Source organism: Pseudomonas sp. BF-R-30, assembly GCF_019956175.1.
In the GTDB taxonomy this organism is placed as follows: domain Bacteria; phylum Pseudomonadota; class Gammaproteobacteria; order Pseudomonadales; family Pseudomonadaceae; genus Aquipseudomonas; species Aquipseudomonas jessenii.
The window spans coordinates 1-56,161 of the sequence record NZ_JAHBDE010000018.1 but is presented as its reverse complement, the minus strand read 5'-3'; the positions used below and the strand labels follow the sequence as shown (position 1 = coordinate 56,161).

General features: G+C 59.8%; 55 protein-coding genes and 1 pseudogene. 20 read left to right on the top strand and 36 right to left on the bottom strand.

Annotated elements, in window-relative coordinates:
* Nucleotides 1–345 precede the first annotated feature (345 nt).
* Nucleotides 346–540: a hypothetical protein gene (locus tag KGB20_RS11645; protein WP_090455493.1), complete on the bottom strand. Its 195-nt coding sequence runs from the start codon at nt 538–540 to the stop codon at nt 346–348.
* A 92-nt stretch (nt 541–632) separates the two neighbouring features.
* The gene (locus tag KGB20_RS11640; protein WP_154947249.1) at nt 633–1,475 is read right to left on the bottom strand and encodes an NAD(P)H-binding protein; all 843 of its coding nucleotides are present in this window, start codon (nt 1,473–1,475) and stop codon (nt 633–635) included.
* A 177-nt stretch (nt 1,476–1,652) separates the two neighbouring features.
* Here KGB20_RS11640 and KGB20_RS11635 point away from each other — a divergent pair, with 177 nt between their 5' ends.
* Nucleotides 1,653–2,318, top strand: a complete 666-nt coding sequence (locus KGB20_RS11635) for a TetR/AcrR family transcriptional regulator (RefSeq protein ID WP_154947250.1) — start codon at nt 1,653–1,655, stop codon at nt 2,316–2,318.
* A 25-nt stretch (nt 2,319–2,343) separates the two neighbouring features.
* On the opposite strand, the gene KGB20_RS11630 is transcribed toward KGB20_RS11635, so the two are convergent.
* The 7 genes from KGB20_RS11630 to KGB20_RS11600 all read right to left on the bottom strand — a co-directional run bounded on the left by KGB20_RS11630 (nt 2,344) and on the right by KGB20_RS11600 (nt 7,265).
* The gene (locus KGB20_RS11630) at nt 2,344–2,628 is read right to left on the bottom strand and encodes a hypothetical protein (protein ID WP_057714648.1); all 285 of its coding nucleotides are present in this window, start codon (nt 2,626–2,628) and stop codon (nt 2,344–2,346) included.
* Between the two features lie 206 nt (nt 2,629–2,834).
* Nucleotides 2,835–3,065 carry a hypothetical protein gene (locus KGB20_RS11625; protein ID WP_057714650.1) on the bottom strand — a complete coding sequence of 77 codons (231 nt, stop codon included), beginning with the start codon at nt 3,063–3,065 and terminating at the stop codon, nt 2,835–2,837.
* 130 nt (nt 3,066–3,195) lie between these two features.
* Nucleotides 3,196–3,417, bottom strand: a complete 222-nt coding sequence (locus KGB20_RS11620; RefSeq protein WP_154859818.1) for a hypothetical protein — start codon at nt 3,415–3,417, stop codon at nt 3,196–3,198.
* A 126-nt stretch (nt 3,418–3,543) separates the two neighbouring features.
* Entirely contained in the window at nt 3,544–4,623 is a 1,080-nt protein-coding gene (gene modC, locus KGB20_RS11615; protein ID WP_154859819.1) for a molybdenum ABC transporter ATP-binding protein, read from the bottom strand.
* A gap of 3 nt (nt 4,624–4,626) precedes the next feature.
* Nucleotides 4,627–5,307: a molybdate ABC transporter permease subunit gene (gene modB, locus KGB20_RS11610; protein ID WP_057714653.1), complete on the bottom strand. Its 681-nt coding sequence runs from the start codon at nt 5,305–5,307 to the stop codon at nt 4,627–4,629.
* Nucleotides 5,308–6,075, bottom strand: coding sequence for a molybdate ABC transporter substrate-binding protein (modA, locus tag KGB20_RS11605; protein ID WP_150814103.1), 768 nt, complete (start codon nt 6,073–6,075; stop codon nt 5,308–5,310). It lies immediately after the preceding gene.
* Nucleotides 6,076–6,197: 122 nt separating this feature from the next.
* Nucleotides 6,198–7,265 carry an NAD(P)H-dependent flavin oxidoreductase gene (locus tag KGB20_RS11600; RefSeq protein WP_154947251.1) on the bottom strand — a complete coding sequence of 356 codons (1,068 nt, stop codon included), beginning with the start codon at nt 7,263–7,265 and terminating at the stop codon, nt 6,198–6,200.
* Between the two features lie 154 nt (nt 7,266–7,419).
* Here KGB20_RS11600 and KGB20_RS11595 point away from each other — a divergent pair, with 154 nt between their 5' ends.
* The gene (locus KGB20_RS11595) at nt 7,420–8,403 is read left to right on the top strand and encodes an MDR family oxidoreductase (protein WP_154909151.1); all 984 of its coding nucleotides are present in this window, start codon (nt 7,420–7,422) and stop codon (nt 8,401–8,403) included.
* Here the strand turns inward: KGB20_RS11595 and ada are convergent, their stop codons facing one another.
* The 5 genes from ada to KGB20_RS11570 all read right to left on the bottom strand — a co-directional run bounded on the left by ada (nt 8,404) and on the right by KGB20_RS11570 (nt 11,555).
* Nucleotides 8,404–9,468 (bottom strand): bifunctional DNA-binding transcriptional regulator/O6-methylguanine-DNA methyltransferase Ada, encoded by a 1,065-nt coding sequence (ada, locus tag KGB20_RS11590; RefSeq protein ID WP_154947253.1) that lies wholly within the window; start codon nt 9,466–9,468, stop codon nt 8,404–8,406.
* 87 nt (nt 9,469–9,555) lie between these two features.
* Nucleotides 9,556–10,236, bottom strand: coding sequence for a DNA oxidative demethylase AlkB (gene alkB / locus KGB20_RS11585; protein WP_154947254.1), 681 nt, complete (start codon nt 10,234–10,236; stop codon nt 9,556–9,558).
* Complete coding sequence (locus KGB20_RS11580; protein ID WP_154947255.1) at nt 10,226–10,930, bottom strand: 2OG-Fe(II) oxygenase; 705 nt, start codon at nt 10,928–10,930, stop codon at nt 10,226–10,228. The genes alkB and KGB20_RS11580 overlap by 11 nt, the downstream gene beginning before the upstream one ends.
* A 117-nt stretch (nt 10,931–11,047) precedes the next feature.
* Nucleotides 11,048–11,215, bottom strand: a complete 168-nt coding sequence (locus tag KGB20_RS11575) for a hypothetical protein (protein ID WP_191629301.1) — start codon at nt 11,213–11,215, stop codon at nt 11,048–11,050.
* A 37-nt stretch (nt 11,216–11,252) separates the two neighbouring features.
* Nucleotides 11,253–11,555 carry a DUF1883 domain-containing protein gene (locus KGB20_RS11570; protein WP_007912251.1) on the bottom strand — a complete coding sequence of 101 codons (303 nt, stop codon included), beginning with the start codon at nt 11,553–11,555 and terminating at the stop codon, nt 11,253–11,255.
* Nucleotides 11,556–11,756: 201 nt separating this feature from the next.
* On the opposite strand from KGB20_RS11570, the gene KGB20_RS11565 reads away from it, so the two are divergent.
* Together KGB20_RS11565 and KGB20_RS11560 are read left to right on the top strand one after the other, a co-directional pair.
* Entirely contained in the window at nt 11,757–12,113 is a 357-nt protein-coding gene (locus tag KGB20_RS11565) for a hypothetical protein (RefSeq protein WP_057714660.1), read from the top strand.
* Nucleotides 12,114–12,185: 72 nt separating this feature from the next.
* On the top strand, nt 12,186–12,416 hold the full coding sequence (locus KGB20_RS11560; RefSeq protein ID WP_008053025.1) for a hypothetical protein: 231 nt from the start codon (nt 12,186–12,188) through the stop codon (nt 12,414–12,416).
* 11 nt (nt 12,417–12,427) lie between these two features.
* Here KGB20_RS11560 and KGB20_RS11555 read toward each other — a convergent pair whose 3' ends face one another.
* Both KGB20_RS11555 and KGB20_RS11550 read right to left on the bottom strand, forming a co-directional pair.
* Complete coding sequence (locus KGB20_RS11555) at nt 12,428–12,709, bottom strand: hypothetical protein (protein WP_057714661.1); 282 nt, start codon at nt 12,707–12,709, stop codon at nt 12,428–12,430.
* A 137-nt stretch (nt 12,710–12,846) separates the two neighbouring features.
* A complete protein-coding gene (locus KGB20_RS11550) occupies nt 12,847–13,035 on the bottom strand; it encodes a hypothetical protein (protein ID WP_007985505.1) in 189 nt (62 codons plus the stop codon).
* Between the two features lie 288 nt (nt 13,036–13,323).
* Here KGB20_RS11550 and galU point away from each other — a divergent pair, with 288 nt between their 5' ends.
* Complete coding sequence (gene galU / locus KGB20_RS11545; RefSeq protein WP_007975949.1) at nt 13,324–14,163, top strand: UTP--glucose-1-phosphate uridylyltransferase GalU; 840 nt, start codon at nt 13,324–13,326, stop codon at nt 14,161–14,163.
* A 130-nt stretch (nt 14,164–14,293) separates the two neighbouring features.
* Nucleotides 14,294–15,652: a glutathione-disulfide reductase gene (gene gorA / locus KGB20_RS11540; RefSeq protein ID WP_090455468.1), complete on the top strand. Its 1,359-nt coding sequence runs from the start codon at nt 14,294–14,296 to the stop codon at nt 15,650–15,652.
* Here the strand turns inward: gorA and KGB20_RS11535 are convergent.
* The gene (locus KGB20_RS11535; protein ID WP_150814109.1) at nt 15,649–16,659 is read right to left on the bottom strand and encodes a DNA-binding protein; all 1,011 of its coding nucleotides are present in this window, start codon (nt 16,657–16,659) and stop codon (nt 15,649–15,651) included. The genes gorA and KGB20_RS11535 overlap by 4 nt on opposite strands.
* A gap of 840 nt (nt 16,660–17,499) precedes the next feature.
* Here KGB20_RS11535 and KGB20_RS11530 point away from each other — a divergent pair.
* From KGB20_RS11530 to ahpF, 3 genes are all read left to right on the top strand, one after another.
* Entirely contained in the window at nt 17,500–18,438 is a 939-nt protein-coding gene (locus tag KGB20_RS11530) for a site-specific integrase (RefSeq protein ID WP_154947256.1), read from the top strand.
* 139 nt (nt 18,439–18,577) lie between these two features.
* A complete protein-coding gene (ahpC, locus tag KGB20_RS11525; protein WP_007975937.1) occupies nt 18,578–19,141 on the top strand; it encodes an alkyl hydroperoxide reductase subunit C in 564 nt (187 codons plus the stop codon).
* 140 nt (nt 19,142–19,281) lie between these two features.
* Entirely contained in the window at nt 19,282–20,844 is a 1,563-nt protein-coding gene (gene ahpF / locus KGB20_RS11520; RefSeq protein WP_154947257.1) for an alkyl hydroperoxide reductase subunit F, read from the top strand.
* A gap of 629 nt (nt 20,845–21,473) precedes the next feature.
* Here the strand turns inward: ahpF and gloA are convergent.
* The gene (gene gloA / locus KGB20_RS11515; RefSeq protein WP_154947676.1) at nt 21,474–21,995 is read right to left on the bottom strand and encodes a lactoylglutathione lyase; all 522 of its coding nucleotides are present in this window, start codon (nt 21,993–21,995) and stop codon (nt 21,474–21,476) included.
* Between the two features lie 144 nt (nt 21,996–22,139).
* On the opposite strand from gloA, the gene KGB20_RS11510 reads away from it, so the two are divergent.
* Complete coding sequence (locus KGB20_RS11510; RefSeq protein WP_150814066.1) at nt 22,140–22,658, top strand: DUF4946 domain-containing protein; 519 nt, start codon at nt 22,140–22,142, stop codon at nt 22,656–22,658.
* 162 nt (nt 22,659–22,820) lie between these two features.
* Here KGB20_RS11510 and KGB20_RS11505 read toward each other — a convergent pair whose 3' ends face one another.
* The 3 genes from KGB20_RS11505 to KGB20_RS11495 all read right to left on the bottom strand — a co-directional run bounded on the left by KGB20_RS11505 (nt 22,821) and on the right by KGB20_RS11495 (nt 25,938).
* Nucleotides 22,821–23,186 (bottom strand): histone-like nucleoid-structuring protein, MvaT/MvaU family, encoded by a 366-nt coding sequence (locus KGB20_RS11505; protein ID WP_008051761.1) that lies wholly within the window; start codon nt 23,184–23,186, stop codon nt 22,821–22,823.
* Nucleotides 23,187–23,420: 234 nt separating this feature from the next.
* Nucleotides 23,421–24,953: an EAL domain-containing protein gene (locus KGB20_RS11500; RefSeq protein WP_154947675.1), complete on the bottom strand. Its 1,533-nt coding sequence runs from the start codon at nt 24,951–24,953 to the stop codon at nt 23,421–23,423.
* Nucleotides 24,954–25,065: 112 nt separating this feature from the next.
* Complete coding sequence (locus KGB20_RS11495) at nt 25,066–25,938, bottom strand: LysR family transcriptional regulator (protein WP_154859832.1); 873 nt, start codon at nt 25,936–25,938, stop codon at nt 25,066–25,068.
* A 77-nt stretch (nt 25,939–26,015) separates the two neighbouring features.
* Between KGB20_RS11495 and KGB20_RS11490 the strand changes: the two genes are divergently transcribed.
* Both KGB20_RS11490 and hppD read left to right on the top strand, forming a co-directional pair.
* A complete protein-coding gene (locus tag KGB20_RS11490) occupies nt 26,016–26,960 on the top strand; it encodes a DMT family transporter (RefSeq protein WP_154947674.1) in 945 nt (314 codons plus the stop codon).
* A gap of 251 nt (nt 26,961–27,211) precedes the next feature.
* A complete protein-coding gene (gene hppD / locus KGB20_RS11485) occupies nt 27,212–28,288 on the top strand; it encodes a 4-hydroxyphenylpyruvate dioxygenase (RefSeq protein WP_057714671.1) in 1,077 nt (358 codons plus the stop codon).
* A gap of 126 nt (nt 28,289–28,414) precedes the next feature.
* On the opposite strand, the gene rarD is transcribed toward hppD, so the two are convergent.
* From rarD to KGB20_RS11465, 3 genes are all read right to left on the bottom strand, one after another.
* Complete coding sequence (rarD, locus tag KGB20_RS11480; RefSeq protein WP_150814059.1) at nt 28,415–29,296, bottom strand: EamA family transporter RarD; 882 nt, start codon at nt 29,294–29,296, stop codon at nt 28,415–28,417.
* A 211-nt stretch (nt 29,297–29,507) separates the two neighbouring features.
* Nucleotides 29,508–30,518 carry an aldo/keto reductase gene (locus KGB20_RS11475; RefSeq protein ID WP_154947673.1) on the bottom strand — a complete coding sequence of 337 codons (1,011 nt, stop codon included), beginning with the start codon at nt 30,516–30,518 and terminating at the stop codon, nt 29,508–29,510.
* A 195-nt stretch (nt 30,519–30,713) separates the two neighbouring features.
* Entirely contained in the window at nt 30,714–32,024 is a 1,311-nt protein-coding gene (locus KGB20_RS11465) for an MFS transporter (protein WP_150814056.1), read from the bottom strand.
* 170 nt (nt 32,025–32,194) lie between these two features.
* Here KGB20_RS11465 and KGB20_RS11460 point away from each other — a divergent pair, with 170 nt between their 5' ends.
* Together KGB20_RS11460 and KGB20_RS11455 are read left to right on the top strand one after the other, a co-directional pair.
* A complete protein-coding gene (locus KGB20_RS11460) occupies nt 32,195–33,316 on the top strand; it encodes a sugar diacid recognition domain-containing protein (RefSeq protein WP_057714675.1) in 1,122 nt (373 codons plus the stop codon).
* A gap of 241 nt (nt 33,317–33,557) precedes the next feature.
* Nucleotides 33,558–34,694 (top strand): glycerate kinase, encoded by a 1,137-nt coding sequence (locus tag KGB20_RS11455; RefSeq protein WP_150814055.1) that lies wholly within the window; start codon nt 33,558–33,560, stop codon nt 34,692–34,694.
* Between the two features lie 131 nt (nt 34,695–34,825).
* Here KGB20_RS11455 and KGB20_RS11450 read toward each other — a convergent pair whose 3' ends face one another.
* Nucleotides 34,826–35,185: a DUF6124 family protein gene (locus KGB20_RS11450; protein WP_150814054.1), complete on the bottom strand. Its 360-nt coding sequence runs from the start codon at nt 35,183–35,185 to the stop codon at nt 34,826–34,828.
* Between the two features lie 415 nt (nt 35,186–35,600).
* On the opposite strand from KGB20_RS11450, the gene KGB20_RS11445 reads away from it, so the two are divergent.
* The 4 genes and pseudogenes from KGB20_RS11445 to KGB20_RS11430 all read left to right on the top strand — a co-directional run.
* The gene (locus KGB20_RS11445; protein WP_150814053.1) at nt 35,601–36,788 is read left to right on the top strand and encodes a pyridoxal phosphate-dependent aminotransferase; all 1,188 of its coding nucleotides are present in this window, start codon (nt 35,601–35,603) and stop codon (nt 36,786–36,788) included.
* Between the two features lie 383 nt (nt 36,789–37,171).
* Nucleotides 37,172–39,385 carry an autotransporter outer membrane beta-barrel domain-containing protein gene (locus KGB20_RS11440; RefSeq protein ID WP_191626116.1) on the top strand — a complete coding sequence of 738 codons (2,214 nt, stop codon included), beginning with the start codon at nt 37,172–37,174 and terminating at the stop codon, nt 39,383–39,385.
* A 351-nt stretch (nt 39,386–39,736) separates the two neighbouring features.
* Nucleotides 39,737–39,952: a hypothetical protein gene (locus KGB20_RS11435; RefSeq protein WP_154947672.1), complete on the top strand. Its 216-nt coding sequence runs from the start codon at nt 39,737–39,739 to the stop codon at nt 39,950–39,952.
* Nucleotides 39,953–40,134: 182 nt separating this feature from the next.
* Nucleotides 40,135–40,917, top strand: a pseudogene (locus KGB20_RS11430) (pyridoxal phosphate-dependent aminotransferase); the annotation flags it as partial.
* Nucleotides 40,918–41,092: 175 nt separating this feature from the next.
* On the opposite strand, the gene KGB20_RS11425 reads toward KGB20_RS11430, so the two are convergent.
* The 10 genes from KGB20_RS11425 to KGB20_RS11380 all read right to left on the bottom strand — a co-directional run bounded on the left by KGB20_RS11425 (nt 41,093) and on the right by KGB20_RS11380 (nt 53,274).
* Nucleotides 41,093–42,070, bottom strand: a complete 978-nt coding sequence (locus tag KGB20_RS11425) for a 2-hydroxyacid dehydrogenase (protein ID WP_150814052.1) — start codon at nt 42,068–42,070, stop codon at nt 41,093–41,095.
* A gap of 21 nt (nt 42,071–42,091) precedes the next feature.
* Nucleotides 42,092–43,384, bottom strand: a complete 1,293-nt coding sequence (locus KGB20_RS11420; protein ID WP_057714686.1) for an MFS transporter — start codon at nt 43,382–43,384, stop codon at nt 42,092–42,094.
* A 71-nt stretch (nt 43,385–43,455) separates the two neighbouring features.
* Nucleotides 43,456–44,475, bottom strand: a complete 1,020-nt coding sequence (locus KGB20_RS11415; protein ID WP_150814051.1) for a sugar kinase — start codon at nt 44,473–44,475, stop codon at nt 43,456–43,458.
* Nucleotides 44,468–45,250 carry a sugar phosphate isomerase/epimerase family protein gene (locus KGB20_RS11410; RefSeq protein WP_150814050.1) on the bottom strand — a complete coding sequence of 261 codons (783 nt, stop codon included), beginning with the start codon at nt 45,248–45,250 and terminating at the stop codon, nt 44,468–44,470. The genes KGB20_RS11415 and KGB20_RS11410 overlap by 8 nt, the downstream gene beginning before the upstream one ends.
* A 182-nt stretch (nt 45,251–45,432) precedes the next feature.
* Nucleotides 45,433–46,458 (bottom strand): LacI family DNA-binding transcriptional regulator, encoded by a 1,026-nt coding sequence (locus KGB20_RS11405; protein WP_150814049.1) that lies wholly within the window; start codon nt 46,456–46,458, stop codon nt 45,433–45,435.
* A 132-nt stretch (nt 46,459–46,590) separates the two neighbouring features.
* Nucleotides 46,591–47,199, bottom strand: coding sequence for a LysE family translocator (locus tag KGB20_RS11400; protein WP_150814048.1), 609 nt, complete (start codon nt 47,197–47,199; stop codon nt 46,591–46,593).
* 53 nt (nt 47,200–47,252) lie between these two features.
* On the bottom strand, nt 47,253–48,092 hold the full coding sequence (locus KGB20_RS11395) for an AraC family transcriptional regulator (protein ID WP_154947671.1): 840 nt from the start codon (nt 48,090–48,092) through the stop codon (nt 47,253–47,255).
* Between the two features lie 76 nt (nt 48,093–48,168).
* Nucleotides 48,169–48,810 carry a DUF1345 domain-containing protein gene (locus tag KGB20_RS11390; RefSeq protein WP_150814046.1) on the bottom strand — a complete coding sequence of 214 codons (642 nt, stop codon included), beginning with the start codon at nt 48,808–48,810 and terminating at the stop codon, nt 48,169–48,171.
* Nucleotides 48,811–49,002: 192 nt separating this feature from the next.
* Nucleotides 49,003–52,101 carry an efflux RND transporter permease subunit gene (locus tag KGB20_RS11385; RefSeq protein WP_154947670.1) on the bottom strand — a complete coding sequence of 1,033 codons (3,099 nt, stop codon included), beginning with the start codon at nt 52,099–52,101 and terminating at the stop codon, nt 49,003–49,005.
* Nucleotides 52,102–52,116: 15 nt separating this feature from the next.
* Nucleotides 52,117–53,274 carry an efflux RND transporter periplasmic adaptor subunit gene (locus KGB20_RS11380; RefSeq protein WP_150814044.1) on the bottom strand — a complete coding sequence of 386 codons (1,158 nt, stop codon included), beginning with the start codon at nt 53,272–53,274 and terminating at the stop codon, nt 52,117–52,119.
* 293 nt (nt 53,275–53,567) lie between these two features.
* Here KGB20_RS11380 and KGB20_RS11375 point away from each other — a divergent pair, with 293 nt between their 5' ends.
* Nucleotides 53,568–54,269: a response regulator transcription factor gene (locus KGB20_RS11375; protein WP_057714693.1), complete on the top strand. Its 702-nt coding sequence runs from the start codon at nt 53,568–53,570 to the stop codon at nt 54,267–54,269.
* A gap of 4 nt (nt 54,270–54,273) precedes the next feature.
* Nucleotides 54,274–55,575: an ATP-binding protein gene (locus tag KGB20_RS11370; RefSeq protein ID WP_154909131.1), complete on the top strand. Its 1,302-nt coding sequence runs from the start codon at nt 54,274–54,276 to the stop codon at nt 55,573–55,575.
* A 47-nt stretch (nt 55,576–55,622) separates the two neighbouring features.
* Here KGB20_RS11370 and KGB20_RS11365 read toward each other — a convergent pair.
* Nucleotides 55,623–56,161: transcriptional regulator (locus tag KGB20_RS11365; RefSeq protein WP_223509815.1), on the bottom strand; the 539-nt coding region annotated here is incomplete at its 5' end.

Here is a 56,161-nt window from a genome sequence, read left to right as displayed (position 1 = left end):
TGGCCTGGGTGACGACGCGGGACAAAACAGTGAATCTGCTCAGGAAAGTCAGCCTCTGCAAATGCGGTTTTGATGGCAGTCGAAGCTTTCGTCAAAAACGTCACCTGCAGGCCCTGCCATGGCTAACCCTCCTCTTGGCACATTTAAAGCCGATAGAGGGGAGTGTTTGGAAATTAATAATTATCAAAAATGGATTTACGGCGGCGGGGGGATTCAGACGTTGGAACCGTATTTGCGTTCGATTGGGCATTCTCTAAAGCAAGGGCTTGCAAGCGAAAGCGGATGCAAGCCCTTGGTTTTTTCTGTTCCGTTATTTCTATCCTGATCGTGATTGCCTGATGTTTTTCAGGACGTCGGATCTGCCTTGCGGCGATCGCTGCCGGCCGGGTTGCCGGTATCGATCAGCCTTCTTTCCAGCAGTACGTTTTCCAGTGCCTGGCGGTCTGACGGGTTCATTTGATGTTCTCGCTCCTTGAGTTCCAACAGGATCGGGGTCGACCACTGGCGGTAGGTTTGTTCAGCACTACGATTGAGTGACATGGGTTCCTCCTTGATCAGGCTCCTGCCAATAAAGGCGCCGCACTTCGATACGCCAAAAACCCTAGTCGACGAAGCCTGTTCCCGCCACTGCTTTACGTCGGACGGCCATTGCCCCAGATGCCCGTAGCGGCAGTGCGCCGTACGTAGTCGCCAAAGTCGCGCGCCGGCCGGCCCAGCGCCCGCTGTACACCATCGGCTACGGGTGTGTTGCGCCCGTCCAATACAGTCGTGAGGAGATACAACACCAGGTCGATCAACGCCGGGGGAAGTTGTTCCTGTTCCATTGCCTGTCGATACGCGTCTGCCGGTACGGCCACGAATTCGATGTTGCGACCGGTGGCGCGAGCAATCTCGGTCACGGCTTGGGCAAAGGTCAACGCCCGAGGGCCGGTCAGTTCATAGAGCTGGTTGGTGTGTCCGGGTTGGGTCAGTGCCGCGACGGCACACTCGGCGATGTCTTCTGCATCGACAAAGGGCTCGGCGACCTGGCCGACGGGGAGTGCAAGCTCACCTTGCACAATGGGTTCAAGAAAGTGTGCCTCGCTGAAATTCTGGCAGAACCAACTGGCTCGCAGAATCGTCCAGTCAATCCCGCTGTCCTGTACGACGCGTTCGGCCTGTTGTGCTTCAACTTCGCCGCGCCCGGATAACAAGACCAGCTTGCGGACGCCGCTTTTCACCGCAAGTTCGGTGAACGCCTGGATGGTTTCAACGGCGCCTGGAACGGCGAGGTCCGGTTGAAAGGAAATGTAGACGCAATGAACGCCATCGATCACGGCGTCCCAGGTCGATCGATCTTCCCAGTCGAAGGGCGGATTGGCATCGCGCGAACCCCGGCGAACGGGCAGGCCGGCAGCCTCGAGCCGTTGTGTGATGCGCCGTCCGGTTTTGCCGGTGGCGCCGAGGACCAGCGTGATGGGTTGGGTCGTTTTCATCGCGTTCATCTCCATCGAATAATGTGAGTGATGCTCATGTTTAAAAGATGATAGATGCTCATGTTTTGCCGTCAACCCATCAGATCGAATTCCCCGACGTGTGGCATCTGTTGTTGGGCGTAGGGAATGGCGATGCTAAGGTGAGTACATGTCACGTTTTTGATCGGGAACTCACTCGTGCGCAAAAAAACCTCTGAAACCCTCGAACAGCCTGCTGCAGAAGCGGTTCGACGCAAACCCACGCAACAGCGCAGCCGCGATCGTCAGGAGCGGATTCTGGCCATGGCCACTCAATTGATCGCGGACAAGGGCAGCGATCAACTCAAGATGAGTGAAATCGCCGAGCGCTCCGAGATCTCGATCGGTTCCCTTTATCAGTACTTCCCCGACAAGAGTTCCGTGATCCGTACGCTGGCCGAGCGCTATAACGCTGAAAGCCGTCGTTGCATTGCCGAGGCAATGGAGGCTGTCGAGGATGCCCGGGGTTTGCGCGCCGCCTATTCGCAGTTGCTCGATCAGTTTTACGAGATCGTGATGGCGACACCGGTGATGCGTGACATCTGGTCCGGTATGCAGGCCGACAAGCAGTTGTTGCAGCTGGAACTGGGGGAGAGTCGGGTTGCCGGAGCCATGCTGGCCCAGGCGATGCTGCGCGTGTATCCCGACTGCGACGAGCAACAGGTCGAGGAGTCCGCGTTTTTGATCTGGCACCTGGGCGAGGCGACCATGCGGTTGGCGGTCACTTGTGCACCCGTTGAGGGGCGAGCACTGGTCGAGGCGTTCAAACGCATGTCCCTGCGCGAGATCATGGAGCCTGCGCGCAGGGACATCGACTCGCCGTAAAAACCTGACGGCGACTTCATGCTCCCTAAACGAAGGGTTGGCCGCCAAAGCCACGGGGCAATCGTTGCAGGCCGGCCATCGCGGTCAGCCGCTCGGTCCAGGCTGAACGCCAGTCATTGGCGGTGTGCACGGCTTTGGCTTTGCGTGCTGCGCGGCGGGCAGCGTTGCGCTCAGCCTTGCGGGCTTCTTTGTAGGCGTCGGTGTTTCGGCAGCTTCGGCATTTCACCCGGTTGAGTTCGCGGGTCGATACGAGGTTGTTGCCGTGGTGACCGCAGGCCAGGTGCCCGCTGACTTTGAAATGAGTGACCATTGGAACGTCTCCTTCGTGACGTGTGAGCGGTTGACTCCACGTGAGCGGGGACGTTCGATTGGTTTTGCGCAACAAAAAATCCCGGTTCCAGGCCGGGTTGTGAGAAGGGATGGAAATCCAGCAGGCAGCCAAGGGTGTGGAGACGTACGGTCACCGATCATGCTGCCCGAATAGGGCCTTTTCCCGCACCGCGAATTCGTGACGGATCATCTGAACCGGGGCAGAGGCCGGTCGACAGGCTTGAGAGACGACAGCGTGTGCCGGATCAGCGGCGTGTCCTTCTCAATGTCGTTCAGGCGATCACGAATTCTGAGGGCGGTGGGGTGTCCGCCTTGATGATCGACCCAGTCGGCGATTTCCTTGCAGGCGGCGGCCAGGCGAGCCTGACGGGAGTCCAGCAAGGTGAGCAGGGTGGTGATGGACTCTTTTTCGGACATGGGAAGCACCTCCGTTCAAGAAACCTGGGTGTGGCAGCAAAAAGCCCGCCTGGGGCGAGCTTTCTGCCGAAAGGGTTACTGATCCTTCAACTAACTCAGTATAGACCCGTTAAAAAAAGGTGACGAGCCGTCAACTTTGTCGGGCTGTCACTTGTGATTGAGCGTTCAACTGATGGCAAACACGCACAGCGTCTTCTTCGTTATCGTAGCCATCTCCGATGAAGCCTTGGGTGCGGGTATCGGCGATGCGGTACCAGACTGCGGCATCCGGTGGCAGGTGGTCATATTCACCCGCACGTCGACCATGGATGATGATCTTTTTGCAACGCTTCACGACGAAAATGTCTTCCATGGCGTCTCCGCAGCGGATACGTGTTCAGTTCAACTATAGAAGCCATTGGTGATCGTGCAAAAAACAGGCAGGTCAATTCGTCGGTTCAGGCGCTGACCTCTGCCCGGTGCAGTCGTGCCTTCGGATTTACGCCAGCACCGCGACCGCTTTGATTTGTGCCCACAGTGGCTGGCCGGGATGGATGTTCAGTTGATCACGGGAGTAACGCGTAATCCGCGCAAGCAATGGCGTGCCGGCGGCGTCCAGGCGAATCAGCACGTGGGCGGCGTTGTCGGCGCTCATTTCGCTGACCACAGTGACCGGCAGGCGATTGAGAATGCTGCTTTGCCCGGTATTGTCCAGGCTCAGGCTCACATCCCGTGCCTGGACCTTGCAGCGCAGTGCCTGGCCCGCATCCAGTGGCGTATGAGGCACACGGATGTTGAGGGTGGTGTCGGGCAATTGCAGGCTCAGCAATTGATAGTCGGCGTCATAAGCGCTGACGCGACCTTCGATCACCACACCAGCGTCATCCCCCATTGCCAGCGGCAAGTCAAGGCGTGCCAGAGTCTGGCCGATCGGGCCGCTGGCCAGTGCCTTGCCGTTGCTGAGCAACACGATATGGTCGGCCAGCCGCGCGACTTCATCCTGGGAGTGGCTGACGTACAGCACCGGGATGTCGAGTTCGTCGTGCAGGCGTTGCAAGTAGGGCAGGATTTCACCTTTGCGTTGGGCATCCAGCGCCGCCAGAGGTTCGTCCATCAACAACAGTTTCGGGCTGGTGAGCAAGGCGCGGGCGATGCCGACGCGCTGTCGCTCACCGCCTGAAAGGTGTTGCGGGTGCCGGTCCAGCAAATGGCCGATGCCCAGCAACTCGGTGGCGTGGGCCATGTCGACGCGGCGTTGCGGCTTGGGGATGCGCTTGAGGCCGAATGCCAGGTTGGCCAGCACCGACAGATGAGGAAACAGGCTGGCTTCCTGGAACACGTAGCCCAGCGCGCGCTTGTGCGGCGCGACGAAGATCCGGTTGTCGCTGTCTTGCCAGACTTCATCGTTGACCTGGACAAAGCCTTGCTCAGCCCGCTCCAGGCCTGCGATGCAGCGCAGGCAAGTGGTCTTGCCAGAGCCGGAGTGGCCGTAAAGCGCAGTGACGCCACGGCCAGGCACCTGCAGATCGACGTCCAGGGCGAAGCCCGAATAACGTAGTTTCAGACGCATTTGAATCATCGGTCAGCTCCAGCCCGCTTTGGTTTTACGACTGGAATACAGCGCCAGCAGGACGACAAACGAGAACACCAGCATTGCCCCGGCCAGCCAATGGGCCTGGGCATACTCCATGGCTTCGACGTGATCGTAGATCTGCACCGAGACCACGCGGGTCTTCTCGGGAATATTGCCGCCGATCATCAGCACCACGCCGAACTCGCCGACGGTGTGGGCAAAGCCGAGAATGGCCGCGGTAATGAAACCGGGGCGGGCCAGGGGCAATATCACGCTGAAAAAGGTATCCCAGGGATTGGCCCGCAAGGTCGCGGCCACTTCGAGCGGGCGCGTGCCAATCGAGGAAAAAGCGTTTTGCAGCGGCTGGACCACAAACGGCATCGAATACAGCACCGAACCGATGACCAGCCCCGCAAAACTGAACGTGAGGGTGCCAAGGCCCAGTGATTGGGTGAGCTGGCCAAGGTACCCGTGAGGGCCGAGGGCCAGCAACAGATAGAAACCAATCACCGTCGGTGGCAGCACCAGGGGCAGGGCGACAATCGCCCCGACCGGGCCGCGCAACCAGGAGCGGGTGCGCGACAGCCATAATGCAATCGGAGTGCCGACAATCAGCAGGATGACGGTCGTCAGGGACGCCAGTTTCAGGGTCAGCCAGATGGCGGAAAAATCGGCACTCGATAGCGACATTTAGATTTCGTAACCGTAGGACTTGATGACAGCTGCCGCTTTCGGCCCCTTGAGGTAGTCAACCAGTGCCTTGGCGGCCGGGTTGTCCTTGCCCTTGTTGAGAATCACCGCGTCTTGCTTGATCGGGTCGTGCAGGCTGGCGGGAACGATCCAGGCCGAACCGCTGGTGATCTTGCCGTCCTTGTAGATCTGCGACAGGGCGACAAATCCCAACTCGGCGTTGCCGGTGGAGACGAACTGGTAGGCCTGGCTGATGTTCTGGCCTTCAACGATCTTGTCCTTGACCTTGTCGGTCAAACCTTCCCTGGCCAGTACCTGGGTCGCCGCCAGGCCATAAGGCGCGGCTTTGGGGTTGGCGATGGACAGGTGCTGGTATTCGTTCTTTTTCAGCACATCGCCCTTGGCATCGACGTAGCCTTCCTTGGCCGACCACAGCGCCAGCGTACCGACGGCGTAGGTGAAGCGCGAACCCTTGACGGAGTCGCCTTCGGCTTCAAGCTTTTTCGGGGTGCTGTCGTCTGCCGAGAGGAACACTTCGAACGGCGCGCCGTTTTTGATCTGGGTGTAGAACTGGCCGGTGGCGCCAAAGGAGGCGACCAGTTTATGCCCGGTGTCTTTTTCGAAATCAGCGGCGATGGCCTGGATGGGGGCGGTGAAGTTGGCGGCGACGGCCACCTGGACTTCGTCCGCCTGGGCTGAGCCGAAGGCGAATACGGCGAGAAGGCTCGCCAGGCAGGTCGGGGCAAAACGTGAGGCACGAATGGTCATGAAACGGCTCCGTTAAAGGCAATGGCGGCAGGTTAATCGTTATGTACAAAAATATATAGCGAATTGCCTTTAAACGGAATGTGTTGCCGCAAAATTGTATACAGTTCTAATGAGAGTGATGCTCAGGGACGACCCAGCAGTCTCGCTAATCCTTCTTCAGCCAGCTTTCTAGTCAGTGCCTCGGTGGTCAATTCGACCCCGAGGGTAAAGGCCTGGCCGGCCCACAGGTTGCTGAAGTCCGCTTCACCTTTGGCCCGCAACGGCATCAGCGCGCCACCGGCAAGGGGGAAGGCCGGGGCCTTGGCGCTCATGGGCCCCAGTTCACGCATCACCCGATTGAGGATGCCCCGGGCCGGGCGGCCGGTGAACACGTTGGTGACGGCCGTCTCGCTTTCCCGGGCGGTGCGCAAGGCTTTGTGATGGGAAGGGCTGACCTTGGCCTCTGGCGTGAACAGGTACGCCGTACCCACCTGCACCGCCGAAGCACCGAGCATGAAGGCCGCGGCGACGCCTCGTGCGTCAGCGATGCCGCCGGCGGCAATCACCGGCACCTTCACCGCATCGACGACTTGGGGCACCAGGGCGAAAGTCCCCACCTGACTGCTCAGGTCATCGCTGAGAAACATTCCGCGATGGCCCCCGGCTTCGTAGCCCATGGCAATGATTGCATCACAACCATGCTGTTCCAGCCACACGGCTTCTGCGACGGTGGTGGCCGAGGACAGCACCTTCGCGCCGGTGGCCTTGACCCGGTCGAGCAGGGATTTTTCCGGCAGGCCAAAGTGAAAACTCACCACTTCAGGGCGAAACGCTTCGACCACTTCGCAGGCCGCGTTATCGAACGGCGCCCGGTTGGACACCGGCGTCGGTGCATCGAAGTCGGCGCCGAGTTCCCGGTAGTAAGGTTGCAGCAGGTTTTTCCAGTCCTGCGCGCGTTGCTCATCCGGAGCTGGTGGCTGATGACAGAAGAAGTTGACGTTGATCGGGTGCCGGGTGTGTTGGCGGATGGTTTTGAGCTCTTCGCGCAGTTGATCCGTGCTGAGCATCGCCGCTGGCATCGAGCCCAGGCCGCCGGCATTGCAGGTTGCAATCACCATGGAAGAGTTTGTGGCACCGGCCATCGGCCCCTGAATGATCGGCAGTTCGATCCCGAGCAGGTCAAGAATGCGGGTATCTGGCCATTGGTTCATGTGCTGTGTTCTCCGACGTTGAATCCGGGTAGGGGCGGTAGAACAGGATTTGTAACGCAACGACTGGCGCAAGGCCAGTCGTCATTTCAGCGGGTGAGGCTTATGTGTTATTTCAATTGCACCACCCACAGACTGATTCCATTGAGAGGCCGTAATGTTCAAAGGCATTTTGATCGACAAAGACGACAGCGGTTACCGGGCCACACTGCAAGAGATCCAGGACGATCAGTTACCCGAGGGCGATGTCACGGTGCGTGTGGCCTACAGCACGCTGAACTTCAAGGATGGCCTGGCGATTACCGGCAGCAGTCCGGTGGTGCGCAAATTCCCGATGGTTCCGGGGATCGATCTGGCCGGTGTCGTCGAAGTCAGCGGGCATCCGGACTACAAGGTCGGTGACCAGGTCCTGCTCAATGGCTGGGGCGTGGGTGAAGGGCATTGGGGTGGATTGGCGCAGAAGGCTCGCCTGAGCGGTGACTGGCTGATAGCGCTACCCAAGGCGTTTACCGCGGCCCAGGCGATGGCCATCGGTACGGCGGGCTACACGGCCATGCTGTGCATCCTGGCACTGGAGCACAACGGCGTGACGCCCGGGCAGGGCGACATTCTGGTGACTGGCGCCAACGGTGGCGTCGGCAGTTTTGCCATCGCCTTGCTGAGCAGGCTCGGCTACCGGGTGGTCGCGTCCACCGGACGGACCTCGGAGCACGACTACCTGAAGCAACTGGGCGCCAGCGAAATCATCGATCGCGCCACCTTGTCCGCGCCGGGCAAGCCATTGGCCAAGGAGCGCTGGGCGGCCGTCATCGATTCGGTCGGCAGCCACACCCTGGCCAACGCGTGCGCCAGCACCCAGGCCAATGGCACCGTCGCGGCCTGCGGTCTGGCCCAGGGCATGGACTTTCCCGCATCCGTTGCGCCGTTCATCTTGCGCGGCGTGACCCTGGCCGGCATCAACAGCGTGACCCAGCCCAAAGCCAAGCGCGTGGAAGCCTGGAATCGCCTGGCCCGGGATCTGGACTTCCACCTGTTGCCGCTGATCAGTCACGAAATCGGCTTGAGCGAAGCCATTGAAGCCGCGCCACGCTTGCTGGCCGGGCAGTTGCGCGGGCGCGTGGTGGTGGATGTGAACCGCTGATCATTGCGATTCGCGCTGCAGCAATTGACGTTTGCGCTCGACCCCCCAGCGATAGCCCGACAGATTGCCATCGCTGCGAACCACGCGATGGCAAGGGATCGCCACGGCCAGGCTGTTCGCGCCGCAGGCCTGGGCCACGGCGCGAACGGCTTTTGGTTGACCGATGCGTTGGGCGACATCGGCGTAGCTGGCAGTGCTGCCCACGGGAATCTCCCTCAGCGCTTGCCAGACACGCTCCTGAAACGCCGTGCCGCGTACGTCCAGCGGCAAATCAAGGCCAATGGCCGGCGCCTCGATAAAGCCGACGACCCGGGCAATCAATTGCTCGAACTCATGATCGGCACCGATCAGGTTGGCGCGGCGGAATTTGTCTTGCAGATCACAGACCAGTTGATGCGGATCATCACCCAGCAGGATCGCGCACACCCCGCGCTCACTCTGCGCCACCAGAATCGCGCCCAGCGAACACTGGCCGACGGCAAAACGAATGTCGTTGTTTTGACCGGCCGCGCGGTAGTCCCCGGGTTTCATTCCCAGCAGTTGGTCTGCCGCTTCATAAAACCGGCTGTTGGAGTTGAAGCCGGCGTCATACAGGGCATCGGTCACCGAGCCGCCGTGCGCCAGTCGCTCGCGTACCTTGCGTGAACGATGGGCATCGGCGTAGCCCTTGGGCGTCAGGCCGGTGACGGCTTTGAACACGCGATGGAAGTGGAAGCTGCTCAGGCCCGCCGCCTCGGCCAATTCACCCAGGGCGGGCAGCGTTTGCGCGCTTTCGATCTGGCGGCACGCGGCGGCCACGGTGGCGGCATGTTGCGCGGCGAGTTCGCTCTGATCCTTCGTCGCGCGTTTGCTCGGACGATAACCTGCGGCCCGGGCCTGCTCGGCGCTATCGAAGAATTCGACATTGTGTGGCTTGGGCAAGCGCGCGAGGCTGCTGGGGTTGCAGTAGATGCCTGTGGTCTTCACGGCATAGACAAACTGCCCGTCAGCCTTGGAGTCGCGCGCAACCACGGCGGCCCAGCGCGGATCGTTTTCAGTGGCGATTTTGGTCGATCGGGTTGTCATGGCGTCACGTCCATTGAGGGGTTGCCTGCACATTAACCGTGGGGCAGTTGCCACACACTCCGGCGCTTGCGGTCAAATTCGAAGGCTTTATCCGGCGGTACGAAAGGTGAAGTTGATGCGTTGCCCGCCGAGTTTCGGATGATGGCCGTCCTTGATCGGCAACACGCCGTGATAACGCAGGCGATCCACGCCACCCCAGACCACGATGTCGCCATGGAACAGGGGAACGCGCTGACTTTTGTCGCGGCGTGCAAAACCGCCGAACAGGAACATCGCCGGCAAACCCAGGGATACCGAAACGATGGGGGCGGCGTAGGAATGTTCGTCCTTATCCTGATGCAATGACATTTTTGCCCCGGGGATATAGTGGTTGATCAGGCAGGAATCCGGCGCAAAACCGGTGAATCCTGCTGCCTGTGCCGCCGCTTGTGCCAGTTGGAAAAACACCTCGGGCATCATTGGCCAGGGCTTTGCGGTTTGTGGATCGAGGCGGGTGTACCGATAACCGCTGAGGTCAGTGGTCCAGCCGAATTGGCCACAACTGCTCAGGGCAACCGACATGGTGAAACCGCCGGGTGTGACCATCTGCCGAAACGGCGCGGCCGCCAGCACTTCTTCCAGGGCAGGCAGCAAACGCTCCAGCCAGGGCAGGGCGAAGCCTCTGAGCACGTAGGACTGTTCGCCGATCTGCTCGCGCCTGGGCTGTTGCTCGGGTTCTGCATCGGCAAACAGATCGAAAGTCTGCGGATTCATGGGTTCATGACGCATCGTGAAAGATGATTCCAAGGGTATGCCGTTTACCGCTGTGCAGGCGACTCACGCCGTGGCGCAGGGTAACGCGGTAGTAACCGCGAGTGCCTTTGACTGGACGCTGGTTGACCGCAAAGATCAGCCCGTCGCCTTTCTTCAGGCCGATGACCATCGGGCGTGACTGCATTCGCGGGCGCTGTTCAGTCAGGACAAATTCGCCGCCGGTGAAGTCTTGATCCGGGTCTGACAGCAGGATCGCCACTTGCAGCGGGAAAACGTGCTCACCGTACAGATCCTGATGCAAACAGTTGTAGTCCTGCGGACCATATTGCAGCAACAAGGGTGTCGGACGGTTCTGACCAGCGGCATGGCAACGTTCGAGGAAGGCTGGAAGGGTTTCAGGAAAACGCTCCGGCAAGCCCATCTGTTCATGCCAGCGATTGGCGATGGGCACCAGTCGTGGGTAGAGCGCGCTGCGCAAGCGGGCCACAAGTTCCGGTAAGGGGTAGTTGAAATACTTGTACTCGCCTCGGCCGAACCCGTGGCGAGCCATCACCACGTGGGAGCGAAAAAGTTCGGTGCGAGGGTACCAGGCGCTGACCTGCCCGCAAGCCTTGTGACTCAGCAGTGACGGTATGACGGCGCAGCCGTCCTGATCAAGTTGCTGCTCCAGCAGGGGCCAGTCCAGCCTGTCCAGATATTGCTCGCTCATTGCCGGGCCTCTTGTGATGGAGGTGGTCAGTCTGCAAGGCAAAAATAAAACTGGCACTCCGCTGCTTGCGGTTGAACTGCGAGCGGGAGCCGACGTCCATTGTCGCTCCGGATCGTGTTACAACGCTTTACTGACGCTGATGTCGCTGATGACGTCGTTCTGTCCATGAATGGCATCCAGCGCCGCCTTGGCTTCTTCCTGGGTGCCGTTTTCAAGCTGGGCAAACTCGAAGCGGCGCTCACCGTTGAGTTTGTATTTGATGACGTACTTGGTCGTTTGGGCCACGGTTGTATCTGCCTGTCTTGTGTTTCGGGTTCGCTGATCAGCTCAGTTTCGTGCTGGAGCGGCGAATGATTTTGATCGAGTGCGTCAGGGTGGGTTTGCGCGTCACGCTGATAGCGCGGCGGTTGACGGTGTCGATCGTGATGTTCCAGAAACCGGTGCTCGGGGCTGTGATGCGAGCCGGAAACGTGTCGAATGCACCGCCGTGATAGGTATGACGACCGCCATTCTTGAAGCTGCGGAAGTTGGCGTCGTTCATCAAGCGGATGTTGCACATTTGGGAGCATTGAATGACGACGATGTCGTCTTCATTGAGGTGCTCGCGCTGATGGATAAATTTCATGAGGCGCCTCCAGAAGGGCTTTTTCTACAAAATCAAAACGATAGCATGGGCGATTGGCGCAGTTTATCAGCCCGAAGGCCTTATTATCCGGCCGCTTCGACAATTAAAAACGCTTATTTCACATTTGATGAGCGATAAAGCAGTTTGTCTCGGAGAAAAATCGCAGTTGCGCTGTCCGAGGGTCTTTAATGGAGGTTTGGTATGAAGTGGGGTTTGTGGTTGTTGCCGATGGCATTGACGATCAGTGGTTGCGCGAACGTCTCGGACATCAACGAGTCCTTGCCGACGATGAACGTGATTTCTGGCAAGAAGCCCCATGAATACGCGCAATGCCTGAGCGAAAAACTGGCCGATAGCCGAGGCGCCTTGCAGATCCAGTCGCACAAGGATGGCTTGCGCGTGATCGTGCCGCTCAAGTTCTCCGTGGGGCCGTCTGCCGTGTTTGACATCGAAGAACGCTCCGGCGGCAGCAGCATCAAGTTGCACGAGAGCATGTCCAATGTCCCGGTGCGGCCAAAGGATGTACAGAAGGCTGCCAACGAGTGCATTTCAGGCTGATAGACTATCGACCATCAGCACCGATGCCGCCAAAGCCCTGCTTTGGCGGCATCGTTATTTCTGGAGTCGAACATGAAGCGAGAGCAGGTCCGGGAGCGGCATGCAGAGGGTTTAATCTCTGCCACCCATGTGATTCAGAATCCGGCGGAGCTGGGGGAATGGATCGTGTTTTTCAAGAAAAGCGCCGGGCGCAGCTATTTCCTGGTGGATGACAATGATGAAGTCGAGTCCTTCAGCCGCCTTGATGATCTGATCGATACCGTGCGCGGGCTTGGAATCAAATTCGCCGAAATCCATATGTAGGGCGCGGCGGGTTACCTGCAGATCACCACGACGTTGCGGCTCTTGTAGTTACCGACGTCGGCGCCGAGAGTCTTTTCGCTCTCCTTGAGCGAGGGGGTACCATCGGTTCCGACAATCTTGTAGCCGGTGCCCGCGCAGGACGCATCGGCCTTTTCGTAGCACGCAGCCCAGGAGTTGGCTTCACCGGAGCAGTCAATCGATAGACCCTGCTCTCCGTTAGCCAGGTAGGTTTGTTCCGACGTTGCGCAGCCGCTCAGGGCCAATACCGTCAGCAAAGGCAAAACTTTATTCATGGCTTGATCATCGTCAGGGGGGTGGGCTAAGGCTGAGACAGCGCCGGATTCAAAAGGTTATAGCCAAAGGCCACTTCTTTTTCAGTATTCATAAAAAAGCCCTGCGCTATGCCAGGGCTTTTCGCATCGGGCGTCGATCAGCTCTTGTCCTTGCCGCGTCGCTTGGGTTCCGGGTGCTCAAGCTCCAGCACCGAGGCCACTTCGATTGCCAGGGCTTCGGAAGGGAAAGGCCCGGCGATATTTTCACCGGCGACACTGGCCACCCACCATTGGCCGTCTTTCTCCTGATTGATCAGGAATCCGTTGACGCTTTTTACTGCCGACATCTACTTGCCTCGTTGTCTGGTTCAATCGCGCCATGATACCGCCAAACGCACGCAGCAGGTGCCATTGGGGGGATGGCGGGATGTCAGTTGCGGTAGAAAGCGTGCAATTGTGCGAATCTCTGCTATGCATAAGAGTTTGCCCGGTAACCTGCACACCCGCGCAGGGAACTATCGGCAAGAATATTTCTCTATGTTGGCATCGGTTAGCCAGCGCGGGGCATTGTAAGGTACACGCCGCCTGATTAGACTGCGCCGAAACTCGTACACACAGCCGTTACAAGGACTTATATGATCAAGAAATGCTTGTTCCCAGCAGCCGGTTACGGTACTCGCTTCCTGCCAGCGACTAAAGCCATGCCCAAGGAAATGCTGCCGGTGGTAAACAAGCCACTGATCCAGTACGGCGTCGAAGAGGCACTGGATGCCGGCTTGAACGAGATATCCATCGTCACCGGTCGCGGCAAGCGCGCCCTGGAAGACCATTTCGACATCAGCTACGAGCTGGAAAACCAGATCAAAGGCACCGACAAGGAGAAATACCTGGTCGGCATCCGCCGCCTGTTGGATGAGTGCTCGTTCTCCTACACCCGTCAGACCGAAATGAAAGGTCTGGGCCACGCGATCCTGACCGGTCGCCCACTGATCGGTGACGAGCCGTTCGCCGTGGTGTTGGCGGATGACCTGTGCGTCAACCTGGAAGGTGACGGCGTACTGAAGCAGATGGTCAAGCTGTACAAGCAGTATCGCTGCACCATCGTCGCGATCATGGAAGTAGACCCGCAAGAAACCAGCAAATACGGTGTGATTGCAGGCGACCTGATCGGTGACGACCTGTACCGCGTGCGCAACATGGTCGAGAAGCCAAAACCGGAAGATGCCCCGTCGAACCTGGCGATCATCGGTCGTTACATCATGACGCCGGACATCTTCAGTCTGATCGAACAAACCGAGCCAGGCAAAGGCGGCGAGATCCAGATCACTGACGCCCTGATGAAACAGGCGCAGGATGGTTGCGTGATTGCCTACAAGTTCAAGGGCAAGCGTTTCGACTGCGGTGGCGCCGAAGGCTACATCGACGCGACCAACTTCTGCTTCGAGAACTTCTACAAGACGGGCAAGGCGTACTGATCGCTTTCGACCTGACTGTATTGAAAAGCCACCTTCGGGTGGCTTTTTCATTTTCAGGCCCCATATCGACTGCAGCGCTTGCCCAACAAATGTCTGCGGGTATGCTGGTCACCTGCCGAGGAGATTGAAAATGGCCTACGATTTTGACCTTTATGTGATTGGCGCCGGTTCCGGCGGTGTGCGGGCTGCGCGGTTTGCCGCCGGGTTCGGTGCGAAAGTGGCTGTGGCCGAAAGCCGCTACCTGGGCGGGACCTGTGTGAACGTCGGCTGCGTGCCGAAAAAATTGCTGGTCTACGGTGCGCACTTTGCCGAAGACTTCGAGCAGGCTTCCGGTTTTGGCTGGGGCCTGGATGAGGCGCAGTTCGACTGGCCGACGTTGATCGCCAACAAGGACCGCGAGATCAATCGCCTCAATGGCATTTATCGCAACCTGCTGGTCAACAGCGGCGTGACCTTGCATGAAGGTCACGCGAAGATCGTCGATCCGCATCAGGTCGAGATCAATGGTGAGCGTTTTACCGCCAGGAACATCCTGATCGCCACCGGCGGCTGGCCGCAGATTCCGGAGATTCCGGGGCATGAGCATGCCATCAGTTCCAACCAGGCGTTCTTCCTCAAGGAGCTGCCCAAGCGGGTGCTGGTGGTGGGCGGTGGCTACATTGCGGTCGAGTTCGCCGGGATCTTCCATGGCTTGGGTGCCAAGACCACGCTGCTGTATCGCGGCGAACTGTTCCTGCGCGGCTTCGATGGTTCCGTGCGCAAGCATTTGCAGGAAGAGTTGACCAAGCGCGGCATGGACCTGCAGTTCAACGCGGACATCGAGCGAATCGACAAGCTGGCCGATGGCAGCCTGAAAGTCACGCTCAAGGATGGTCGCCAGCTGGAAGCCGATTGCGTGTTCTACGCCACGGGTCGTCGTCCGATGCTGGACAATCTGGGGCTGGAAAACACCGGGGTGAAACTCGACAGGAAAGGCTTTGTCGAGGTCGATGAGCTGTATCAAACCGCCGAGCCGTCGATCCTGGCGCTGGGCGATGTGATCGGCCGTGTTCAGCTGACGCCGGTGGCCCTGGCTGAAGGCATGGCGGTGGCGCGACGCCTGTTCAAGCCAGAGCAGTATCGTCCGGTGGATTACAAGATGATCCCGACGGCGGTGTTCAGCCTGCCGAACATCGGCACCGTCGGTTTGACTGAGGAAGAAGCTCGCGAAGCCGGTCACGAGGTGCAGATCTTCGAAAGCCGCTTCCGGCCGATGAAGCTGACCCTGACCGAATGCCAGGAGCGCACGCTGATGAAACTGGTGGTGGACGCCAACACCGACAAGGTCCTGGGTTGCCACATGGTCGGCCCGGAAGCTGGTGAAATCGTCCAGGGCCTGGCGATTGCCTTGAAGGCCGGCGCCACCAAGCGCGACTTCGACGAAACCATCGGGGTGCACCCGACGGCCGCCGAAGAGTTCGTCACCATGCGTACGCCGGTCGCCGGTTAAGCGTCCTTCGCTGCGTCTGCCGCTGCCGCAAGGGTCGCGGCCAGACGTACGCGTTCTTCCAGATCCGCCCGGGTCTTGGCCAGATCCATTTCCAGTGACCTGTTGAGCTGCGACTGCTCGTCGACGTTCTGCTTGAGTGCCTGGCTTTCCAGCAGGGCGACGCGCAGGCGTTCCTGGAGGAGGGTGCGCTCACCGTCGACGCGGGTGGCCTGTTCCAGCAACTGATCCTGACGGGTATTGCTTTGCTTGAGCTGTTCTTGCAGCAGGCTCAGTTCGCGCAGCGTGCCGCGGTTTTCAGTCAGCAAACGTTCGTTGTCGCGGTGCAACTGGGTGATTTCATCCTGACGTACCAGTGCGCTTTGTTGCGCCTGACGCAGTTCCATCTGTATCTGTTGCACCTGGCCTTCGTGGCGACTCATTTCCTGTTCGCGCTGTTCCTTGACCGCATTGCGGTAGTGCTCCAGTGCGTCGCGAGTGTGCAGGTGTTTTTCTTCAAGGGAGCGGATCTGCTCGTCCTTGTCCTTCAAACGCAATTCGAAATCAGCCAGCGCCTGATTCAACCCGGCGTTGCGGGTTTGCTCCGTTTGCAGCATGGCTCGGGTTTCTTGCAGGGCCTCGGATTCCTGAGTCAGCGCCAGGCTTTGAAACTCGTATTGCTGGTGCAGTTCGCTGTTGTCCTCTTGCGCTTCGCCGAGCTGGTTTTCCAGCGCCTTGCGTTGTTCTTCGTACTGCGCGCGCGCCTGGTCGATGGGCTCTTGCGCCTGCTCCTTGAGTCTTTGCGCGAGCCGTGCCACCAGCGCCATCAGTTCGTCGTCGATCGGTTCTGTGGGTGCCTCGACAGGTTCGACCCGGTCATCGAGCTCCTTGAGGTAGCGATGAATCGTGGTTTTCGAGCCGGTATTGCCCATTTCGATGCGTACGGCATCGATGCTGGGGTTTTCGCCGCGGGCGAGGATCGCCAACCGAGCGGCTTGAACCACCGCTTTATTTACACCGCCGCGTGCCATGAGATCTCCCGGGTTTTGATGATGTGGTACGTACCACGTAAATACACATTGTACCATTCAATTTAAAAAGTTAAATGCCGAATGTAACTAACACGGGATATACTGGTATTACCCCGTGTGAGCGAAATTTTTAGGTATTCCTCGCACTGTTTCCGTACACCAACCCTTGTAGGAGCGAGCTTGCTCGCGAAAAACCCGAGAACGCCGCGGGGCACCTGGCAGCCAGCGTTATCGTTGACGACCATCGCGAGCAAGCTCGCTCCTACAGTGTTTTGTGTTTTTCGCGCCAGCGGCCGATACCCCTTGTAGGAGCGAGCCTGCTCGCGAAAAACCCGAGAACGCCGCGGGGCACCTGCCAGCCAGCGTTATCGTTGACGATCATCGCGAGCAAGCTCGCTCCTACAGTGTTTTGTGTTTTTAACGCCAGCGACCGATGCCCCTTGTAGGAGCGAGCCTGCTCGCGAAAAACCCGAGAACGCCGCGGGGCACCTGCCAGCCAGCGTTATCGTTGACGACCATCGCGAGCGAGCTCGCTCCTACAGCGTTTTGTGTTTTTAACGCCAGCGACCGATACCCCTTGTAGGAGCGAGCCTGCTCGCGAAAAACCCGAGAACGCCGCGGGGCACGTGGCAGCCAGCGTTATCGTTGACGACCATCGCGAGCGAGCTCGCTCCTACAGTGTTTTGTGTTTTTAACGCCAGCGACCGATGCCCCTTGTAGGAGCGAGCCTGCTCGCGAAAAACCCGAGAACGCCGCGGGGCACCTGCCAGCCAGCGTTATCGATGACGACCATCGCGAGCGAGCTCGCTCCTACAGTCAGTTAAAACAGGTTCATTTCCTATGAGCGATCTGGATCGCTATCTGCAAGCAGCGACTCGCGACAACACCCGTCGCAGCTATCGGGCGGCCGTCGAGCACTTCGAAGTCACGTGGGGCGGTTTTCTGCCGGCAACCGGCGACAGCGTGGCGCGCTACCTGGTGGCCCATGCCGGCGTATTGTCGATCAACACGCTGAAACTGCGTTTGTCGGCATTGGCGCAGTGGCACAACAGCCAGGGCTTTGCCGACCCCACCAAGGCGCCGGTGGTGCGCAAAGTTTTCAAGGGCATTCGCGCGCTGCACCCGGCCCAGGAAAAACAGGCGGAACCCTTGCAGCTTCAGCACCTGGAACAGGTGGTCAGTTGTCTGGAGCAAGAAGTGCAGACCGCCAGGGCCACAGGCGACCGACCGGGTTTGCTGCGGGCCAGGCGCGACATGGCCCTGATCCTGTTGGGCTTCTGGCGTGGCTTTCGCAGTGATGAGCTGTGCCGGCTTCAGGTGGAACACGTGCAGGCCAGCGCCGGTTCCGGCATCAGTCTCTATCTGCCGCGTAGCAAGAGTGATCGCGATAACCTTGGCAAGACCTATCAGACACCGGCATTGCAACGCTTGTGTCCGGTGCAGGCTTATATCGACTGGATTACCGAGGCGGCTCTGGTGCGGGGGCCGGTGTTCCGTGGCATCGACCGCTGGGGGCATCTGGGCGAGGAGGGCTTGCACGCCAACAGCGTGATTCCGTTATTGCGTCAGGCGTTGGCGCGAGCAGGTATCGCCGGTGAGCTTTACACCAGTCATTCCTTGCGTCGCGGCTTTGCCACCTGGGCGCATCAAAGTGGCTGGGATCTGAAGTCGCTGATGAGCTATGTGGGCTGGAAGGACATGAAGTCGGCCATGCGCTACATCGAAGCCAGTCCGTTTCTCGGCATGGCGCGCATCACGGAAAAGCCCGTGTCACCCTAGATACCGTTTTCTTCTATTAATACAGCTGGCTAATAGCGAAAGCCAATCAGCAGCATCAGGTTTGCCAATGAGCCTTCCGTTCGTCGAGTGGGTAAAGTTCTTTCCATCAACTTCTTAACCCCCTGACGGAGAGTCAACGATGCCTATCATCAACAGCCAAGTTAAACCGTTCAAAGCTGACGCATTCAAAAATGGCGACTTCGTAAAAGTCTCGGACGCAGACCTGAAAGGCAAGTGGTCTGTGGTGTTCTTCTACCCGGCCGACTTCACCTTCGTCTGCCCGACCGAGCTGGAAGACCTGGCTGACAACTACGATGCGTTCCAGAAACTGGGCGTCGAGATCTACAGCGTTTCCACCGACACTCATTTCGCCCACGCTGCCTGGCACAACACTTCGCCAGCCATCGGCAAGATCCAGTACACCATGATCGGCGATCCGACCCACGCGATCTCCCGCAACTTCGACGTACTGATCGAAGAAGCAGGCCTGGCTGACCGTGGCACCTTCGTGATCAACCCTGAAGGCCAGATCAAGATCGTTGAACTCAACGACGGCGGTGTAGGCCGTGACGCTTCCGAGCTGCTGCGCAAGATCAAGGCTGCCCAGTACGTCGCTGCTCACCCAGGTCAGGTTTGCCCGGCCAAGTGGAAAGAGGGCGAGGCCACTCTGGCGCCGTCCCTGGACCTGGTCGGCAAGATCTAAGTCTGTGATCGCACCATCAGGGCGGAACTCCGCACCTACTCGGTAAGCTGCACCGCCCAATTAAAAACGCCCGGGCGAGATTCGCTCGGGCGTTTTTTTATGCCTGCTCTAAATGAATCAGTCAAAAGGAAATCGCCCGTATGTTGGACGCCAATCTTAAAGCCCAGTTGAAATCGTACCTGGAACGGGTCACCCAGCCGATCGAGATCGTTGCCTCCCTCGACGACGGTGCGAAATCCCAGGAAATGCTTGAATTGCTGAAAGACGTTGCCAGTCTTTCCAGCCAGATCACTTTGCTCGACAACGGTGACGATGCACGCAAGCCATCGTTCTCGATCAATCGCCCGGGTGCCGATATCAGCCTGCGTTTCGCCGGCATTCCGATGGGCCACGAATTCACTTCGCTGGTGCTGGCCTTGCTGCAAGTCGGCGGCCACCCTTCGAAGGCCAGTGTCGAAGTGATCGAACAGATCCGCTCGCTCAAAGGCGAGTTCAACTTCGAGACTTACTTCTCGCTGTCCTGCCAGAACTGCCCGGACGTGGTCCAGGCGCTGAACCTGATGGCGGTACTGAACCCGAACATTCGCCACGTCGCCATCGACGGCGCGCTGTTCCAGGCTGAAGTCGATGAGCGCCAGATCATGGCGGTCCCCAGCATCTACCTTAACGGTGTGAACTTCGGCCAGGGCCGCATGGGCCTGGAAGAAATCCTCGCCAAGATCGACACCAGCGGCATCGAACGCCAGGCCGAGAAGATCAGCGCCAAAGAAGCCTTTGACGTGCTGGTGGTCGGCGGTGGCCCGGCCGGTGCTTCGGCGGCAATCTACGCGGCCCGTAAAGGCATTCGCACCGGTGTCGCGGCCGAACGTTTTGGTGGGCAGGTGCTGGACACCATGGCCATTGAGAACTTTATCTCGGTGCAGGAAACCGAAGGCCCGAAGCTGGCCGTGGCCCTTGAAGAACACGTCAAGCAGTACGACGTGGACATCATGAACCTGCAGCGTGCCGACAAACTGGTACCCGGCAAGAATGGCGAGCTGCACCAGATTCACTTCGCCAGCGGCGCATCGTTGCAGGCCAGGACGGTGATTCTGGCGACCGGTGCGCGGTGGCGAGAAATGAACGTTCCCGGTGAGCAGCAATACCGCAACAAGGGCGTGGCGTACTGCCCGCATTGCGACGGCCCGCTGTTCAAGGGTAAGCGCGTGGCGGTGATTGGCGGCGGCAACTCCGGCGTCGAAGCGGCCATCGACCTGGCCGGTATCGTGTCCCATGTCACGCTGCTGGAGTTCGATGTGCAGTTGCGTGCCGATGCGGTATTGCAGCGCAAGTTGCACAGCCTGCCGAACGTCACCGTGATCACCAGTGCGCAAACCACTGAGGTCACCGGTGACGGCCAGAAGGTCAACGGCCTGCGCTACAAGGATCGTCAGAGCGACGAATTGCGCAGCGTGGAACTGGAAGGGATCTTTGTGCAGATCGGTCTGTTGCCCAACACCGATTGGCTCAAAGGCACCATCGAATTGTCGCCCCGTGGCGAGATCATCGTCGACGCTCGCGGTGAAGCGTCGGTGCCGGGTGTGTTCGCTGCCGGTGACGTGACCACGGTGCCGTACAAGCAGATCGTGATTGCAGTGGGCGAGGGTGCCAAGGCTTCCCTGAGCGCTTTCGATCACTTGATCCGGACCTCGGCTCCGGCATAAATCGGACGCTGAAAACAAAAAACCTTGTAGGAGCGAGCTCGCTCGCGATGGTCGTCAACGATAACGCTGGTTGGCAGGTACCCCGCGGCGTTCTCGGGTTTATCGCGAGCAGGCTCGCTCCTACAAGGGGTATCGGCGCCGGCGCTGCAAATACACAACCCTGTAGGAGCGAGCTCGCTCGCGATGGTCGTCAACGATAACGCTGGTTGGCAGGTGCCCCGGGGCGTTCTCGGGTTTATCGCGAGCAGGCTCGCTCCTACAAGGGGTATCGGCGCCGGCGCTGCAAATACACAACCCTGTAGGAGCGAGCTCGCTCGCGATGGTCGTCAACGATAACGCTGGTTGGCAGGTACCCCGCGGCGTTCTCGGGTTTATCGCGAGCAGGCTCGCTCCTACAAGGGGTATCGGCGCCGGCGCTGCAAATACACAACCCTGTAGGAGCGAGCTCGCTCGCGATGGTCGTCAACGATAACGCTGGTTGGCAGGTGCCCCGGGGCGTTCTCGGGTTTATCGCGAGCAGGCTCGCTCCTACAAGGGGTATCGGCGCCGGCTCTGAAAACACAAAACCCCATGATTGATCATGGGGTTTTGTGTTTCACATATTCCAAATGTGGGATTTGTTGTGAGGGTTACAGCGGTGCTGGCTGAATGATCTCGACCCAATAGGCGTCCGGATCCTTGATGAACGCCAGGCTCTTCATGCGGCCATCGCTCAAGCGTTTCTGGAAATCGCAGCCCAGTGCTTCAAAGCGCTCGCAGGCGGCGACGATGTCCGGCACCGAGATGCAGATGTGGCCAAAACCGCGCGGGTCGGTGTTGCCATTGTGGTAGGCGAAATCCGCATCGTTTTCGGTGCCGTGGTTGTGGGTCAGCTCCAGGATGCCAGGGATCGATTTCATCCACTCGGTGCGCGCGGCGACGTCGGCCGGAATCTGGTTCTTGTCCACCAGCGCCAGGAAATACAGGCTGAACTCGGCTTCCGGGAAATCGCGTTTTTCCACCAGGGTAAAACCCAGGATGCGTGTGTAGAAATCCAGGGACTTGGTGATGTCCTTGACCCGCAGCATGGTGTGGTTGAAGACAAATTTCTGTGTAGCGGCGTCCGGTTGGGCGGTGACGCCGGGGAAGGTGTTCAATTCGTGCAGGCTCATGGGCCCTCCGGAAAATATGTGGGCTAACGAATGGCGACAATGATACGCAAGGGTTCGGACATCACCAAACCCAAACAGTCGGCTATTGCCTGACAGCCGGCCTGGGCCCAGACTTTACGGCTTGAACCTTGAGTGCCCATTGCAATGATTCGACTCCGTAACGTGCTGTTCATCCTGCTAAGCGTGCTTTCGCTGGCTGGCGCTGCTCGCGCCGATGCGCCAGTGGTGACCTGGCCGCAAGGCTGGCAGGTCGAAGACGTGCCTGAATCGGCGTCGGGGGTCAGTCGCCAGCGGGCGGTGAAAAATGATCAGGATGGATCGCCGCTCATGGTGATGGAACTGACCATGAGCCCGGTGCAAAGCGATCACCAGGTAAACCTCGAAGGCGTACTGCTGGAGATGCGCAAGTCGGTTCAAAAAGACTTCTTTCAGGGCGGATATCAAAGTGTCTGCACGCGCATTCATTCGACTACGTTGAGTCGATTGGCCGCGCTGGAAACAACCTGCACCATCACGCAAAACGGCAGGCATGTGCTTTCTCAAACATTGGTGGCCGCGGTGGATGCCGATAAGGCCTATGTTCTTTCCTACGCAGGGCAGGCCGAGGCTTATAAGGCGAGCCAGGATGAAATAGACGCTGCCCGTAACAGCTTGAAACTTTAGTAAGCGCCAGTGCTTTTTCGATGCATGAAAAATATTTTAGATATCCAAATGGATTAAGCACAAAGTTGATGGCAGTTAGTAATTGTCGGGTGTCGGCCCCGGGAATTTAGATAGCCCATGAAAAAGCCCTGCATAAGCAGGGCTTTTTTGTCGCCGCGAGAGTTAGCCGCGCAACCAGGAATCAACGGTGGCTGCACCGTACTGTTCTTTCCAGGCTTTCAGGCCGCGGTGGTTGCCGCCCTTGGTTTCAATCAGCTCGCCGGTGTGCGGGTTCTGATAAACCTTGACCACACGGGCGCGGCGGGTTTTAGGGGCGGCTGCCTGCAGCAGACCGGATTTTGCCGGGTTGGGATCGAGAATGGCGATGATGTCGCGCAGGCTCTTGCCATAGGTTTTCATCAAGCCCTGGAGCTTCTCTTCGAATTCGATTTCTTTCTTGAGCCCGGCATCGTTCTTCAGGGATTCCAACTGCTTGAGCTGTTCTTGAAGGGCCTTTTCGGCTGCACGAAATTCAGCGAGTCTGGACAATATCTTTACTCCAATAGTGTGTTTGGTTGATGCCAACCGCAAACAAAGCTATAAGCCAAGAGCCTTGAAGCGACTCGGTGATAGTGGCTCACCTGCCAATTTAGCGCAGGCATGAAAAATTGTAGTAGTTAATTGGCCAAGAGTAAATCCTGTCTTTTTCTTCATGTAACGTCAGTAGTGTTTTGATTCAAATTGGTGCGTGTAATCGTTTGTTTTGGCGATTGAATTCGCGAGTTAATGGTCGCTTAATGCACTAATGAATTCCGTGCCGGGCATGGGTTTTCCGAACAGATAACCTTGCAGGAAGTTGACCTGGTGTCCGCTCAGGTAATCACTCTGTTCGCGGGTTTCGACACCTTCGGCCACCAGGGCAAGGTCGAGTTTGACCGCCAGTTCGATGATGCTGTCGAGGATGTGGCTCGACAGTGTGTCGACGCCGATCGTGGCGACAAAACTCTGGTCGATTTTCAGAAAATCGACATTGAACTGCCGCAGGTAGCCAAGGCTTGAGTGGCCGGTGCCGAAGTCGTCGATGGCGATTTTCACGCCCAGTTCGCGAAGTCGTTCGAACAGTTGCAGGGTGATGGCCGTGGGCTCGATCAATTCACGTTCGGTCAGTTCCAGTACCAGATGGATCGAGCCTGGCTCGAACGCATCGAGAAACTCGCGGCAATCCTTGACCAGTTCCAGGTCCTGGCAATGGCTGGCGGTGATGTTGATGCCAATGTGAAACGGCCTGTTGAAGCTGGCCGATTGCGGTGCGAGCAGGGCGGCGGTTTGTCGCATCAGCGAGCGGGTCATCGGCACGATCAGCCCGGAGTGCTCTGCAAACGGAATGAACAGATCCGGACGCACCAGGCCTTCCTTCGGATGTTGCCAGCGCATCAGCACTTCAGCGCCGGACCAGCTTTTGCTGTCGCCATGCACCACGGGCTGGAAATACGGAATGAACTCTGAAGCTTCCAGTGCTCGCTGCATTTCCTGGGTAGGTGCCGAGGAGCGCTTTTGCAGCACGTGACCTATAGCCCCGGCAATCACACCGAAGAAAATCAGCAGACTGAGCAGCGGCGGATATTCGCTGCGTATGTATCGCCAGATTTCGCCTTTGGGAAAACCGGCTTCCACGGCAAAAGCATAGCGCCCGGAGGTCAAGTGACTTTGCGCAACGGGCAGGTCAGGCGCAGTGCCGGTATGAACCTTGCCATCGGCGGATATCCAGTCCGGGCCAACTTGCAGCACCAGCAAGGTATTGCGACCGATCAGGCGCAGGGTATTAATCAAGTGATAACCATCGAGGGTCGACAGTGCGCCTTTTTTTCCTTCGCTCAGCCGGTACACCAGCACGGCGGTGTTGGGCGTTACCGGATTGCCGCTCAAGAGCCATAAGGCGCCCTGGGTGTAGTCACCGGGGTTGACCTTCTCCTGGTAGTCGCCGAACAGAGAGCTGCAATAGAGGTTGTTGTCCCACACCAGATTGGTTGAACGCACGAAGGGGCGGCGAGTGACCTGCTCGCGCAGCGCCAGTGTGACTTCACCGCAACTCTGGCCTGCCAGCGGCAGCAATTCACGAGCGGCCTGGGCGTTGTTGTCGAGCATCAGATCGAACTGACGAATCGCTTCTTCGGCGGTTTGTTCGGCGTCTTGTTTGAGCGCACGCCCGGCTTGCATGTAAAGAATGGCGGCCCCCAGCAGCACCGGGAGCAAGCCACTGATGAGAGTGACGGCAATTCTTGTGCTGCGACTGCGGTTTTTGGCTTTCAGCGGCATTCGCGAGTCCTGTCACGAAGATGTAAGGCTCTCTATTGATGGCGGGGCAAAACGCCTCCCATGAAGAGTTCGGGTATGGGCCATGATAGTTGGCCGTTGGCGGTTATGCCGCTCAACGCAAGTCAAGGCTTTCGGCCAGCTTGATAAAGGCCAGTGTCGCGGGTGATGCCTGGCGTCGATCGAGCACCGCCAGGCCGACCTGGCGCAACACCGCCGGCGACAGCGGTTTTTTCACGCAGCGGCGGTCAATCTGATTAGGCAATGAACCTTCGGCAACCACCGTCACCCCGTCGCCACGAGCGACGACATCCAGGGTGCTGATCAACTGCGAGCAGCGATAACGGATATTGGGCGTCAGTCGGGCCACTGTGAACAGACGTGAAACCAGCTCCGAAGAGCCGGCCTCGGTCAGCACGAACGGGAAGTCGCACAGATCCTTCAGGCTCAGGCTGTCGTGAACCGCCAGCGGGTGGTCGGAGGGCAGCAGCGCGACCATCTGGTCTTCGATCAGCGCGACCGTGTCGAAACGCTCCTCGGGCAACACCACAAAGCCTATGTCGATCCGCCGTTCCTCCAGCCACTGGAGTACCTGACGGTCGGGGCCTTCGTCGATATGCACTTCGATGCCGGGATGGGCGGCGCGGTACTGCTGCAGAATCAACGGCAGCAATTTGATCGATGAAGTCGGGCCGAAGGAGCCGATTCGCAGCGTGCCGCGTTTCATGCCCCTGGCATCGGCCGCTTCCTGGCGCAGGGTGTTGGCCAGGCCGAGCATCGCCCGGGCGCGCAGCAACAACTGCTGGCCAATGTCGCTCAGTTCGACCTGAGATTGATGCCGGCGCAGCAGTTCGACACCCAACTCCAACTCCAGGGACTTCAAGGCATGGGACACGGCCGATTGGGAAATACCCAAGCGATTGGCCGCTGCCGTGAAGCCGTGGAGTTCGGCCACGAGGGAGAAAATCTCCAGTTGAGTGAGGGTCATGAGTGTTTGCTCATTTTACGATGACTGGGTATTAACCGAATGATACGGCATCTCTCCGACATCCGGTCCTGGAATCTATGACGATCTGCGAGCAAAGCCTGTCAAAACCATCGGATCTTCCGGTGTATCTGAAACTGGCGGCGGTCACCATGGTGTGGGGTGGCACCTTCGTTGCCGGACGCTATCTGGCCGGCAGCCTCAGCCCACTACTGGCTGCAAGCGTGCGGTTTCTGCTGGCCAGCGTGGCGTTGCTGCTGTTTATACGCATGGCACGGACACCGCTGGTCCGGCCCAGCCCCCGGCAATGGCTGCAATTGTCATTGCTTGGCTTTTTCGGGATATTTTTTTACAACCTGTGCTTCTTTTATGGCCTGCATTACATCAACGCTTCGCGGGCATCCTTGATCGTGGCGCTGAATCCGGCGGTGATCGGCCTGGCTTCCTGGCTGCTGTTCAAGGAGCGTTTGAATCGGGCGAAAGTCGTCGGCATTGCGATCTGCGTGGCGGGCGCGAGCATGGTGATCGTCAGTCGCGACCCGCAACTACTGGCCGGCGGCGCCGATGTCTGGCTCGGCGATTTGCTGATTTTCGGCTGTGTCCTCGGCTGGGGTGTCTACTCGCTGTTCTCCAAAGAGCTGAATCACACCCTGGGCCCGGTGCAAACGGTGACCTATTCGATCCTGCTGGGCACCGTCATGCTCTGGATGACCTGCATCGTGCGCGGCAAGGTGAGTGTCGCCGCGATCGCCCAGTTGGGTACGGAGCAATGGTTGAGCCTTTTGTACCTGGGCGTGCTGGGGTCGGCGCTGGCGTACATCGGCTACTACGACGGCATTCGCAAAATCGGTGCGACCCGTTCCGGGGTGTTCATTGCCTTGAACCCGTTGACGGCGGTGATCCTTGGCGCGCTGCTGCTGGATGAGCCGCTGACGCTGGCCATGTGCCTGGGTGGCGGGCTGATACTGGCGGGGATTTTCCTCTGCAACAAACCCCTTGCGCGGGCATGGAAAAAGGGGATTTGATACAGAAGGCGGACAAACTGATTTACGCTGTGTAGAATCGGGTTACGCATACAATAATAATCGTCTTCTGGCAGCAGAAGCCTCGCCCGCAAGAGCCTTGGGTCGAAAATGAAGATATTCGGGTTTCAACTGATCTACGGTGACTTTCTCGCCCGCAGTGTGCGAGGCATCTCCTGTGCGCCACCCACCGGTCTCAGCATTGCTTACAACTAACCTTTGTTAATTGATAAAAAAATGATGAGGCGCCGACCATGGCAGATTTATACGAAAACCCAATGGGCCTGATGGGCTTTGAATTCATCGAGCTCGCATCGCCGACCCCGAACACCCTGGAGCCGATCTTCGAGATCATGGGCTTCACCAAGGTGGCGACCCACCGTTCCAAGGACGTGCACCTGTATCGCCAGGGCGCGATCAACCTGATCCTCAACAACGAACCCCACAGCGTGGCTTCGTATTTCGCGGCCGAGCACGGTCCGTCGGTGTGCGGCATGGCGTTTCGTGTCAAGGATTCGCAAAAAGCCTACAAGCGTGCCCTGGAACTCGGCGCCCAGCCGATCCACATCGAAACCGGCCCGATGGAACTGAACCTGCCGGCGATCAAAGGCATCGGCGGCGCACCGCTGTACCTGATCGATCGTTTCGGCGAAGGCAGCTCGATCTATGACATCGACTTCGTGTTCATCGAAGGTGTCGACCGCCATCCGGTCGGTGCCGGCCTGAAGATCATCGATCACCTGACCCACAACGTGTATCGCGGTCGCATGGCCTACTGGGCCAACTTCTACGAGAAGCTGTTCAACTTCCGCGAAATCCGCTACTTCGACATCAAGGGCGAATACACCGGCCTGACCTCCAAGGCCATGACCGCACCCGATGGCATGATCCGCATCCCGCTGAACGAAGAGTCGTCCAAGGGCGCCGGGCAGATCGAAGAGTTCCTGATGCAGTTCAATGGCGAGGGCATCCAGCACGTTGCGTTCCTGTCCGATGACCTGATCAAGACCTGGGACCACCTGAAAAGCATCGGCATGCGCTTCATGACCGCGCCGCCGGAGACCTACTACGAAATGCTCGAAGGCCGTTTGCCGAACCACGGCGAGCCGGTGGACCAACTGCAGGCGCGGGGCATTTTGCTGGACGGTTCGTCCGAGTCGGGCGACAAGCGTCTGCTGCTGCAGATCTTCTCGGAAACCCTGATGGGGCCGGTGTTCTTCGAGTTCATCCAGCGCAAGGGCGACGACGGTTTCGGCGAAGGCAACTTCAAGGCGCTGTTCGAATCCATCGAGCGTGACCAGGTGCGTCGTGGTGTTCTCTCCACCGACTAAGCCGTTACACCGATAAAACTGTGGGAGCGGGCTTGCTCGCGAAGGCGTCGTATCAGGCTACTTGAATAGTGACTGACACACCGCATTCGCGAGCAAGCCCGCTCCCACATTTTGTTTTGCGTGTGCTTAAGGTCTGCGCTGCCGGACCAGATGCTTGAACCCTTCAAACACCAGCACCAGCACGGCCATCCAGATCGGGATGTAGGTCAACCATTCCCCGGCCTTGATGCTTTCTCCCAGCAGCAACGCCACGCCCAGCAGCAACACCGGTTCGACATAGCTCAACAAGCCGAACAGGCTGAATGGCAGCAGGCGGCTGGCAATGATGTAGACCACCAGGGCCGATGCGCTGATCACGCCGAGCATCGGGATCAACAGCGATAACCATGGATGCTGTTCAAACACACCAAAACCTTGCGCGCCGCTCTGGACGAACCAGATCGCCACCGGCAGCGTCAATGCCATGTCCAGCCACAAGCCACCGAGGTTGTCCGCCGCCAGTCGTTTGCGCAGGACGAAGTAGGCCGGATAACCCACGCAGACCAGCAAGGTCGCCCAGGAAAAACCACCGACCTGATACACCTCGTTGACCACCCCCAGGCAGGCGAACACCACCGCGACTTTTTGCAGATAGGACAGACGCTCGCCGTAGGCCAGGCGACCGGTCAAGACCATGGTCAGCGGCAGCAGGAAATAACCGAGTGATACGTCGAGGCTGTAGCCGTTCAACGGTGCCCACATGAACAGCCACAATTGCACGCCGAGCAGGGCAGAGGAGGCAATCAGCGCGCCCATCAGTTTTGGATTGGCCATGGCGCGCCGAACGATCTCCAGCACGCGCTTCCACTCCCCGGACACCACCATGAACACGGTCATGCACGGCACGGTCAGCAGCATGCGCCAACCGAAGATTTCCACGCCGCTCAAGGGGCTGAGCAGCGATGTGTAGTAGTACATGACGGCAAACAGCACCGAGGCTGAAACCGATAGAGCGATACCTTTAGACAAGCTGTCCTCGCGAGGTTGAAGGTGAAACGGGGGGCGGAGGATACGTGGTTTTTGTGCTGAATATTGTCCGGATGATCAATATTTCCAACATCCCCTTGTAGGAGCGAGCCTGCTCGCGATGAACGACCAGACACCGCGGGCAGGCAGGCTCCCCGCGTTATCGTTGACCACCATCGCGAGCAAGCTCGCTCCTACAGTGGTTTATGTTTCTTCAGTTAAGCGGTCTGCGGCCGGAGACAAAATGGCTCACATCATTGAACCCAGGAGTCGACGCATGCCCCGGTGTCACCAGCGAATCGATGAACGCCTCATCCTCGGCCGTGATCGTCACCGCCTGCGCCTTAGTGTAGGCGTCCCATTGCTCTTGCGTGCGCGGCCCGACAATGGCTGAGGTGACGGCGCTGTTGTTCAGCACCCAGGCAATCGCGAACTCGACGATGCCGACGCCGCGTTCCTGAGTGTATTGCTGGATTTGCTGGGCGATGCGCAGGGATTCGACGCGCCATTCGGTTTCCAGGATGCGTTTGTCCTGGCGTCCGGCACGGCTGTTGGCATCAGGTTTCACATCCGGCGCGTATTTGCCGCTGAGCACGCCGCGCGCCAGCGGGCTGTAGGGCACCACGCCAAGCCCGTAGCTTTGCGCCGCCGTGATCTGCTCGGTTTCTGCCTGACGGTTGACGATGTTGTACAGCGGCTGGCTGATCACCGGCCGGTCAACGCCAAGCTTGTCGGCGACGCGAATGACTTCGGCGATGCGCCAGCCACGGTAGTTGGACAGGCCCCAGTAACGGATTTTCCCTTGGCGGATCAAGTCACCGATGGCCGATACCGTGACTTCCAGCGGCGTATTGTGGTCTTCGCGGTGCAGGTAATAGATGTCGAGGTAGTCGGTGCCCAGGCGCGTCAGGCTGGCATCGATGCCATTGAACAGGTGCTTGCGGCTCAGACCGCTGCGGTTGGGAACGCCGTCCACGGGACCGAAGCCGACCTTGGTGGCCAGCACCCATTCATGGCGGCGGCTGGCGATGGCCTCGCCGACGATTTCCTCGGAACGGCCGTTGGTGTAGACGTCGGCGGTGTCGATGAAATTGATGCCCTGGTCCCAGGCCTTGTCGATGATCCGCAGGGAATCTTCGGTGCTGGTCTGTTCGCCGAACATCATGGTGCCCAGGGTCAGGGTGGACACCTGCAGACCCGAATGACCCAGCGTGCGGTAGCTCATGAGCAAATCCTTTTACCAGTGGGAAAGGCTCAATCAGATACCAGAACAGTCGCATGGATCAAACAGAAATATCGAACGCACCAGATCAAATGTGGGAGCGGGCTTGCTCGCGAAGGCGCAGTGCCAGTCAACATATATGTCGTCTGATACACCGCATTCGCGAGCAAGCCCGCTCCCACAGGGGATTTGTGTTGATCAGGTGCGCAGGGTTCGGGTCATGCGCAACGCCAGCAAACTGCCGCAGACAATCACACCCGCCAGCAGGTACAGCGCCGCATCGGTCGAGCCGGTGCTGTCCTTGACCCAACCCACCAGGTACGGGCTGAGGAAACCGGCCATCTGCCCCATCGAGTTGATCAGCGCCAGGCCACCGGCAGCAGCGCCGGCACTGAGCAGGGCGGTCGGCACCGGCCAGAACATTGGCAGGCCGGTAAGGGCACCCATGGTGGCGATGGTCAGACCAAGAATCGCGATAGCCGGGTTGGCGGCGAAGTTCACCGCGATCAGCAGCCCCAGTGCCCCCATCAGCATTGGCACCACCAAATGCCAGCGGCGTTCTTTGCGCAGGTCGGCTGAACGGCCAACCATTAGCATGAATACGGCGGCGAGCAAATACGGAATCGCACTCAGCCAGCCGATCACCAGGTTATCGCTGAAGCCCAGGTTCTTGATGATCGACGGCAGCCAGAAGTTGATCGCATAGACGCCACTCTGGATGCAGAAATAAATCAAACCGAAAGCCCAGATCGCCGGGTTCTTGAACACCGCCAGCAGCGAATCGGTCGTGGTTTTCGGCTTGTTCGCCAGATCTTCGGCGTGGTCGGCTTCCAGCACCGAACGCTCAAACGGAGTCAGCCACTTTGCATTGGCGTAGCTGTCGCTGAGCAGGAAGTACGCCAGCGCACCGAGGATGACGGTGGGAATGCCTTGCAGCAGGAACATCCACTGCCAGCCGGCGAGACCGCCCTGGCCAGCGGCGAAGTGGTTGAGAATCCACCCGGAGAACGGGCTGCCGAGCAGGCCGGATACCGGGATCGCGGACATGAACAAGGCCATGATGCGGCCACGGCGGAAGGTCGGGAACCACTGCGAGAGGTACAGCACCACGCCCGGGAAGAACCCGGCTTCGGCCGCGCCGGTGAACAGGCGCAGGGTATAGAACTCGGTCGGTGTGGTGACGAACAGCAGGCAGGTCGACAGGGTGCCCCAGGCAATCATCATCAGCGCAATCCAGCGCCGCGGGCCGAATTTGGTCAGGGCCAGGTTGCTTGGTACGCCGCACAGCACGTAACCGATAAAGAAGATGCCGGCGCCGAGGCCGTACACGGTTTCGCTGAACTTCAGCGCGTCGAGCATTTGCAGTTTGGCAAATCCAACGTTTACCCGGTCGAGGTAGTTGAACAGGTAGCAGATGAAAATGAAGGGGATCAAACGCAGGGTGATGCGCTTGTAGACGGCGTTTTTATCGTCAGCGATGGCGTCGGACGCTACGGCGCTCTGTGTCATGGCGGCTCTCTCTTTATTATGATTTTTTGCGATGCAAAGGGTAACGTTGATCGCCCAGAGAGTCTCGACCACCCTCAGGGTGGCTGTCTTTGTGCCTGAGCACAGGGTTTGCAACCAAGGCCTGTGCGGGTGAACAACCCGTTCCATCACTGTCTTCAAGGATCACTCGCATGTTCGAACTCGATCACGACCTGGCCCAGGACATCGTCGACCGGGCGATGGCTATCCTGCCGTACAACGTCAACGTCATGGACAGCCAGGGCTTGATCCTGGGCAGCGGCGAACCGGAGCGGGTCAACACCCGGCATGAAGGCGCGCAACTGGTATTGGCCAATGGCCGGGTGGTGGAGATCGATGCGCAGACGGCGATTCATCTCAAGGGCGTTCAACCGGGGATCAACCTGCCATTGATGCTCGATCAGCGCCTGATCGGCGTACTGGGCATCACCGGCGAACCCGAGCAACTGCGCACCTACGCCGAACTGGTGCGCATGACCGCCGAAATGCTGGTGGGCCAGCGCAATCAGCAGGCCGAACAGCAATGGCGGCGCCAGCGCTGCGATGACTTGCTGGCGCTGCTGCTGAGCGAAGCCGGGGATTCTCCACGACTGGTCGATGAAGCGCAGCAGTTGGGCCTCAAACCACAAATGACTCGAGTGCCGTACTTGTTCGAACTGGGCCTGGAGCACGCACCAGGACAAACCGTCGAGGCACTGAGTGCCTGGTTGACGAGCCGTCATCCGGACAGTTGGTGCGTGAGCTCGGCCAAAACCTCGTTGCTCTGGTGCCGGCCGGCGAGCCAGACGGTCGAGAACGAGCGCTTGCTGGACAAACTCGACGGCCTGGGCTGGAACATCCTGCGCATTGCCGTGGGTGGGCAGGCCGATGGACTTTCCGGATTGCGTCGCTGCTATCGCCGGGTCGGTGACTTGCTGGCCTACGGGCGCGAAGTGCTGCCGCGCTCCCGATTGCTGACGCTCAACCGCTATCGGCTGCCGGTGATGCTCTGGCGCCACCGCAACGACGACGCCCTCGACGAATTGCTCAATCCGCTGCGCAAGGTCATTGCCAAAGACAGCAACGGCCAGTTGCTGGCCACCCTGCGCAGCTGGTGCGAACACGACGGCCAGAGCCAGGCCTGCGCCGATGCACTGGGCATTCATCGCAACAGCCTGCGGTATCGCATGGAGCGGATTGCCGAACTCAGCGGAGTTGATCCACTGCGTCTCGATGGCATGCTCGCGTTGTATCTGGGCGTGCAACTGCTGCCCGAGTCAGACTCAATTTCGTGAGCGACAAAATCCCCCTGTAGGAGCGAGCTTGCTCGCGAAAAACCAGAGGACGCCACGGTAAGTCTGATTTCCCGCGTCATCGTTACCCTCCATCGCGAGCAGGCTCGCTCCTACAAGGGATGGTGTGAACGCTCGGGTTTTGTGGAAATGAACAATAATCCTCAACACCGCTTGTGCAGCGGCCCGGCGTTATTGTTCATGGCGGCTGGCAGCATGTGGGCATTGGAACTGGAGAATTCCCATGAAAATCGTGATCGCCCCCGATTCGTTCAAGGACAGCCTCAGCGCCCAAGGCGTGGCCGATGCCATTGCATTGGGATTGGCGCAGGTCTGGCCTGATGCCCAACTGATCAAATGCCCGATGGCCGACGGCGGGGAAGGGACTGTCGAGTCGATCCTGGCCGCGTGCGAAGGCCAGCAGCGCCGCACCCTGGTTCGCGGGCCGCTGGGGGCCACCGTGGAAGCCGCTTGGGGCTGGTTGCCCCAGAGCCACACCGCAATCATCGAAATGGCCGAAGCCAGCGGTTTGCAGTTGGTCCCGGTGGCTCAACGGGATGCGTGCATCAGCAGCACCTTCGGTACCGGGCAACTGATCCGCGCCGCGCTGGATGCCGGAGCGCAACGGGTGATCCTGGCGATTGGCGGCAGTGCGACCAACGACGGCGGCGCCGGTGCCATGCAGGCCTTGGGCGTGAAATTGCTCGACGCCCAGGGGCAGACCCTATCACCGGGCGGCCTCGCCCTTGGGCAATTGGCCCGCGTCGACCTGAGCGAGATTGATCCGCGCCTGGCCCAGGTGCGCTTCGACATCGCCGCCGACGTCAACAACCCGCTGTGCGGACCCCACGGTGCCTCGGCGATTTTCGGCCCGCAAAAAGGCGCCTCGCCCGTGCAGGTCGAGCAACTGGACCGCGCCCTGGGGCACTTTGCCGACCACTGCGCGCGAGCCTTGAACAACGACGTGCGCGACGAGCCGGGCAGTGGCGCGGCGGGCGGCCTGGGGTTTGCCGCCAAGGCGTTCCTCGGTGCGCAATTTACGGCCGGGGTCGAGGTGGTTGCCGAACTGGTGGGGCTGGCCGACGCCGTTGCAGGCGCCGATCTGGTGATCACCGGTGAAGGGCGTTTCGATGCGCAAACCCTGCGCGGCAAGACGCCGTTTGGCGTGGCGCGGGTCGCCCGGGAACACGGCGTGCCGGTCATTGTCATCGCTGGCACGTTGGGCGAGGGCTATCAGGCACTGTACGAGCACGGTATCGACGCCGCGTTTGCCCTGGCAAGCGGGCCGATGACCCTGGAGCAGGCTTGTGCCGAAGCACCGCGCTTGTTGCGTGAGCGGGTGACCGATGTGGCGCGGGTTTGGCGGCTGGCCAGTCGCTGACCTTTCGAACACCCCAATCCCTGTGGGAGCGAGCTTGCTCGCGATGACGGTGTGTCAGCGACATCAATGCTGACTGACATACCGCTATCGCGAGCAAGCTCGCTCCCACAGGTTTTTTGAGTGTTGGCGGACTATTCAGGCGGATCAATCTGATCCAGCACCCGGTTCGCCGCGATCTCCGCCAGCATCACGCTGTTGGAAATCCCCAGCAGCGCATTACGCGATCCGCCGTCCAGATGATCCACCAACTGGTGAACCATCACGTCGACTGAGGCCAGCGTTTCCACCAGGTAAACCATCAGGGTTTCGGTCGTGGCTTCTGGGTTCACGGTGAACAGTGTGCCGGGAGTACGCGGCGTGGCTTTGATATCGGCGATCGAGGGGAAGTGAAAGGCGAGGGCGCGTTCGGCGGCTTCGTTGAGCTTTTTTGAATCGGGTTCGTACGGGGAAACCGAATCGGTGTCCGGCGGGTTGGGTGTGACTTTGAACATAAGCTAGATCCTATTGTGGAGTGCCACCCCTCTTGCGACTGAGCGAAAGGGGAGGCAGCTGTAGGCAGGTTAGTCGACCGGGGATCTAGCAAACCGGCGCGTCCGAAGGCGCCCTGCGCACAGCTACCATCAAGTGCAAGCATGGGAATGCCTGACTGACAGAGCTTGTGCACTTCACTAGAAAACCACCGGGCGACTAAACCCGATCACTGATGAGCAGTGACACGAATCAAGTTACCGATGGCCCCCCAGGCGCACAAGCCGGCGGATTCTGGCGCAAGCGTAGGCAACGGCGCAAGGTCCTGTGGCTTTCATGAAGTAACCTTAAACACCATTAAACACGCGCTCGCGAGGTGCCGTGTTGCGCGATTTGAGATAGGGTTGTGGCCAGGAATACGCGCGACAGGAGAACGCCATGCGCTACTCAGCCTTGACCCAACGAATCGCCGGTGACGGAGCGGCGGCCTGGCAGATTCACGATCGAGCGCTGGCGCTGCGCGAGCAGGGTGTCGATGTCTTGCTGCTATCGATCGGCGACCCGGATTTCGACACCCCACAACCCATCGTCCAGGCCGCGATTGGCAGTTTGCTGGCCGGCGACACGCACTACCCGGCGGTGCGCGGCAGCCAAGGCTTGCGCGACAGCATCGCCCGCCATCATCGCCGGCGCAGCGGCCAGGCCGTGGATGCGCAGCACGTGATCGTATTCCCCGGGGCGCAGTGCGCGGTGTATTCGGTTGCGCAATGCCTGCTCGACCCGGGGGACGAAGTGCTCGTCGCCGAGCCGATGTACGTGACCTACGAAGGTGTGTTCGGTGCCTGCGGGGCGAAAGTGGTGCCGGTGCCGGTGCGCTCGCAGAACGGCTTTCGGGTCGATCCGGCCGATGTCGCGGCACTGATCACGCCGAACACCCGCGCGATGTTGCTCAACAGCCCGAACAACCCCTCCGGCGCCAGCCTGCCGCTGACGGCCTGGAAAGCGCTGGCCGCATTGTGCATTCGCCATGACCTGTGGTTGATCAGCGACGAGGTGTACAGCGAGTTGCTGTTCGAGGGCGAGCACATCAGCCCCGCGAGTTTGCCGGGCATGGCCGAACGCACGGCGACGATCAATAGCCTGTCGAAATCCCACGCCATGAGTGGCTGGCGGGTGGGTTGGGTGATCGGGCCGCACTCCCTGTGTGAACATTTGGTGAATCTGTCGTTGTGCATGCTGTTCGGCATTCCGGATTTCATCCAGAACGCCGCGCAATTGGCGCTGGATGAAAACCTGCCGCACGTGGCGCAGATGCGCGAGGAATATCGCCAGCGTCGCGACCTGGTGTGCGCCAGTTTGAATCTGTGCCCTGGCATCCAGGCAATTCGCCCCGATGGCGGCATGTTCGTGATGGTCGACGTGCGCCAGACCGGGTTGTCCGCCCAGCATTTTGCCGAGCGGCTGCTGGACGGTTATGGCGTGTCGGTGCTGGCCGGCGAAGCCTTCGGGCCGAGTGCGGCGGGGCACATTCGCATCGGTCTGGTGGTGGACCGGCCGAAGCTGGCGGACGCCTGCCGACGTATCGTGATGTGTGTGACGAATATGCTTGAAGGGCGGCGGGCCTGATTTTTTCGTCGCGGTCTTGAGCTCTTCTTCACCGTTTTGAACCCTGCGCCCCCCATCCTTCCTGCGCAGGGAATCGGCACCCACCTGTCAACTTTGACAGTATCGCTTTTTTTTTCATGAGCGTTTAATCCGCCCAAGGTCAGTTCGGCCTGCTGCGCGAAGAAGCGCCGATTCGGATGTTTGCCGCCCGCGTGGACTCTGGCTCAACACTTGTGAATATCGGCTACGTAGGTGGCAGGGAGTATTCCAGTGTTGTTTCGGATTACTCCTACATATCTGACGTAGGAAGTTTCTTAGGATTGCCGCCCCATCAGATACACGATCTGAAAAAGCACCGGCAGGTGGAGTTTTTGCCGATAGCCGACAGACTCAGGAGCGACCTTATGTACGTCAGACATTCCTTTTCATTTTCGCCGCTCGCACGCAAGCTCAAGCTTGCCACCTTTGCGCCGATGCTGTTGATCAGCCCGTGCGCGCTGGCACTTTCAACGATTGAAAATGGCGGTTCCAGAACCATCAACGAAACCACGGCGCAGGACAGTTGGTTGGTGCGAGGCGGTTCCAGTCTGACGGCCAACGGTGCCGCCACTAACCAGATTCGTGCCGAGAAGGGGTCGAAGCTTTCACTCAACGGCATGACGGCGACGGCCTTGGGTACAAGGAACGGCATTGAGCTGTCCACCAGTGAGGCGACCATTACCAATAGTCGGGTCATCAGTGATAGCACTGGATTGCGTCTGATCGCCACGGTCAACGGTGGCTCCACTGCACGGGTCAGCGCTAGCGAGATCACCGGCGGCCAGTTTGGTGCAAGCCTCAGTGCGCAATCGGAGCTGACGCTGGAGTCCGGCACCACAGTCACCGCCCGCAACGCTGACGGCATTGGTATTCAAAGCTTCGGCGGCAAGGTGCAGGCGACTGACAGCACGATCGTCGGCGGGCGCAATGGTGTCAGCCTGTTCACCGCGGGCGACCTGCCAGCGAACAACGCCCTGATTCTTGACAAGACCCATGTCGAGGGCCTGAGTGGCTCGGCCATTATTGTCAACGGCCAAACCCAAACCAACACCGAGCGGGCCAATATCACGGTCACAAACGGTTCTACGTTGAAAGGGGGAAACGGCACGCTGCTGGAAGTCACCAACGGTTCTGCAGCTAATTTCAACGTCAACAACAGCCATCTGGTCGGCGATATCGTCGTGGCCGACGGCAGCAGTGCCGACGTGTTGCTCGACCAGTCTGCAACACTGACCGGGCGCCTGGAAAACGTTCAGAACCTGGCGGTCAACAACGCTGCGCGTTGGGTGATGGTCGATGATGGCAGTGTCAAAAATCTTTCGCTCGACGGCGGTGGCGTCCAGTTCGGCAACCCTGGGCAGTATTTCAATCTCTCCGTGGAAACCCTGTCGGGTACGGGGGGAACGTTCTATATGCACAACGACTTCACCACTGGGCAGGTGGATACCCTGACCGTGTCTGGCAATGCCAGTGGCAACCATCTTGTCGCCCTCGACAGCCAGGGCACTGAACCGGTAGGGGCAGGCTCCAAGGCCGTGGTGAGTATCGGCTCGGGTGACGCCACCTTTGCCTTGGCCGGTGGTGCCGTGGACCTCGGGGCGTTTTCCTACGACCTGATCAAACAAGGCGACAACGACTGGGTCCTGGACACGGCCACACGGGCTATCAGCCCTGGTACACAATCGGTCATGGCGTTGTTCAACGCGGCCCCGACGGTCTGGTACGGTGAACTCAGCACGTTGCGCACCCGCATGGGCGAGGTGCGCATGGATCAGGGCAAGGCCGGTGGCTGGATCCGTGCCTATGGCAATAAATACAACGTGAGTGACAGCGCCAGCGTGGCCTACAAGCAAACCCAGCAAGGCATTTCGTTCGGTGCCGATGCGCCGCTGCCCATGGGCGACGGGCAATGGCTGGTCGGTGTGCTGGGCGGTTACAGCCAGTCCGACCTGGACATGAGCCGTGGCACGAGCGGTGAAGTCGACAGCTACTACCTGGGCGCCTATACCACCTGGCTGGACGCGCAGAGCGGCTATTACTTCGACGGTGTCGTCAAATACAACCGGTTCCAGAACGAATCCGACGTTCGACTCAGCGACGGCAAGAAAACCAAGGGCAATTACGACACTGACGGCATCGGTGCGTCGCTGGAGTTTGGGCGAAACATCAAGCTGGCGGATGACTACTTTGTCGAGCCCTACGCTCAACTGTCCGGTGTGATGATCGATGGCGCCGATTACGACCTGGACAACGGCCTGGCCGCCAAAGGTGATCGTGTTCATTCCTTGCTGGGTAAAGTCGGTACCACGGTGGGTCGCAACTTTACCTGGGCGCAAGGTAAAACGGTCCAGCCGTACCTGCGTGCCGCGTACGTACACGAGTTTGCCAAGAATAGCGATGTCGAGGTCAATGACAACCGTTTCAGTACCGACCTGTCGGGCTCTCGTGGCGAGTTGGGCGCGGGCGTGGCCATGGCGGTGACTGACAAGGTTTCCATGCATTTGGACCTTGATTACAGCAGTGGCGACAAGATCGAACAATCGTGGGGAGCCAATATGGGAGCGCGCTATAAATGGTGACCATACGCCGGTAGTGTGGCGTGCAAAGAACTAATCCACCGGCTGGCCAATATCTGAGTGACAGTAACCAGCCGGCGATGCGAGATTGAGTTTTCATTGAACGGCCGGACTTCGGCGGCTATTTTTTTTCCTGTGTCTGGCACTTGGCGAAGCACAACACCTGCGAGCTATGGAGGCCTATACCTCCCGAAAGCATCAGACCGTTCGGTTTACTAGCAAACCACGCGCAATGAAAAGAAAAGGTACTGAATAGCCGCTCTTGTAAAACACGGCCACTGGGGCGTCCCCATTCTGTTGGCTACTCAAGCAAGCGCCGCTGCTATGTTTGAATTTTTCGAAGGAGTCGAAATTATGGCGAAAGACTATTCATTATTGGAAGTTCTTGAAAGGATTTACCACAACCAGTTGGCCTTAGAGGCGGCTTTGATGGAGCTGACAGTCTGGGTGGAGCAGCGGGGCTCAGCTGAGATCGGAGGGAATGTTCGAGGAGCATTGGAGGCAATTGGTGATAGCGCGGGCCATATAAAACAGGGATTGGCTCGACTGAAGAATCTCAACATCGACTGAAAAAAAACGCCCATTGAACGAGCCTACCTTCCTTAGGTAAATGGCCTCAGGTTGATTGCCGCAGCGTAGATGCCAGGGTGTATTTGCACTTTGAGAGTCTGCCTGGTCGATGTAACAGGTGGGTAAATCATTCAGTGGGCGTTTCGTAGTTTGGTGTTTTCCGTGGACGACAGTCGGGTTGCCTTGCCTTCCCGAGGGTGCAGTGCGCGCTGTAAATGCTGGTGCAAGCCTTGCTCGATCTGGGTGATGAAGTGATCGGCACTTGCGGAGCGAAAGTGGTGCCGGTGGCGGAACGTCTGGAGAACAGCTTTCAGGTCGCCTCGGTGGACGTGGTGGCACTGATTACCCCCCCCCCAGACCAGTGCCATTTTGCTCAAAAGTCCGAACAATGCTTTCGGCGGCAATTTTCCGCTGAAGGTCTGGCTGGGACTGGACTGGCGTCGCTGTGAATTTGTTATGACCTGTGGCTAATCAGCGACGAGGTCTACAGCGACTTGCTATATGAGGTCCAGCAGCCCGGCGAGTTTGCCGGGAATGGCCGAGCGTATGGCGACGATCAATGACCTTTCGAAATCCCACACCATGAGCGGTTGGCGAGTGGGATGGGTGATCGGACCGAAACTTATATCCGAGCGTCTGGTGAATTTGTCGTTTTCATGCTGTTCGGCATTCCGGATTTCATTCAGAACGCTGCGTAGATGGACCTGGATGAAAATCTGCCGGAAGTGGCGTTGATGCGCGAAGAGTATCGCCAGCGCCGTGATCTGGTGTGTGCGAGCTTGAACCATTATCCGGGTATCCGGGCGATTCAGCCGGTTGGTGGTATGTTCGTGATGGCCGATGTGCTTCAGATCGGGTTGTCTGCCCAGCACTTCGCGGAGCGGCTGCTGGTAGGTTGTTGCTTGTCGGTACTGGCCGGTGAGGCGTTCGGGGCGAGCGCGATGGCGAATTTCGTTCGGCTTGGTGGTGGATTAGCGGGAACTCGCGGAATAGCTGATGGCCCGGTGGGCCTGGCGGATTTGCATTGCCTTTTCTGGCCTCATCGCGTGCAGTCTCGTTCCCACATTTGATCTGTGGCGCTCACAGATCTCCTGTGGGAGCGAACCTGCTCGCGATGGTTACTTACAGGCAACAAATCTCTCAGGCTTTCCACACCTGTATGTTCACCAGATTCTCCGGCCGCTCACCCGCCAGCGCCGCCAGCAGGTTGTCCACCGCACAGCGGGCCATGGCTTCCCGTGTTTCATGAGTCGCCGAGCCCATGTGCGGCGTCGCCACCACGTTGTTCAAATGCAATAACGGCGAATCAAGGTTCAACGGTTCGCGCTCAAACACATCCAGCCCCGCCGCGCGAATCTGTCCACTGCGCAACGCCTGGACCAACGCCGCTTCATGCACGACTTTTCCTCGGGAAATATTGATGAAGATGGTTTCCGGGCGCATCAGCGCAAATTCCTCGACACCGATCAACCCTTCGGTTTCGGCCGTCAGCGGCAAGGTCAGGCAAATGAAATCCGCTTGCTGCAACAGTTCGGGCAGGCTGCGGTATTGCGCGTTGAACCGTTTTTCGACCGCCGGTTTCGGCGAGTGGCTGTGATAGATCACCGGCATGCCGAAGCCGAAATGCCCGCGCTGGGCCAACGCTTCACCAATGCGTCCCATGCCGATGATGCCCAGGGTCTTGCCGTGTACGTCACTGCCGAAATGTGCGGGGCCGATGTTGCGGGTCCACTGGCCTTCGCGAACCATGTTCGCCAACTCCACCACGCGCCGCGCAGTGGCCAGGATCAGTGCGAAACCGGTGTCGGCGGTGGTTTCGGTGAGCACGTCCGGCGTGTTGCTGAGCAGGATGCGCCGCTCGGTAAGGTAATCGATGTCGTAGTTGTCGACGCCCACCGAAACGCTGGCGATGGCTTCAAGGTTGGGCGCCAGATCCAGCAGTTCGGCATCGAGTTTCAGGCTGGCACCGAGCAGACCGTGGGCATGGGGCAGGGCGTCGCGCAGTTTGCCGAGACCTTCGGCATCGAGGTTGTCGATCAGCGTCACATCGGTGTGCTCATGCAGGCGAGCCATGAGCAGCGGCGAGAGTTTCTTGTACAGGACGACCTGCTTTTTCATCTTCGTGATCTCAACTTCAATTCAGGAATGAGCCGTGAGGGGGCGCGCTACCGTGGGCCGCTCCCGGTCGCTGGCGCCGGGCTTGAGGAACACCGTGAGCACCACCGAAAGCATCAGCGCACCGCTCATCAACAGATAGGATGCGCCGGGCGAACCGGTGGAGCTGTTCAGGTAACCGACCAGATAAGAGCCGCCAAACGAACCGAGCGCGCCCATGCTGTTGATCAGCGCCATGGCACCGCCCGCGACGTTGGCCGGTAGGATTTCCGGGATGATCGCGAAGAACGGACCGTACGGCGCATACATGCACGCACCGGCAATCACCAGCAGGGTGTACGACCACCAGAAGTGTTCGGCGCCCAGCGCGTAGGAGCCGTAGAAAGCAATCGAGGCAATCAGCAGCGGCGGCCAGACGAAGCGTTTGCGCTTTTGCAGTTTGTCCGAACCCCAGGACACCAGCAGCATGCCGATCACCGCCGCCAGATAAGGCAGCGCCGACAGCCAGCCGGCCTCGACCATGTCCATCTGCGCGCCGGCCTTGAGGATCGACGGCAGCCACAACACGAAACCGTAGACACCGATGCTCCAGCAGAAAAACTGCAGCGCGAGGATGATCACTTTGGGTGAGCGAAACGCTTCGGCGTAGTTTTTCACTGCTTTGATGCCGACCTGTTCGGCCGCCAGTGCGCTTTCCAGATCCTGTTTTTCCTGATCGTTGAGCCACTTGGCCTGGGACGGACGATCATCCGCCAGACGCCACCAGATGAAGGCCCAGAGCACTGCCGGCAAACCTTCGACAATGAACATCCAGCGCCAGCTGTAATGCTGCACCAGATACCCCGAGACCACCGACATCCACAGCATGGTCACCGGGTTGCCGAGGATCAGGAAGGTGTTGGCCCTTGAGCGTTCGGCACGGGTGAACCAGTGGCACAGGTAGATCAGCATCGCCGGCATCACCGCGGCTTCGACCACGCCGAGCATGAAGCGGATGACGATCAGCCAGTAGGCGTTGGAGACGATCCCGGTCAACGTCGCCAGGCTGCCCCAGAGGATCAGGCTGACGAAAATCAGTTTCTTCACGCTGTGTTTCTGCGCGTAGATCGCCCCCGGCACCTGGAAGAAAAAGTAACCGAGGAAGAACAGCGCGCCGAGCATCGACGACAGGCCCGGTGTGATCATCAGGTCGGCGGCCATCCCGGAGGCGGCGGCAAAACCGTAGTTGGCGCGATCGAGGTACGCCAGGCTGTAGGTGATGAACACGATGGGCATGATGTACCACCAGCGGCGGGTGGCGAGCGTTGCGGTTTTCATGGGTGATGCTCCTGAGCTTGTTGTTTTTGTCGCAGCAGGTAACGGTTTAGATCTTCAGTGACTGTGCCGGCCTATTCGCGAGCAAGCCCGCTCCCACAGGGGATTTGTGTCGGACCTGGATCCAGTGTGGGAGCGGGCTTGCTCGCGAAGACGCCCTCGAATTCAATGGACATTTCGGATCTGCCGGGCAACCCCTCCATATCCCCCCGACTCTGCACCGCACGGCTGCCAATCCAGTTGGCCCGCCGCACGGCGTCGGCAAAGCTGTGGTTTTCCAGAAGTGCGCTGATCATGCCGACGGCAAATCCATCGCCGGCACCCACGGTGTCGACCACCGTTTGCACCGGTACACCGGCGACGAAACCTTGATCAAGATGCGTGCGGTAATAAGCACCGTGGGGGCCGAGCTTGATTGCCACGGCTTCGGCGCCCTGGTCGAGGTAGAACGCGGCGATGTCGGCCGGGTCTTCGAAGCCGGTGAGCAGGCGACCTTCGCTCAGCCCTGGCAATACCCAATGAGCGAGGGCGGCGAGGCGGTTGGTCTCGGTGATCATCAGTCGCTCGCTGGCCCACAGGCTCGGGCGCAGGTTGGGGTCGAACGACACGCTGCGCCCGGCATCGCGCATGCGGGTCATCAATTCGAAGGACATCTGCCGTGCCGTTTCCGACAACGCCGCAGGAATGCCGGTGGCGTGCAGATGGCGGGCCTTGAGCAAGTCGGGCACGATCGAATGCGACGACAAGTGACTGGCCGCCGAGCCACGGCGAAAGTACTCGACGACAGGATCGCTGCCATCGTCGGTGCGCGATTTGAGTTGGAAACCGGTGGGGTGCGCGGGGTCGATGTCGACGTGGCGGCAATCCAGGCCTTCCTTTTCCAGCGTGTCGATCACGAATCGGCCCAGGGAATCGGCGCCGACTCGGCTCAGCCATGCCACGTTGAAACCCAGGCGCGACAGGCCGATGGCGACGTTGCTGTCGGCGCCGGCAATGCGTTTGTGGAACGCGTTGACGCTGGCCAGGTCGCCGGTCTGCTCGGCAACGAACATCGCCATGGTTTCGCCGAACGAGAGGATATCGATCTCAGACATGAGCGTTCTCCAGCGACGATTGGCCGAGGTGGGCGAGGGCGGCGACATGCTCGGTTGTCAGCTGCACCAGGTCTTCGCCTTGCAGCGGGTATTCCGCGGCTCGCATAACGCCTTGGTCCATGTGCCGCAGCAGGTGTTCCCACTGTTGCAAGTCGCTGGCGGCGGGTGGGATGGCAACCAGTTTGCCGTCGGTACGGCGCGTCACCGCTTTACAGTGCACATAACCGACGTGCCGTCCGAGCAACCGCGCGGCGCTGGCGGCGGACTGATCCTGCCACTGCCAGTTACCGATATCGAAGGTCATTTTGATCGGCAGGTTGTGTTGCTCGACTTCATTGAAGAAACGCTGGAACGGTTCGATGCGGCCACCGTGCAGGGTCTGGTCGTTCTCCACCAGCAATTGCACCGCACTTTCGCCGAGCATGGGGGCGAGGCGTTGCAGGTCGCTGTTGTCGGTGAAGTAACCCAGCGATACTTTCAGCCATTTGGCGCCGAACATTTGGGCGCGTTGCAGTGCTGTCAGCAATTCGGGATTGGGTCTGGATTGACCGGCCAGCCACAGTTCCATCGGTGATGAGTAGACGCTTTCCAGGCCCTCGGCCTGAGTCGCGTCGGCTAGGTGCTCGGGGTTCTCAAAGGTCAGCAGCTCTTCGCGCCATTCGATGCGCGTGGCCCCGGCGGCGGCCAGTACTGCGATGAAACTGCCCTGGCCGCGCTGGCGCACCAGATCGGCGCCGTAGCTGGACAGGCTGATGGAAACGGCTGGTTTATTCATTGTTTTTCTACCTCTGAAACCGGTTTCATTTTTGTTCAAAAAAATATCAGTGAGTGATGTGTTGTTCTTTCGGGCCTCATCGCGGGCAAGCCCGCTCCCACAGTGTGTTGTGTCGTACATAAATGTTGTGTACCCCAGAAATTCCTGTAGGAGCGAGCTTGCTCGCGATGGGGCCAGCCCAGTCATCTGAAAACGCCAAGGGTCGACCCCCGCACAACCAGCTGCGGCGAAAAATCCAGAGTCCGCAACGCCCCGTCATCCCCCCGCAACCGCTTGAGCAGACACTCAAACGCACTCGCGCCAATCTCGGTGGTCGGCTGGGCGAGGGCAGTAATGCCACTTCCCACCAACGGATACCAATCCAGGTCATCCAGGGCTATCAGCCCCACGTCTTCAAACAGATTGCACTTGAGCTCACGCAAGGCATGAGTGCTGGCCAGCGCCGCGATCCCGTTCGCGCAAAACAGCGCTTTCGGACCGGGGCCTGGCGTGTCGAGGAAGTTTTTCAGGTGCGCAGTCAGTTCGTTGCCGGTCTCAATCATCGTGCCGCGCAGGGCCGGGCGCTTTGCGATCTGTGCCTTGAAACTGCTGACCCGCTCGATCCGCGAACTGGTGCCGTCAAACGGCTCTGTCACCAACAGCACGTCGCGATAGCCGCGTTCTTCAAGGTGGGCAAGGGCCATCTCGACAGCCGCCGGGTTATCCAGGCCGACCATGTCGCTCTCAAGGTGTTCGACTTTGCGGTCCACCAGCACCAGAGGCATTTCCCGGTGCAGTTCATGCAACTCGTCACGGTGATGGCCGAGGGTGTTCACGATCAGGCCTTCGATGTTGTACGAGCGCAGCAGGGCCAGGTGCTGGCGTTCCTGCTCGTCGTCGCGATCGGTGTTGCACACCACCAGGCTGTAGCCGTGTTGACGGCAGGCGGTTTCCACCCCGTGCATCACGGCAATCGAATATGGGTTGCGGATATCGGCCACCAGCATGCCGATCAGGCGGGTGCGCCCGCGTTTCAGGCCACGGGCCATCTGGTTCGGGCGATAACCCAGTTCGGCAATGGACTGTTCGATGCGCTGGGCAATGGCATCGGAGAGCAGGGCGCGGTCTTCGCCGATGAACCGCGAAACGCTGGCCTTGGAGACCTTGGCGTGTTCGGCCACGTCGAGCATGGTCACGCGGCTGCGCTGGGCGGCGGAGAAATCGTTCACGGTCTGAAACCTTCTTATTGGATTTATAAGGCAGAGCGCATGGCGCTGAAACCGGTTTCAGAAGACACCAGAAATGAATCCGTCGTCAAGTGTTCGATGAATCACAGGCCGACAAAAAACGACCAATGGAGCTCAGGCGAGCACGCTCAACCACGCCGAACCCAGCAACAACAGGCCCATGCAGCGGTTGAAGCGCTGCATCGCACGAGGTGAACGCAGCCAGCGACTGGAGCCGGCGCCGAGCACTGCCCAAGCTCCAAGACACGGCAGCGAGATCAGGAAAAACGCCAACGACAAATACATCACATGCACAAACCGGTCTTCACCCACCCCGGCAAACACGCTGACCACCGCTAGCGCCATCATCCAGGTTTTCGGGTTGATCCATTGCAGGCTCGCCGCGCCCAGCAAGCCGAGGCGCTTCTCGGCATTGTCGGCGGCAATGGCGGCAACCGGGGCGCGGAAGATTTGCCAGGCCAGATAACTCAGCCATGCCACGCCGGCCCACTGCATGAGCGTTTGCAGCGCAGGCCATTCGGTCAGCGAAGTCCCGGCACCAGTGCCCACCAACAACACCAATGTCGCAGCACTGGCACAGGCACCAAAAATGATCGGAACGGCAGCCATCAAGCCGAATCGGGCACTGTTGCTCAGCACCAGAATGTTGGTCGGGCCGGGGGTGATCGAGGCCACAAAGGCGAACAGCAGAAAGGGCAGCAACATCGGAAAAGAGGACAGCATCGCAGGCAAACTCCGGTGAAGATCATTGAAGTCGATCTTCACAAGCCGGGCGCTTATCTGTCTGGAAGATTTGAGCAACGCTTGCGGTACAGCGCTGGTGTCAGACCGTAGGCGCGCACGAACCAGCGACCCAGGTGACTCTGATCGGCAAAGCCCAATGTCATGGCCACGGTTGCAGGTTGCTCACCACGGGCCAGCAATCGACGCGCGGTGACCAGGCGCAACTGCACTAGATACGCGTGAGGTGCGATGCCGTAGGCGGCCTTGAACGCACGGGTCAGGCGAAAGCGGTCGACATCGGTGACGGCGGCCAGTTGGTCGAGGCCGATGTCGTATTGTGCGTTGGCGTGCAGATAGTCCCGGGCCTTTTGCGCAACCAGGGGCAGGCGCGGATCTTCGCCATAGCGAGTGCGCCAGTGCAGATGGCTGGTGAGGCGTTCGAGCAAGCCATCGAGCGCGGTCTGGCGAACGATCTTCATTTCACCACTGTGCAGCGTTTCAAACGCAAGGCTGGTGGCGTGGGTCAGGCGCGAATCGCTGGCCAGGGTGTTGGCGAAACTCAACTCGCTGTTGTCCGGCGCGTTGTCAAACACCGCGCCTAACTCACGCTGCAACCACTGTGGGTCGAGGTACAGCATGCGATAGGTAAAACCATCAGCGGTCGGCGCCTCACCGTCGTGGATGTCGCCCGGTTCCAGCAAAAACACCTTTCCCGGCGTGCTTTGGTGTCTCGCTCGTCGACAATTGAATTGCTGCACCCCTTGCTCGGTGACACCCACCAGATAGCTGTCATGCCAGTGCGGATCGTAGGCATGGCCCTCGAAATGCGCACGCAGGGTCTCGATGCCGGTATCGGCGTCCTGGGCCAGATCGAGCCAGTTGTGAGAAGTCATGCTGCACCTGCACGGCAGATTTACCGACCCATTTAACGCCGCGCCGAGGGTGGTGACTAGAACGTTTGTGCAGCTTTCAGTTGAACAGCCCGGCGGCGATGTTGATCGAGAACCCGAGAATGGCCGTGTTGAACAGGAAACCTATCAACGACTGCGCCAGCACGATCTTGCGCAAGTCACGAGTGGCCACGCCGACATCCGAGGTCTGCACCGCCACGCCGACGGTGAACGAGAAATACAGGAAGTCCCAATAATTGGGCGTTGTCAGGCCTTCAGCAAAACGCAACGCCGGCTCCTTACCTTCCCAGGTGTAAAACAGCCTCGCGTAATGCACGCTGAAAATCACCCCGATCAGCAGCCAGGAGCCTATCACCGTCAACGCGGTGAAGCCGTAGTGGAGGAGCTTGCGCGTGGTTTCCAGGTCTTTGCCGCCGGACAGTTCGAGGGTGATGGCTGCCAGACTGGCAATTGCCGCAACGCACACCACGAACAGCACCAGCCCGGCGTTCTCGTCCTCGATTTCGGCAATGCGTTTCACATCAGTCGCTTTCGAACGCACGACGAGCCAGGACATCAGGATCAGGTAAGTCCAGACCCCGGCATTCCAGCCGATGAGTATTTTGCCGATGACCGAATCGGCCGGAACCAGGATACCCGCTGCGATACCTAGCGTCGTGGCGGCGGACAGGCGAGGGTGGGTGTGGGTGAGGTAGGGCATGAAGACTCGATGGTTGGTACTTTGCAATCACCATAGCCCAGCGTGGTCGATCGTGACCACAATCCTTAGGCCAATGAAATCGAATGTGGGAGCGGGCTTGCTCGCGAAGGGGTCATCACATTCAACATCCATGTCGACTGAGCATCCGCCTTCGCGAGCAAGCCCGCTCCCACATTGGGTAGGTGTTGTTTGTTAAATTTCTTTATGTCGCCTGCGCACCAGCTTCATCACCACCACAAAAAACACCGGCACGAACACCACGGCCAGCGTCGCCGTGATCATCCCGCCGATCACCCCGGTGCCGATGGCCTGCTGGCTCGCCGAACTGGCGCCGGTGGCGATTGCCAACGGCACCACGCCAAGGATGAACGCCAACGAGGTCATGACAATCGGCCGCAACCGCAGGCGTGCCGCTTGCAGGGTCGCGTCGATCAGGTCGTGGCCGTCGTCGTACAGGCTCTTGGCGAACTCGATGATCAGGATCGCGTTCTTCGCCGACAGGCCGATGATGGTGATCAGCCCGACCTTGAAGAACACGTCGTTGGGCATCCCGCGCAAGGTCACGGCCAGCACCGCGCCGAGTACGCCCAGCGGCACCACCAGCAGCACCGAGGTGGGGATCGACCAGCTTTCGTACAACGCCGCCAGGCACAGGAACACGATCAACAGCGACAGCCCCAGCAGGATCGGCGCCTGGCTGCCGGACAACCGTTCCTGCAACGACAACCCGGTCCATTCCTGGCCCAGGCCCGCCGGGCCTTGCGCCACCAGCCGCTCGATCTCGGCCATGGCCTCGCCGGTGCTGTGGCCCGGGGTCGGTTCACCGGAAATGCTGATCGCCGGATAGCCGTTGTAGCGGGTCAACTGCGCCGGGCCCTGAGTCCATCTGGCCTGTACGAAGGCTGACAAGGGCACCATTTTTTCGTGGGTGTTACGCACGTGAATCTTCAGCAGGTCTTCCACCTGACTGCGCTGGTCGCCTTCGGCCTGCACCACGACGCGCTGCATCCGCCCCTGATTGGGGAAGTCATTGATGTAGGCCGAACCCACGGCCGTGGACAGCACGCCGCCAACATCGGCAAAGGACACGCCCAGCGCATTGGCCTGCTTGCGGTCGACGACCAGTTGCACCTGCGGTGCCTCGGCCAGGGCACTTTCGCGCACGTTCATCAGGATCGGGCTTTTTTCGGCTGCCGCGAGTAACTCGGTGCGCGCTTGCATCAACTTCTCATGGCCGAGACCACCGCGATCCTGCAGGCGGAACTCGAATCCGCTGGACGTACCCAGGCCATCCACGGGCGGCGGCAGTACGGCAAACGTCACCGCGTCCTTGATCTGGCTGAGGGCGACGTTGGCCCGGTCGGCAATCGAAGCCGCCGAGTCGTCGCTGCCTCGCTCGGACCAGTCTTTGAGCGTGCTGAACGCCAGCGCCGCATTCTGCCCGCTGCCAGAGAAGCTGAATCCGAGAATCACCACGCTGTCCCGAATGCCCGGTTCCCCGGCGTTGTACGCTTCAACCTGCTCGGCCACCTGCACCGTGCGATTCTTGCTCGCACCCGGTGGCAACTGGATGTCGGTGATGGTGTAACCCTGGTCTTCCACCGGCAGGAACGAGGAGGGCAAGCGACTGAAGGCCAAGCCCAGGCCGATCAGCAGCACGCCGTAGATCAGCAGGTAGCGCCCGGTCCGTTTCAACGCATAGGCGACCCAGCCCTGATAGCGCTCGGTCAGTTGTTCGAAGCGACGGTTGAACCAGCCGAAGAACCCGGTCTTTTCGTGGTGCTCGCCTTTGGCAATCGGCTTGAGCAGTGTCGCGCACAGGGCCGGGGTCAAGGTCAGGGCGAGGAAGGCCGAGAACAGGATCGAGGTGGCCATCGACAGCGAGAACTGCTGGTAAATCACCCCGACCGAGCCTTGCATGAACGCCATCGGAATGAACACCGCGACCAGCACCAGAGTGATGCCGACGATGGCCCCGGTGATCTGCTGCATGGCCTTGCGCGTGGCTTCCTTGGGCGACAAACCCTCGGTGGCCATGATTCGCTCGACGTTTTCCACCACCACGATGGCGTCGTCCACCAGAATGCCGATGGCCAGCACCATGCCGAACATGGTCAGCACGTTGATCGAAAACCCCAGCGCCAGCATTGTCGCAAAGGTGCCCATCAGCGCCACCGGCACCACCAGCGTCGGAATCAGCGTGTAGCGGATGTTCTGCAGGAACAGGAACATTACGGCGAACACCAGCAGCATCGCCTCGAAGAGGGTGTAGACCACTTTGGTGATCGAGACCTTGACGAAGGGGGAGGTGTCGTACGGTATCGAGTACTCGACGTTCGCCGGGAAATAGCGCTTGAGTTCGTCCATCTTCGCCCGCACCAGGGTTGCGGTGTTCAGGGCGTTGGCGCCGGGCGACAGTTGCACTGCGACGGCGGTGGACGGTTTGCCGTTCAGGCGCGTGGAAAACTGGTATTCCTGGCTACCGATCTCGACCCGCGCCACATCGCTGATGCGCACGGTCGAGCCGTCCGGGTTGGCCTTGAGGACAATGTCGGCAAACTCTTCGGGGGTCGACAACTGGCCCTTGACCAGAATGGTCGCGGTGATTTCCTGGGTGGTGCGGGTTGGCAGGTCACCGATGCTGCCGGCCGATACCTGGGCGTTTTGCGCAACGATGGCGGTGTTGACGTCCGCCGGCGTCAGGTTGAAGGCGAGCAGCTTCTGCGGGTCGATCCAGATCCGCATCGCCCGTTCGGCGCCGTACAGCTGCGCCTTGCCGACACCGTCCAGACGCTTGACCTCGTTCATCACGTTGCGCGCCAGGTAGTCGCTGAGCGCCACGTCGTCGAGCTTGCCATCGCTGGAGGTCAGGGTGATCAGCAGCAGGAAACCGGAGGAGACTTTCTCCACCTGCAAACCTTGCTGGATGACCGCTTGTGGCAGGCGAGATTCCACGGCTTTCAGGCGGTTCTGCACATCCACCTGAGCCAGTTCCGGGTTGGTGCCCGGCTGGAAGGTGGCCTTGATGGTGGCGCTGCCCAGGCTGCTCTGGGATTCGAAATACAACAGGTGATCGGCGCCGTTGAGCTCTTCCTCGATCAGGCTGACCACGCTCTCGTCCACGGTTTGCGCCGAAGCGCCGGGGTACACGGCGTAGATTTCGATTTGTGGCGGTGCAACATCGGGGTATTGCGCCACCGGCAATTGCGGAATGGCCAGCGCACCGGCCAGCAGGATGAACAGGGCAACCACCCAGGCGAACACCGGGCGGTCGATAAAGAACTGCGGCATAAAAAAGCGTCCTGCTTACTGACCAGTCGCCTGGGCAAGTGGAAGAGGGGTGTCGTCGATTTGCACTTTCTCGCCGGGGCGGGCGTGCTGCAGCCCTTCGATGACGATGCGGTCGCCTGCCTTCAGGCCGCCGGTGACGATCCAGCGATCGTTCTGCACGGCACCCAGTTCGACCGGTTGCTGCCCGACCCGCTGTTCGGCGTCGAGCAGCAGCACCTGGGCGATGCCGGCGCTGTCGCGCTGGATGGCCCGTTGCGGCACGCTGATGCCCTGCTGGTTGACCGCTTGTTCCAGGCGTACGCGCACGAAACTGCCGGGCAGCAAGTCGAGGTCGGGGTTGGGGAACTCGCTGCGCAGAATGATCTGGCCGGTGCCCGGGTCGACGGTGATGTCGCTGAACAGCATTTTGCCCGGCAGCGGATAGAGGCTGCCGTCATCCTGAATCAACGTGGCTTTTGCCTGGTCCTGGCCGACCTGTTGCAACTGGCCGGAACGGAAGGCGCGGCGCAGTTCGTTGAGTTCTCGGGTGGACTGGGTCAGGTCGGCATGAATCGGGTTCAGTTGCTGAATCAGCGCCAGGGGCGTGGTTTCGTTTTGCCCGACCAGTGCGCCTTCGGTGACCAGTGCGCGACCGATACGCCCGGAAATCGGCGCGGTGACCGTGGCGTAACCGAGGTTCAACCGGGCGCGTTCCACCGCCGCCTTGTTGCCGGCGACGTCGGCAGCGGTCTGCCGGGCGTTGGCCCGGGCGTTGTCGTAGTCCTGGCCGCTGATGGCCTTGTCGTCGATCAACCGGGCGTAGCGCTGTTCCTGCAATCTGGCCTGGAACGCGTTGGCTTCAGCCTTGCGCAGCGCGGCTTCGGCGCTGTCCAGGTCAGCCTTGAACGGCGCCGGGTCGATGCGGAACAACACTTCGCCCTGTTTCACGTCACTGCCTTCACGGAAGGTGCGCTGCAAGACAACGCCAGCCACCCGGGCACGCACTTCGGCCATGCGCGGTGCGGCAATCCGCCCGCTCAGTTCACTGCTGATGGTCAGTGGCCGCGCTTCGATGGTCTCGATGCGAACCGTGGCCAGCGGCGCCTGTTCCTCGGCATTCGAGGACTTGTCACACGCGCCCAGTGTCAACGCCAGTGCAATCAGGCTGAGCCTGGCAAGCAGATTCTTCGACATGTAATACCCCAATAAAGACCCCCAGCATCCTACTGGGCGAAGGCGAGGGTAGCGGTGAAGCTTTGTTGGTGCTGTGTGAAATTGTGTAAGGGTTTTACTCAGGTGTGCGTGAGGGCGTATATCCTGCAGTCCTTGATTTCTATTGCGCCGGATAGATTGCCATCGCGAGCAAGCTCGCTCCCACAGTGGCCGGTGGTTTTCATATCATTTGTGGTCACCTCAAATCCCTGTGGGAGCGGGCTTGCTCGCGAAGAGGCCGGTGCAGACGCCAAAGTACTTTCTGGAAACACCCCATGCCCAACATCCTCCTGGTCGAAGACGACACCGCCCTCGCCGAACTGATTGCCAGTTACCTGGAACGCAACGGTTATTCCGTCAGCGTGATCGGCCGCGGTGACCACGTGCGCGAACGTGCGCGGCTCAATCCGCCGGACCTGGTGATCCTCGACTTGATGCTGCCCGGCCTCGACGGCTTGCAAGTCTGTCGCCTGCTGCGCGCCGATTCGGCGACCCTGCCGATCCTGATGCTCACCGCCCGCGACGACAGCCACGACCAGGTCCTGGGCCTGGAAATGGGGGCCGACGACTACGTCACCAAACCCTGCGAGCCGCGGGTGCTGCTGGCCCGGGTGCGGACCTTGTTGCGCCGCAGCAGCCTCAGCGAGCCGCAGACTGCCAACGACCGCATTCTGATGGGCAACCTGTGCATCGACTTGTCCGAGCGTACCGTCACCTGGCGCGGGCAATTGGTGGAGTTGTCCAGCGGTGAGTACAACCTGCTGGTGGTGCTGGCCCGGCATGCCGGTGAGGTGTTGAGCCGCGACCAGATCCTGCAACGCTTGCGCGGCATCGAATTCAATGGCACCGACCGTTCGGTGGACGTGGCGATTTCCAAGCTGCGACGCAAGTTCGACGACCACGCCGGCGAGGCGCGCAAGATCAAGACCGTGTGGGGCAAGGGTTACCTGTTCAGCCGTTCCGAGTGGGAATGCTGAGCCGATGTTCAGAATCCTCTTTCGTTTGTACCTGGTGACCATCGTCTCGTTCAGCGCGGCGATCTATCTGGTGCCGGATCTGGTGGTCAAGGTGTTCCAGGAGCGCTTTGTCACCTACAACCTTGATTACTCGCGAGGGCTGCAAACGCTGATCGTCAAACAGTTCCATGGGGTCCCGGCCGAACAGTGGCCGGCGCTGGCCGCTGAAATGGACAAGGACTTCTCGCCTCTGCACATCGTGCTCAGCAGCAATGACGACAGCAGCCTGACGCCCGATGAACAGCAGCGCTTGCGCCGCGGCGAGAACGTCGTGCGCGTTGGCGACTGGGGCTGGCGCACGCTGGCGGTCGCGCCGCTGAATGAGCGCACCGTGGTGCAAATGGTCGTGCCACCGGATCCGCTGGACGTCAATCTGTTGTACTGGAGCATCAACGTCCTGATCGGCGCGACCATGCTCGCGTGCCTGTTGTTGTGGCTGCGCCCGCACTGGCGTGACCTGGAGCGCCTCAAGGGCGCCGCCGAACGCTTTGGCAAGGGCCACTTGGGCGAGCGCACGCAAATTTCCCCGAGTTCCAACATCGGTAGCCTGGCCAGTGTGTTCGACACCATGGCCGGCGACATCGAGAACCTGCTCAACCAGCAGCGAGACCTGCTCAATGCGGTGTCCCACGAGTTGCGCACGCCGCTGACGCGCCTGGATTTCGGCCTGGCGCTGGCTCTGTCCGACGACTTGCCGGCGGCCAGCCGCGAGCGCTTGCAAAGCCTGGTGGCGCACATTCGGGAACTCGATGAATTGGTGCTGGAGCTGCTGTCCTACAGCCGCCTGCAAAACCCGGCGCGGCTGCCGGAGCAGGTCGAAGTGTCGATGGATGAATTCATCGACAGCATTCTCGGCAGCGTCGACGAAGAAATGGAGTCTCCGCAAATCGTCATCGACGTGTTGCTCCACGGCCAGCTCGAACGCTTCAGCCTGGACCCGCGCCTGACCGCCCGAGCCCTGCAAAACCTGCTGCGCAACGCCATGCGCTATTGCGAAAAGCGTATTCAGATCGGTGTGCAGGTCTATGCCAGTGGCTGTGAAATCTGGGTCGACGATGATGGCATCGGCATTCCGGATGACGAGCGCGAGCGGATCTTCGAACCTTTCTACCGCCTCGACCGCAGCCGCGACCGCGCCACGGGTGGTTTCGGACTGGGGCTGGCGATCAGCCGCCGTGCACTGGAAGCCCAGGGCGGCACATTGACGGTGGAAGCCTCGCCGCTGGGCGGGGCTCGGTTTCGTTTGTGGTTGCCGGCTTCGGCCTGACGCGCTTCGCAGGCGCTACCGCAGCGCCTGCGTTGAGCCAAGGATTCTCAGGTGCTCAGGCGACTACGCAACAGTTTCGCCATCTCCTCCAGGTCCGCCATCGGCTGATGCCCGATCAGCATCCAGGCGTGTTCCATGTCGGCCCAATACACGATGTTCAGCTCGCGCCGCTGTTCCCGGGCGAAATGGCGACTGCCGCTGTTGGAGCGGGTAACACACAGCGCCATGGGGCCATGGGCCGGATCGAGGTAGGTGATCTGGGCGATGGGTGCACCGTCATACTCGAGGATTTGCGCGCGCTTGAACTCGGCACGGGGCAGGGTCAGTTTTGCCGGCGCGAGGTTGAGGCCCAGACGCGCATCGATCGTGCGCAGTTGTGCCCGTTGGGCTGCTTCATCGCCGGGCAGGTGATCCAGGGTTTCCGGCACATAGAGCGCCATGTAATCGGCCACCAGGCCGCGCCAGCTATGTGACTGTTGGCTCGCTTGCCAGCCGAGGAACAAACGGTCCGCCAGTACGCCGCCAGCCAACAGCCCGGCCGCGGCGGCCAGGAACCAGCGTCGATTGAGCCCGGGGCGGGCGGGTG

Bases quoted from the DNA above. Each gene is read 5' to 3' on its own strand.
- KGB20_RS11645 (WP_090455493.1), bottom strand. From the start codon at position 540: ATGTCACTCAATCGTAGTGCTGAACAAACCTACCGCCAGTGGTCGACC.
- KGB20_RS11640 (WP_154947249.1), bottom strand. From the start codon at position 1,475: ATGAAAACGACCCAACCCATCACGCTGGTCCTCGGCGCCACCGGCAAA.
- KGB20_RS11630 (WP_057714648.1), bottom strand. From the start codon at position 2,628: ATGGTCACTCATTTCAAAGTCAGCGGGCACCTGGCCTGCGGTCACCAC.
- KGB20_RS11625 (WP_057714650.1), bottom strand. From the start codon at position 3,065: ATGTCCGAAAAAGAGTCCATCACCACCCTGCTCACCTTGCTGGACTCC.
- KGB20_RS11620 (WP_154859818.1), bottom strand. From the start codon at position 3,417: ATGGAAGACATTTTCGTCGTGAAGCGTTGCAAAAAGATCATCATCCAT.
- modC (WP_154859819.1), bottom strand. From the start codon at position 4,623: ATGATTCAAATGCGTCTGAAACTACGTTATTCGGGCTTCGCCCTGGAC.
- modB (WP_057714653.1), bottom strand. From the start codon at position 5,307: ATGTCGCTATCGAGTGCCGATTTTTCCGCCATCTGGCTGACCCTGAAA.
- modA (WP_150814103.1), bottom strand. From the start codon at position 6,075: ATGACCATTCGTGCCTCACGTTTTGCCCCGACCTGCCTGGCGAGCCTT.
- KGB20_RS11600 (WP_154947251.1), bottom strand. From the start codon at position 7,265: ATGAACCAATGGCCAGATACCCGCATTCTTGACCTGCTCGGGATCGAA.
- KGB20_RS11595 (WP_154909151.1), top strand. From the start codon at position 7,420: ATGTTCAAAGGCATTTTGATCGACAAAGACGACAGCGGTTACCGGGCC.
- ada (WP_154947253.1), bottom strand. From the start codon at position 9,468: ATGACAACCCGATCGACCAAAATCGCCACTGAAAACGATCCGCGCTGG.
- alkB (WP_154947254.1), bottom strand. From the start codon at position 10,236: ATGCGTCATGAACCCATGAATCCGCAGACTTTCGATCTGTTTGCCGAT.
- KGB20_RS11580 (WP_154947255.1), bottom strand. From the start codon at position 10,930: ATGAGCGAGCAATATCTGGACAGGCTGGACTGGCCCCTGCTGGAGCAG.
- KGB20_RS11570 (WP_007912251.1), bottom strand. From the start codon at position 11,555: ATGAAATTTATCCATCAGCGCGAGCACCTCAATGAAGACGACATCGTC.
- KGB20_RS11565 (WP_057714660.1), top strand. From the start codon at position 11,757: ATGAAGTGGGGTTTGTGGTTGTTGCCGATGGCATTGACGATCAGTGGT.
- KGB20_RS11560 (WP_008053025.1), top strand. From the start codon at position 12,186: ATGAAGCGAGAGCAGGTCCGGGAGCGGCATGCAGAGGGTTTAATCTCT.
- KGB20_RS11555 (WP_057714661.1), bottom strand. From the start codon at position 12,709: ATGAATAAAGTTTTGCCTTTGCTGACGGTATTGGCCCTGAGCGGCTGC.
- KGB20_RS11550 (WP_007985505.1), bottom strand. From the start codon at position 13,035: ATGTCGGCAGTAAAAAGCGTCAACGGATTCCTGATCAATCAGGAGAAA.
- galU (WP_007975949.1), top strand. From the start codon at position 13,324: ATGATCAAGAAATGCTTGTTCCCAGCAGCCGGTTACGGTACTCGCTTC.
- gorA (WP_090455468.1), top strand. From the start codon at position 14,294: ATGGCCTACGATTTTGACCTTTATGTGATTGGCGCCGGTTCCGGCGGT.
- KGB20_RS11535 (WP_150814109.1), bottom strand. From the start codon at position 16,659: ATGGCACGCGGCGGTGTAAATAAAGCGGTGGTTCAAGCCGCTCGGTTG.
- KGB20_RS11530 (WP_154947256.1), top strand. From the start codon at position 17,500: ATGAGCGATCTGGATCGCTATCTGCAAGCAGCGACTCGCGACAACACC.
- ahpC (WP_007975937.1), top strand. From the start codon at position 18,578: ATGCCTATCATCAACAGCCAAGTTAAACCGTTCAAAGCTGACGCATTC.
- ahpF (WP_154947257.1), top strand. From the start codon at position 19,282: ATGTTGGACGCCAATCTTAAAGCCCAGTTGAAATCGTACCTGGAACGG.
- gloA (WP_154947676.1), bottom strand. From the start codon at position 21,995: ATGAGCCTGCACGAATTGAACACCTTCCCCGGCGTCACCGCCCAACCG.
- KGB20_RS11510 (WP_150814066.1), top strand. From the start codon at position 22,140: ATGATTCGACTCCGTAACGTGCTGTTCATCCTGCTAAGCGTGCTTTCG.
- KGB20_RS11500 (WP_154947675.1), bottom strand. From the start codon at position 24,953: ATGCCGCTGAAAGCCAAAAACCGCAGTCGCAGCACAAGAATTGCCGTC.
- KGB20_RS11495 (WP_154859832.1), bottom strand. From the start codon at position 25,938: ATGACCCTCACTCAACTGGAGATTTTCTCCCTCGTGGCCGAACTCCAC.
- KGB20_RS11490 (WP_154947674.1), top strand. From the start codon at position 26,016: ATGACGATCTGCGAGCAAAGCCTGTCAAAACCATCGGATCTTCCGGTG.
- hppD (WP_057714671.1), top strand. From the start codon at position 27,212: ATGGCAGATTTATACGAAAACCCAATGGGCCTGATGGGCTTTGAATTC.
- KGB20_RS11475 (WP_154947673.1), bottom strand. From the start codon at position 30,518: ATGAGCTACCGCACGCTGGGTCATTCGGGTCTGCAGGTGTCCACCCTG.
- KGB20_RS11465 (WP_150814056.1), bottom strand. From the start codon at position 32,024: ATGACACAGAGCGCCGTAGCGTCCGACGCCATCGCTGACGATAAAAAC.
- KGB20_RS11460 (WP_057714675.1), top strand. From the start codon at position 32,195: ATGTTCGAACTCGATCACGACCTGGCCCAGGACATCGTCGACCGGGCG.
- KGB20_RS11455 (WP_150814055.1), top strand. From the start codon at position 33,558: ATGAAAATCGTGATCGCCCCCGATTCGTTCAAGGACAGCCTCAGCGCC.
- KGB20_RS11450 (WP_150814054.1), bottom strand. From the start codon at position 35,185: ATGTTCAAAGTCACACCCAACCCGCCGGACACCGATTCGGTTTCCCCG.
- KGB20_RS11445 (WP_150814053.1), top strand. From the start codon at position 35,601: ATGCGCTACTCAGCCTTGACCCAACGAATCGCCGGTGACGGAGCGGCG.
- KGB20_RS11440 (WP_191626116.1), top strand. From the start codon at position 37,172: ATGTACGTCAGACATTCCTTTTCATTTTCGCCGCTCGCACGCAAGCTC.
- KGB20_RS11435 (WP_154947672.1), top strand. From the start codon at position 39,737: ATGGCGAAAGACTATTCATTATTGGAAGTTCTTGAAAGGATTTACCAC.
- KGB20_RS11425 (WP_150814052.1), bottom strand. From the start codon at position 42,070: ATGAAAAAGCAGGTCGTCCTGTACAAGAAACTCTCGCCGCTGCTCATG.
- KGB20_RS11420 (WP_057714686.1), bottom strand. From the start codon at position 43,384: ATGAAAACCGCAACGCTCGCCACCCGCCGCTGGTGGTACATCATGCCC.
- KGB20_RS11415 (WP_150814051.1), bottom strand. From the start codon at position 44,475: ATGTCTGAGATCGATATCCTCTCGTTCGGCGAAACCATGGCGATGTTC.
- KGB20_RS11410 (WP_150814050.1), bottom strand. From the start codon at position 45,250: ATGAATAAACCAGCCGTTTCCATCAGCCTGTCCAGCTACGGCGCCGAT.
- KGB20_RS11400 (WP_150814048.1), bottom strand. From the start codon at position 47,199: ATGCTGTCCTCTTTTCCGATGTTGCTGCCCTTTCTGCTGTTCGCCTTT.
- KGB20_RS11395 (WP_154947671.1), bottom strand. From the start codon at position 48,092: ATGACTTCTCACAACTGGCTCGATCTGGCCCAGGACGCCGATACCGGC.
- KGB20_RS11390 (WP_150814046.1), bottom strand. From the start codon at position 48,810: ATGCCCTACCTCACCCACACCCACCCTCGCCTGTCCGCCGCCACGACG.
- KGB20_RS11385 (WP_154947670.1), bottom strand. From the start codon at position 52,101: ATGCCGCAGTTCTTTATCGACCGCCCGGTGTTCGCCTGGGTGGTTGCC.
- KGB20_RS11380 (WP_150814044.1), bottom strand. From the start codon at position 53,274: ATGTCGAAGAATCTGCTTGCCAGGCTCAGCCTGATTGCACTGGCGTTG.
- KGB20_RS11375 (WP_057714693.1), top strand. From the start codon at position 53,568: ATGCCCAACATCCTCCTGGTCGAAGACGACACCGCCCTCGCCGAACTG.
- KGB20_RS11370 (WP_154909131.1), top strand. From the start codon at position 54,274: ATGTTCAGAATCCTCTTTCGTTTGTACCTGGTGACCATCGTCTCGTTC.